Source organism: Acinetobacter sp. ANC 4910 (genome assembly GCF_004331035.1).
Lineage (GTDB): Bacteria > Pseudomonadota > Gammaproteobacteria > Pseudomonadales > Moraxellaceae > Acinetobacter.
On the sequence record NZ_SJNT01000003.1, the window covers coordinates 115,344 to 173,014 of the forward strand.

At 39.8% G+C, this 57,671-nt stretch carries 60 protein-coding genes and 1 tRNA gene (2 of these 61 cut by a window edge); 14 read left to right on the forward strand and 47 right to left on the reverse strand.

What is annotated here, in order from left to right:
• From E0H82_RS03780 to E0H82_RS03880, 19 genes are all read right to left on the reverse strand, one after another.
• A protein-coding gene (locus E0H82_RS03780) for a phage tail tape measure protein (protein WP_131263169.1) crosses the window boundary here: on the reverse strand, positions 1-2,386 show its 5' portion. The gene continues 506 nt to the left of window position 1, outside the view; the window shows 2,386 of its 2,892 coding nt (coding positions 1-2,386); the start codon lies at positions 2,384-2,386; its stop codon lies beyond the left edge, outside the window.
• A gap of 131 nt (positions 2,387-2,517) precedes the next feature.
• Entirely contained in the window at positions 2,518-3,033 is a 516-nt protein-coding gene (locus E0H82_RS03785; RefSeq protein WP_131263171.1) for an OB-fold protein, read from the reverse strand.
• Positions 3,034-3,307: 274 nt separating this feature from the next.
• Complete coding sequence (locus E0H82_RS03790) at positions 3,308-3,595, reverse strand: phage tail assembly protein (protein ID WP_131263173.1); 288 nt, start codon at positions 3,593-3,595, stop codon at positions 3,308-3,310.
• Between the two features lies 1 nt (position 3,596).
• Complete coding sequence (locus tag E0H82_RS03795; RefSeq protein ID WP_131263175.1) at positions 3,597-4,106, reverse strand: phage major tail tube protein; 510 nt, start codon at positions 4,104-4,106, stop codon at positions 3,597-3,599.
• A gap of 12 nt (positions 4,107-4,118) precedes the next feature.
• On the reverse strand, positions 4,119-5,297 hold the full coding sequence (locus E0H82_RS03800; protein WP_131263177.1) for a phage tail sheath subtilisin-like domain-containing protein: 1,179 nt from the start codon (positions 5,295-5,297) through the stop codon (positions 4,119-4,121).
• Positions 5,298-5,376: 79 nt separating this feature from the next.
• Positions 5,377-5,790 (reverse strand): hypothetical protein, encoded by a 414-nt coding sequence (locus tag E0H82_RS03805; protein ID WP_131263179.1) that lies wholly within the window; start codon positions 5,788-5,790, stop codon positions 5,377-5,379.
• Complete coding sequence (locus E0H82_RS16660) at positions 5,790-8,714, reverse strand: phage tail protein (protein ID WP_228258619.1); 2,925 nt, start codon at positions 8,712-8,714, stop codon at positions 5,790-5,792. The genes E0H82_RS03805 and E0H82_RS16660 overlap by 1 nt, the downstream gene beginning before the upstream one ends.
• Positions 8,711-9,241, reverse strand: coding sequence for a phage tail protein I (locus E0H82_RS03825; protein ID WP_131263181.1), 531 nt, complete (start codon positions 9,239-9,241; stop codon positions 8,711-8,713). Before E0H82_RS03825 ends, E0H82_RS16660 begins: the two co-directional genes overlap by 4 nt.
• Positions 9,238-10,215 (reverse strand): baseplate assembly protein, encoded by a 978-nt coding sequence (locus tag E0H82_RS03830; RefSeq protein ID WP_131263183.1) that lies wholly within the window; start codon positions 10,213-10,215, stop codon positions 9,238-9,240. Before E0H82_RS03830 ends, E0H82_RS03825 begins: the two co-directional genes overlap by 4 nt.
• Positions 10,212-10,550 carry a GPW/gp25 family protein gene (locus E0H82_RS03835; RefSeq protein WP_228258620.1) on the reverse strand — a complete coding sequence of 113 codons (339 nt, stop codon included), beginning with the start codon at positions 10,548-10,550 and terminating at the stop codon, positions 10,212-10,214. Before E0H82_RS03835 ends, E0H82_RS03830 begins: the two co-directional genes overlap by 4 nt.
• Positions 10,550-11,173 carry a phage baseplate assembly protein V gene (locus E0H82_RS03840; protein ID WP_131263185.1) on the reverse strand — a complete coding sequence of 208 codons (624 nt, stop codon included), beginning with the start codon at positions 11,171-11,173 and terminating at the stop codon, positions 10,550-10,552. The genes E0H82_RS03835 and E0H82_RS03840 overlap by 1 nt, the downstream gene beginning before the upstream one ends.
• Complete coding sequence (locus E0H82_RS03845; protein WP_131263188.1) at positions 11,170-11,748, reverse strand: hypothetical protein; 579 nt, start codon at positions 11,746-11,748, stop codon at positions 11,170-11,172. The genes E0H82_RS03840 and E0H82_RS03845 overlap by 4 nt, the downstream gene beginning before the upstream one ends.
• The gene (locus E0H82_RS03850; protein WP_131263190.1) at positions 11,733-12,251 is read right to left on the reverse strand and encodes a hypothetical protein; all 519 of its coding nucleotides are present in this window, start codon (positions 12,249-12,251) and stop codon (positions 11,733-11,735) included. The genes E0H82_RS03845 and E0H82_RS03850 overlap by 16 nt, the downstream gene beginning before the upstream one ends.
• The gene (locus tag E0H82_RS03855) at positions 12,244-12,567 is read right to left on the reverse strand and encodes a head-tail joining protein (protein ID WP_131263192.1); all 324 of its coding nucleotides are present in this window, start codon (positions 12,565-12,567) and stop codon (positions 12,244-12,246) included. The genes E0H82_RS03850 and E0H82_RS03855 overlap by 8 nt, the downstream gene beginning before the upstream one ends.
• Before the next feature lie 5 nt (positions 12,568-12,572).
• Complete coding sequence (locus E0H82_RS03860) at positions 12,573-12,863, reverse strand: hypothetical protein (RefSeq protein WP_131263194.1); 291 nt, start codon at positions 12,861-12,863, stop codon at positions 12,573-12,575.
• A 51-nt stretch (positions 12,864-12,914) separates the two neighbouring features.
• Positions 12,915-14,906, reverse strand: coding sequence for a phage major capsid protein (locus tag E0H82_RS03865; protein WP_131263196.1), 1,992 nt, complete (start codon positions 14,904-14,906; stop codon positions 12,915-12,917).
• A complete protein-coding gene (locus E0H82_RS03870) occupies positions 14,906-16,468 on the reverse strand; it encodes a phage portal protein (protein WP_131263198.1) in 1,563 nt (520 codons plus the stop codon). The genes E0H82_RS03865 and E0H82_RS03870 overlap by 1 nt, the downstream gene beginning before the upstream one ends.
• 6 nt (positions 16,469-16,474) lie before the next feature.
• On the reverse strand, positions 16,475-17,014 hold the full coding sequence (locus E0H82_RS03875) for a hypothetical protein (RefSeq protein ID WP_131263200.1): 540 nt from the start codon (positions 17,012-17,014) through the stop codon (positions 16,475-16,477).
• Positions 17,015-17,349: 335 nt separating this feature from the next.
• The gene (locus tag E0H82_RS03880) at positions 17,350-18,213 is read right to left on the reverse strand and encodes an ORF6N domain-containing protein (protein WP_131263202.1); all 864 of its coding nucleotides are present in this window, start codon (positions 18,211-18,213) and stop codon (positions 17,350-17,352) included.
• Between the two features lie 161 nt (positions 18,214-18,374).
• Here E0H82_RS03880 and E0H82_RS03885 point away from each other — a divergent pair, with 161 nt between their 5' ends.
• On the forward strand, positions 18,375-18,857 hold the full coding sequence (locus E0H82_RS03885) for an Arc family DNA-binding protein (protein WP_131263204.1): 483 nt from the start codon (positions 18,375-18,377) through the stop codon (positions 18,855-18,857).
• Positions 18,858-19,039: 182 nt separating this feature from the next.
• On the opposite strand, the gene E0H82_RS03890 is transcribed toward E0H82_RS03885, so the two are convergent.
• The 12 genes from E0H82_RS03890 to E0H82_RS03950 form a co-directional block, all read right to left on the reverse strand.
• The gene (locus tag E0H82_RS03890; RefSeq protein WP_131263206.1) at positions 19,040-19,741 is read right to left on the reverse strand and encodes a hypothetical protein; all 702 of its coding nucleotides are present in this window, start codon (positions 19,739-19,741) and stop codon (positions 19,040-19,042) included.
• A 366-nt stretch (positions 19,742-20,107) separates the two neighbouring features.
• Entirely contained in the window at positions 20,108-22,081 is a 1,974-nt protein-coding gene (locus E0H82_RS03895; protein ID WP_213073955.1) for a phage terminase large subunit family protein, read from the reverse strand.
• On the reverse strand, positions 22,074-22,577 hold the full coding sequence (locus E0H82_RS03900; RefSeq protein ID WP_131263210.1) for a terminase small subunit: 504 nt from the start codon (positions 22,575-22,577) through the stop codon (positions 22,074-22,076). The genes E0H82_RS03895 and E0H82_RS03900 overlap by 8 nt, the downstream gene beginning before the upstream one ends.
• Before the next feature lie 147 nt (positions 22,578-22,724).
• Positions 22,725-23,174, reverse strand: coding sequence for a glycoside hydrolase family protein (locus tag E0H82_RS03905; protein ID WP_131263212.1), 450 nt, complete (start codon positions 23,172-23,174; stop codon positions 22,725-22,727).
• Entirely contained in the window at positions 23,171-23,542 is a 372-nt protein-coding gene (locus E0H82_RS03910) for a hypothetical protein (protein WP_131263214.1), read from the reverse strand. Before E0H82_RS03910 ends, E0H82_RS03905 begins: the two co-directional genes overlap by 4 nt.
• Positions 23,543-23,731: 189 nt before the next feature.
• A complete protein-coding gene (locus tag E0H82_RS03915) occupies positions 23,732-25,288 on the reverse strand; it encodes a protein NO VEIN domain-containing protein (RefSeq protein ID WP_131263216.1) in 1,557 nt (518 codons plus the stop codon).
• Positions 25,289-25,411: 123 nt separating this feature from the next.
• Positions 25,412-25,798 carry a hypothetical protein gene (locus E0H82_RS03920; RefSeq protein ID WP_131263218.1) on the reverse strand — a complete coding sequence of 129 codons (387 nt, stop codon included), beginning with the start codon at positions 25,796-25,798 and terminating at the stop codon, positions 25,412-25,414.
• 9 nt (positions 25,799-25,807) lie between these two features.
• Positions 25,808-26,242 (reverse strand): hypothetical protein, encoded by a 435-nt coding sequence (locus E0H82_RS03925; protein ID WP_131263220.1) that lies wholly within the window; start codon positions 26,240-26,242, stop codon positions 25,808-25,810.
• Positions 26,235-26,459: a hypothetical protein gene (locus tag E0H82_RS03930; protein WP_131263222.1), complete on the reverse strand. Its 225-nt coding sequence runs from the start codon at positions 26,457-26,459 to the stop codon at positions 26,235-26,237. The genes E0H82_RS03925 and E0H82_RS03930 overlap by 8 nt, the downstream gene beginning before the upstream one ends.
• Positions 26,460-26,619: 160 nt before the next feature.
• A complete protein-coding gene (locus E0H82_RS03940) occupies positions 26,620-27,675 on the reverse strand; it encodes a replication protein (RefSeq protein ID WP_131263226.1) in 1,056 nt (351 codons plus the stop codon).
• 10 nt (positions 27,676-27,685) lie between these two features.
• Entirely contained in the window at positions 27,686-28,135 is a 450-nt protein-coding gene (locus E0H82_RS03945) for a phage regulatory CII family protein (RefSeq protein ID WP_087011036.1), read from the reverse strand.
• Between the two features lie 24 nt (positions 28,136-28,159).
• Entirely contained in the window at positions 28,160-28,411 is a 252-nt protein-coding gene (locus E0H82_RS03950) for a hypothetical protein (RefSeq protein ID WP_131263228.1), read from the reverse strand.
• 134 nt (positions 28,412-28,545) lie between these two features.
• Here E0H82_RS03950 and E0H82_RS03955 point away from each other — a divergent pair, with 134 nt between their 5' ends.
• The 4 genes from E0H82_RS03955 to E0H82_RS03970 all read left to right on the forward strand — a co-directional run bounded on the left by E0H82_RS03955 (position 28,546) and on the right by E0H82_RS03970 (position 31,434).
• Positions 28,546-29,208 carry a LexA family protein gene (locus tag E0H82_RS03955; RefSeq protein ID WP_131263230.1) on the forward strand — a complete coding sequence of 221 codons (663 nt, stop codon included), beginning with the start codon at positions 28,546-28,548 and terminating at the stop codon, positions 29,206-29,208.
• 92 nt (positions 29,209-29,300) lie between these two features.
• Positions 29,301-29,681, forward strand: a complete 381-nt coding sequence (locus E0H82_RS03960) for a DUF6232 family protein (RefSeq protein ID WP_131263232.1) — start codon at positions 29,301-29,303, stop codon at positions 29,679-29,681.
• A 100-nt stretch (positions 29,682-29,781) separates the two neighbouring features.
• Positions 29,782-30,807 (forward strand): hypothetical protein, encoded by a 1,026-nt coding sequence (locus E0H82_RS03965; protein ID WP_131263234.1) that lies wholly within the window; start codon positions 29,782-29,784, stop codon positions 30,805-30,807.
• Positions 30,808-30,915: 108 nt separating this feature from the next.
• On the forward strand, positions 30,916-31,434 hold the full coding sequence (locus E0H82_RS03970) for a hypothetical protein (RefSeq protein ID WP_131263236.1): 519 nt from the start codon (positions 30,916-30,918) through the stop codon (positions 31,432-31,434).
• Here E0H82_RS03970 and E0H82_RS03975 read toward each other — a convergent pair.
• Positions 31,431-31,640 (reverse strand): hypothetical protein, encoded by a 210-nt coding sequence (locus tag E0H82_RS03975; protein ID WP_131263238.1) that lies wholly within the window; start codon positions 31,638-31,640, stop codon positions 31,431-31,433. The genes E0H82_RS03970 and E0H82_RS03975 overlap by 4 nt on opposite strands.
• 382 nt (positions 31,641-32,022) lie before the next feature.
• Between E0H82_RS03975 and E0H82_RS03985 the strand changes: the two genes are divergently transcribed.
• The 3 genes from E0H82_RS03985 to E0H82_RS03995 are packed head-to-tail and all read left to right on the forward strand — an operon-like array spanning position 32,023 to position 33,746.
• Positions 32,023-32,346: a hypothetical protein gene (locus tag E0H82_RS03985; RefSeq protein WP_131263242.1), complete on the forward strand. Its 324-nt coding sequence runs from the start codon at positions 32,023-32,025 to the stop codon at positions 32,344-32,346.
• Entirely contained in the window at positions 32,336-32,602 is a 267-nt protein-coding gene (locus E0H82_RS03990; protein WP_131263245.1) for a hypothetical protein, read from the forward strand. The genes E0H82_RS03985 and E0H82_RS03990 overlap by 11 nt, the downstream gene beginning before the upstream one ends.
• Before the next feature lies 1 nt (position 32,603).
• Positions 32,604-33,746, forward strand: a complete 1,143-nt coding sequence (locus E0H82_RS03995; RefSeq protein ID WP_131263247.1) for a tyrosine-type recombinase/integrase — start codon at positions 32,604-32,606, stop codon at positions 33,744-33,746.
• Between the two features lie 139 nt (positions 33,747-33,885).
• Here the strand turns inward: E0H82_RS03995 and E0H82_RS04000 are convergent.
• From E0H82_RS04000 to efp, 7 genes are all read right to left on the reverse strand, one after another.
• Positions 33,886-33,962 (reverse strand) — tRNA-Val (locus E0H82_RS04000).
• A gap of 28 nt (positions 33,963-33,990) precedes the next feature.
• On the reverse strand, positions 33,991-36,018 hold the full coding sequence (locus E0H82_RS04005) for a transglutaminaseTgpA domain-containing protein (RefSeq protein ID WP_131263249.1): 2,028 nt from the start codon (positions 36,016-36,018) through the stop codon (positions 33,991-33,993).
• A gap of 3 nt (positions 36,019-36,021) precedes the next feature.
• Positions 36,022-36,864, reverse strand: coding sequence for a DUF58 domain-containing protein (locus tag E0H82_RS04010; RefSeq protein ID WP_131263586.1), 843 nt, complete (start codon positions 36,862-36,864; stop codon positions 36,022-36,024).
• An 83-nt stretch (positions 36,865-36,947) separates the two neighbouring features.
• Entirely contained in the window at positions 36,948-37,907 is a 960-nt protein-coding gene (locus tag E0H82_RS04015) for an AAA family ATPase (RefSeq protein ID WP_131263251.1), read from the reverse strand.
• An 87-nt stretch (positions 37,908-37,994) separates the two neighbouring features.
• Entirely contained in the window at positions 37,995-38,297 is a 303-nt protein-coding gene (locus tag E0H82_RS04020) for a YbdD/YjiX family protein (protein ID WP_131263253.1), read from the reverse strand.
• 46 nt (positions 38,298-38,343) lie between these two features.
• Entirely contained in the window at positions 38,344-40,443 is a 2,100-nt protein-coding gene (locus E0H82_RS04025; protein ID WP_131263255.1) for a carbon starvation CstA family protein, read from the reverse strand.
• A gap of 170 nt (positions 40,444-40,613) precedes the next feature.
• Positions 40,614-41,183, reverse strand: a complete 570-nt coding sequence (gene efp, locus E0H82_RS04030) for an elongation factor P (protein ID WP_116759278.1) — start codon at positions 41,181-41,183, stop codon at positions 40,614-40,616.
• A 90-nt stretch (positions 41,184-41,273) separates the two neighbouring features.
• Here efp and epmB point away from each other — a divergent pair, with 90 nt between their 5' ends.
• The 3 genes from epmB to E0H82_RS04045 are packed head-to-tail and all read left to right on the forward strand — an operon-like array spanning position 41,274 to position 46,149.
• Positions 41,274-42,290 carry an EF-P beta-lysylation protein EpmB gene (gene epmB, locus E0H82_RS04035; RefSeq protein ID WP_131263257.1) on the forward strand — a complete coding sequence of 339 codons (1,017 nt, stop codon included), beginning with the start codon at positions 41,274-41,276 and terminating at the stop codon, positions 42,288-42,290.
• Between the two features lie 14 nt (positions 42,291-42,304).
• Positions 42,305-44,050 carry a GTPase gene (locus E0H82_RS04040; RefSeq protein WP_131263259.1) on the forward strand — a complete coding sequence of 582 codons (1,746 nt, stop codon included), beginning with the start codon at positions 42,305-42,307 and terminating at the stop codon, positions 44,048-44,050.
• The gene (locus tag E0H82_RS04045) at positions 44,032-46,149 is read left to right on the forward strand and encodes an EAL domain-containing protein (protein ID WP_131263261.1); all 2,118 of its coding nucleotides are present in this window, start codon (positions 44,032-44,034) and stop codon (positions 46,147-46,149) included. The genes E0H82_RS04040 and E0H82_RS04045 overlap by 19 nt, the downstream gene beginning before the upstream one ends.
• A gap of 81 nt (positions 46,150-46,230) precedes the next feature.
• On the opposite strand, the gene rpmE is transcribed toward E0H82_RS04045, so the two are convergent.
• The 4 genes from rpmE to E0H82_RS04065 form a co-directional block, all read right to left on the reverse strand.
• Positions 46,231-46,458 (reverse strand): 50S ribosomal protein L31, encoded by a 228-nt coding sequence (rpmE, locus tag E0H82_RS04050; RefSeq protein WP_116759274.1) that lies wholly within the window; start codon positions 46,456-46,458, stop codon positions 46,231-46,233.
• Between the two features lie 197 nt (positions 46,459-46,655).
• On the reverse strand, positions 46,656-47,642 hold the full coding sequence (locus tag E0H82_RS04055; RefSeq protein ID WP_131263264.1) for a bile acid:sodium symporter family protein: 987 nt from the start codon (positions 47,640-47,642) through the stop codon (positions 46,656-46,658).
• Between the two features lie 160 nt (positions 47,643-47,802).
• Positions 47,803-48,204: a lactoylglutathione lyase gene (gloA, locus tag E0H82_RS04060; RefSeq protein ID WP_131263266.1), complete on the reverse strand. Its 402-nt coding sequence runs from the start codon at positions 48,202-48,204 to the stop codon at positions 47,803-47,805.
• Position 48,205: 1 nt separating this feature from the next.
• Positions 48,206-50,365 carry an AmpG family muropeptide MFS transporter gene (locus E0H82_RS04065; protein WP_131263268.1) on the reverse strand — a complete coding sequence of 720 codons (2,160 nt, stop codon included), beginning with the start codon at positions 50,363-50,365 and terminating at the stop codon, positions 48,206-48,208.
• Positions 50,366-50,547: 182 nt separating this feature from the next.
• On the opposite strand from E0H82_RS04065, the gene E0H82_RS04070 reads away from it, so the two are divergent.
• The 3 genes from E0H82_RS04070 to E0H82_RS04080 all read left to right on the forward strand — a co-directional run bounded on the left by E0H82_RS04070 (position 50,548) and on the right by E0H82_RS04080 (position 55,268).
• On the forward strand, positions 50,548-53,196 hold the full coding sequence (locus E0H82_RS04070; protein ID WP_131263270.1) for a Lon protease family protein: 2,649 nt from the start codon (positions 50,548-50,550) through the stop codon (positions 53,194-53,196).
• 241 nt (positions 53,197-53,437) lie between these two features.
• The gene (locus tag E0H82_RS04075; RefSeq protein WP_131263272.1) at positions 53,438-54,397 is read left to right on the forward strand and encodes a hypothetical protein; all 960 of its coding nucleotides are present in this window, start codon (positions 53,438-53,440) and stop codon (positions 54,395-54,397) included.
• Positions 54,398-54,401: 4 nt separating this feature from the next.
• Positions 54,402-55,268: a histone deacetylase gene (locus E0H82_RS04080; RefSeq protein ID WP_131263274.1), complete on the forward strand. Its 867-nt coding sequence runs from the start codon at positions 54,402-54,404 to the stop codon at positions 55,266-55,268.
• Between the two features lie 61 nt (positions 55,269-55,329).
• Here the strand turns inward: E0H82_RS04080 and E0H82_RS04085 are convergent, their stop codons facing one another.
• The 4 genes from E0H82_RS04085 to E0H82_RS04100 form a co-directional block, all read right to left on the reverse strand.
• On the reverse strand, positions 55,330-55,686 hold the full coding sequence (locus tag E0H82_RS04085; RefSeq protein WP_131263276.1) for a roadblock/LC7 domain-containing protein: 357 nt from the start codon (positions 55,684-55,686) through the stop codon (positions 55,330-55,332).
• Between the two features lie 60 nt (positions 55,687-55,746).
• Positions 55,747-56,733: a hypothetical protein gene (locus tag E0H82_RS04090; RefSeq protein WP_131263278.1), complete on the reverse strand. Its 987-nt coding sequence runs from the start codon at positions 56,731-56,733 to the stop codon at positions 55,747-55,749.
• A gap of 79 nt (positions 56,734-56,812) precedes the next feature.
• On the reverse strand, positions 56,813-57,232 hold the full coding sequence (locus E0H82_RS04095; protein WP_131263280.1) for a roadblock/LC7 domain-containing protein: 420 nt from the start codon (positions 57,230-57,232) through the stop codon (positions 56,813-56,815).
• Between the two features lie 14 nt (positions 57,233-57,246).
• Positions 57,247-57,671: the 3' portion of a GTP-binding protein gene (locus tag E0H82_RS04100; protein ID WP_131263282.1), read on the reverse strand. The gene runs 118 nt beyond the window's last position; only the last 425 of its 543 coding nucleotides appear in the window; its start codon lies off the right edge, out of view — the gene reads right to left on this strand; it ends in the stop codon at positions 57,247-57,249.

Consider the following 57,671-nt stretch of genomic DNA (forward strand, 5'->3'; position numbering starts at 1 on the left):
GTGAATGAATATCCATTTTCTTAGTCATGAATGATGGCATGTAGTCATTGATGCTTTTCCAAACACTTTTTAATCGTTCAAAGCCAGTTAAAATCCCTGAAATCAAACCATCAATAATATTTTTGCCAATCGACATAAAGCTACTTGCAAGCCCAGATAGAAACAGCTTAATTGCGTCAAAATTCTGGATGATGTAACCAAGCGGTGTAATCTTTAAGAAAATAGTGCAAAGCCCCGACCACGCAGTAGAAACAATATTTTTAATTACTCCCCATGCACTCGACATGAATGTGCTGATAGCGGTCATTCCTGCATTAATCACACCTAATACAGTGCTAAAGGCTGATTGAATAAATGATGAAATAGAAGTCCACACGGAACTGACAACGCTATAAACTGTATTAAATCCAATCGTAAAACAGGTTTTAATAGCATTTACGCCTGTCATAAAATAGCCAGAGATGGTTACCCATATTTGACCAAAGAAAGCTGTAATACTTGACCAATTTGCAATAATGATTCGAGGAATACCAATAAATGGCAAAAGCACATTTAATAGTGGGTTGTCGGCAAATATGGTATCTACGCTTTTAATGATGTCTTTGACATAAGTTACACCTGTATTGAATACACCTTTTACACTCTCCCATGCTCCAGATAACGTGGATTTAATACCATCCCAAGCCGAACCAATAGTTGACGTTACCCCGCTCCATAAATCTGAAAAGAATGCTTTTATCGGTTCCCAATTTTTATAAATTAAATATGCAGCACCCGCTACAACCGCAACTACTGCCGTAATTGCTAATACCATTGGATTGGCAAGCATCGCTTTACCAACAATCCCCAATACCGTACCAATCATTTTTATCGGGGCAATCATTTTCGTTAGCATAGTAATAGCCACACCAGAACTACTACCCAAAACAGAAAAACTGCTTATAGCCAATGCAACAGGTCCAATAACTGTAGTTACACCAATTGCTAGTGCGGAAACTCCGCCTGCTACTGCTATTGCGCCTACGGCTACTTTGGTCAAGGTGGATGCTAAAGCAGGATTCGCTTGTGCCCACGCTGTTACCGACCCAATAACTGTGGACATTTTCTCAGCCATTGATGATACGACTGGCAATAATGCTGTACCAATCGTAATCCCTAAACCTGTTGCGTTATTTTTAAGAAGTTGAAGTTTATTTGCGGTTGTATCTGCTCTTGCTTCATATTCCTTTTGCATCGAGCTATCCCAAGCCTTTTTATTTGCTTGCGATACACTGTTTAGGTTTTTCTCTAATGCCTCCATGTTGGTTAGCAACGGCGCAATAGCACCCAATGATTCCGATCCAAATAAATCTTTTAGAATGGCGGCCTGTTTGTATTTATCTAAGCTGGCAATTTGCTTAAGCACCATAAGTGTGGTGCCATTGGCATCTTTCTGCATATCCTTTGCGACTTTGCCATAATCCAAACCAAGTTCTTTATAGGCAGCAATTTGACCTTTTGTTGCAGACTCACCCGCAACCAAAGCAAGCATTGTATTTTTAATACCAGTTGCAGCAATTTCCTCAGAAACCCCCATGCCTCGCATAGTTGCACCGAGTGCTGCAATACTAGAAGATGCAAAACCACCTACTTCACCCAGTGGTCCAATTCGCTGCACAATTTCCATAATACCTTTGGCTGCAGCAGGCGTATTATTTCCTAAATGGTTAATCTGATCAGCAAGTGATGTGACCTGTTCTTGAGACATTTTAAAGGCTGTCCGCATTTCTGCCATTGCCTGACCAGATTCCGCAGCAGTAATATCAAATGCAACACCCATTTTCACAGCAGTTTCAGCAAACTTTGTTAATTCACCTGCAGCAATTCCAGACTGTGCACCAGATGCCACAATCGTAGCAATATCAGTAGCAGCCATCGGTAGAACCGTGGACATCTTAATAATTTCAGTGTTTAACGCTTTAAATTGAGAGTCTGTACCTGTAAATACCTTGTTTACATCAGCCATCGCACTTTCAAAATCAATTGCTAATTTAACGGGTACCACTGTTGCAGTGGCAGCGACTATCGACCCGCCTAATACTTTGGTTGCTCCGCCACGTACATTCTGGCGTAACTCTTCGACCTTATTTAGTCGTTCTTGTGCTTTGGTCAGTCGATTAATTTCATCTGTAACGGCGGAATACTTTGCGCGTAAGTTATCAACATTCTTGCCCATACCTCCGAAGGTTTGAATAGCATGGCTCAAATCCGCCTGATTTCTTTTTAGCTTATTAACCTCTGTCCCAATTTTCCCTAATTGAGACGTGGTAGAACCTATTGCAGTTTTTAGACTCCCTGCAACTGCTCCACCTATTGTAATCAGCGCATTAAGACGTTTATTTGCCATGACATCATCAGAATGTTTGAGATGATGTCATGTTGAATGGCTAGTAGGGTTTTTTCATTATTCACTATTGCAATACTGTATATACCACTCACAAAAAAAGCACCCTAAGGTGCTTTTTTATTTTCTACGTATTATGAATTTTGAATCACACAATCTTTAAGCATTGGCGTTCCTGCAACTTCACTATTACCAATACAAACCATCGAAATGCTTTGACCTTTTCCTAAGCTTGCTGCTTTATTTTCTTCACCTTCCGCCAAACTTGCTTGTGGTTGGTTAAATTCATATTCACCACCTGCTTTCAACTCAATTACAGGTTTATCGGAAAAATCTGCTGAAATGGCATGAATCACGCCAGTAACAATAAATTTCTTATCTTTTAACGCTTGGTTTGCAGCAATTTCATTTGTCTTGTATGCATTCAGAATTTGATCTGCTGTCACTGTTTCAAGTTGTTCAGGCTCAGCTGGCTGTGATTCCGTATTTGATTGATCCGTTGCTGTTTGAGTTTCTTGAGCTGAAGGTTGATTTGAAGAGGATGAGTTTGATGTCTTATCACTACTACACGAAGCAATTACAATTCCTAACACCACTAAAGCGCCAAAGAACATGAGTACCCATTTAACAAATTTTTTTAAAGCTTGCATGTTATTTCTCTATTTTAAGTAAGTATAAACCCCACATCAAAATAACAAATAAAGCACGTAATTTCAAAATACCGCTTTCTTATTATTAATTTCAAAGAATAAATGTGAATTTTTAATTTACCAAATGAGAAAAAGCACCCTAAAGTGCTTTATTCTCTTGGCAATCCATCACACCACCATAACAGTTTAGAAATTCGCATTTGCTCTATTTCAGAATTAGACCACGAGGTGTGTGATGCTAGTGCAAGTACAAAGGAACGAATCAACTCTGCACTTAATCCGTAAAAAGTTTAAATGCAGCCTGTAAACGTCCATAGTTACGCAAAGTCGTTGCTTGGATCTGTTCAGGAGTAACATCACACAAATTCGCAAACATCACGATTTCCTGTTTTGCAGCCCCCAAACTCTTGGCCTGCATTTCCGCCGCTAAAAGATCTTGTACTGTTGGCTCACGCATTACAATTTCAGAAACTTTTGCCCCATCAATATCTAATGGTTTAAGCAAAGTAATCTTATAACCTTCTGCCACTTCACTAATATATTCAGGTAATTGTTGAGTCATTTTACATTCCTAAAGCTGAACGAATATCGGCAAGAACATCATTGCCATTGATGATGCGTACCATGTTTTCCACATCAATTTCATGCACCACAGTGCCACCAATGGTTTTCTTGTAATAGGTTAAAGACAATTCATATTTGTCTTTCGGCAATTCCCCTGGCTTGGCTGCACCACTGGAAATTTTGACGATTTTTCCCGTCATGTTGTGCACTACAGCCGTTACGGTACCATCAAAACTTTCCATGGCTTCACGTACCGTAAACTGAGTTTTACTGCCTTCTTTAATGCCAAACAAAGACAACACATCTTTGCTATGTGAGTTTAATGTAAAGTCAGCAACAAGCTTTTCCATACCTGTGGTGATGTCGATCGGAGCATCCATGCCACCTGCACGATACTCTTCGGTCTGTAAAGTTAACTCAGGTGGATTGTATTCATCTGTCTTCCCAGCAAAGCCTTTGCCATCAACAAATAAATTAAAATTCTTGCGAATATCTTCAGCAACACCCATGCATTACACCCCTTATGCAAAAATATCTTTAATGTAGTCGTCCACAAGATGCGAACGGAAAACGATGTGTTCTGCTGGATAAACTGGCGTGAAATCAAAGTCAAAATACACCTTACCTGACTTAATCACATCCGCAGCATTTAAATCTGGATCTGCCCAACACTGACCGCCAATGATTGCGCCAATGTTCTTGAGGTAGCGCAAATAGGAATTTACACCTTCTACCACATCACTTACGTAATTCTTGGTAATCCCGCGGTCTACTGCCCAGAGATGAGCCGCTTTCAATGACTCATCAATCATATCGGCGGTACGTACTACACACAGAAATTGCCACTTGCTATCACTGGACAAAGTACGGTTACCCCAAAGTCGATAACCATTTTGACGAATAATCGTATTTACTTTTTTCTCATTGAGTAAGTTGGTGCGGCTACTGGTATCCCCCATGGCAAAATCAATTGCTCGGGCTGTGCCAGTAATACCATTGATGTTTTGGTTTGATGGTGACCACCACCAACCACGCTCATTGTCAGATTTAGCAATCAAACCAGCAACATGTGCACTCGACCACGAAGTAATTGTCGTGCCATCCGTGCCGGTCTTTTTAGATTTCGGATCAACAACATAAATACGTTTAGAACCAAAATCACCTGCATAGGCAATCGCATCCGCATCATTGGTATTTGGGCCATCCGCAATAATCACTGCCTTGAGCCGATCTGCAATACCTGACAATTCTGCAACCACCGCATTGGCGGTTTCGGTAGCACGTGTATGGGTAAAGCCTGGTGCAATCAGAATTTTCGGCACAAAACCTGTAATGTTTTCAGCGGCAATAAAGGCGTGAACCCCTTCATATTGACCACTGTGGGCATCCACTCCACCCAATACATTGGCAAGAGTTTCTGCTGCTGTCGTACTTTCTTCCACTCGCACCACAATCACTACGGCGCCAACCTGATCAAAGATTGAGTCGATCACATCAGGTAAGGTACCCGTTAAACCGAGTTTTGCCGCTTCAGTACGAGAACCTGCAATCAATACTGGGGTATTTAAAGGAAAAATAAGAGGATCAGCATCTGGTGCTGTACCGACAAGGCCAATGGTTGAACTTCTAACTGTTGTAATTGGACGAGAACCATCATCTACAGTTTGATTCTCAATCCCATGTAAAAATGAATCAGGCATATTTTGATCCAGAATCTTGGTTGATTTTGGATCTATTCTTTAAGATATGCGCCTAAGTTTCATTATTCACTTTTTCACTTTATAAGGTCATTGCGTATTGCCACAGGTCATCTACTTGTTCAGTACTCAGGTTCAAAATACCCAACATAAATTGAACTGACTCATTGGTACGTTCAAAGCGTTCTGATTCGTTATATTCAATTTGAATACGGGTTTTCATGATTGGATCTTCGATTACATTAATGGTCTGCTCGACGGTTTCAAGTAGGTTATTTTCCAATAATGCCAATTTCAACTGACGACGGGTGAGTGATTTGAATTGAGCCAGTCGAAGCTGTTCTTTTTCTTCATCACTGAGATAGTTTTGTGGGTTGATATGACGATCAATTTCATCTGAAGTCATTGCTACAAATTCATCAGTAATTAAATCATCTTGTGAACCATCTGCTTCGAATGCGTAGACTTCACCTGTAGGGTTTTTAAAGTATTTCATTAACGTAACTCCAACCAACCAACAATATTATTTTCAATACTAGTGACACTATAAGTTGCACCAGTGGGGACAATCGCTTGTACAGCAGCACCACCACCAACTTGGTTTTGACGACCACGATCTACAGCAACTCCACCAACTGTAAGCGTCATTTCCCCCTGGTTTCCTTGTTCCCACTTAACGGAAACCATAATGGGCTTGCCTGTTGAGTTTGTATAGGTTGTGGCAAGTGAACGGCTTGCTGTTAAATTTTGCCATGTCTGACCAACACCTAAGCCAACCGTATCAATAGAAATATTGCCTGAGCCATCAAAAGTAGCTGAACCTTGAACAGCTCCTGTCAGGGCAATAGTACGAGCTGTGGCAAGTTTGGTTGCAGTCGCGGCATTGCCAGTCGTGTTCTGATTACCTACAGCATTTACACCAGGTAAATTGATATTGGCCGTACCATCAAAATTGACTCCGCCAATGGTTCGGGCAGTTTCTAATTTTGTTGCACTCGCTACATTGTCAACTAAACGCGCAAGCTTATAAGCAGTGCCGTTATGAAAATACGCACCATCTTCACCGAGAAAAAGTGTAGAAATCGTAGCGCCTAGATCGTTGGCCAAACTCAGCCCAATTTGTCTATTAGTACTGTTCCATTTTCCTGTATGTAAATATTGTGCATAGCCTGCACCAGAAATTTTATTGTAGTTGCCGAATTTTAATAAGTTATAACCTTCGGTATTACCGTTCCCAAAAGTGATATCCGTAGGAAGATTACTAATATTAATATCAGCAGAACCATCAAATGGGGTGCCATTGATATTTTTCGGTACTACAAGTTTAGTTGCAGTCGCGGCATTGCCTGTGAGATCTCCTTCGAATTTGTTGGCATACATAGACCCAATGGTCTTGATATCACCTTTAGAGTAGATCCCATTCACTGGTACCAATGATGCATCTGAATATGAGTTCGATACTAATAAGCCACCAACATTAATATTTTGAGCAGAACCAGAATTAAGAAAGCTGACCGCTATGGCAGAATTAATCCCATTTTTAAGTGTAATTGAGGCATTAAAAGTCGTTACACCTGTAACCGTACCACCTGTCAAAGCAAGCTTTGTACCATCAGCAATTGTAATGTTTGCTGAGCCATCGAAATTGACACCATTAATTGTTCGTGCTGTAGCAAGTTTGGTTGCAGTCGCGGCATTGCCTGTAATATCTGAACTGGTCAGCGCAAGTGTGCCCGATGCTAAAGGGAAATAAACAACTATTTGACCTATATTATTATTTGGTTCAGAACGTCTCCATACATAGCAGCTAGACGCATCCCCAGTACCTGAAGCTTCAATCCCCCACCATTTACTGGTTGAACCCTCATTTACATTTGCTAGTTCGAGACGTAATGAAGGGTATGAAGCGCTAATCGATTGAGGTGCCCATTTATTTGTTGCATTCAGTAATGGTACCGCAGTCCCAGAAGTCCCAATATTATATGTTGCTGCTGAACCCAGCCCTAAATTTGTTCTTGCAGTTGTAGCATCTGCTAAATCTGACAGATTGGCACTATTTGCTAATTTGCTGTCCTGAAGTGCTTTACCTTGGGCAGCCGTTAAGGCTTGATCTGCAGCGGTACTGGTCAATGTGTTATTCAGTTGAACTACACCGCTTTGGATAACTGAAGCTGAACGGATGTTCTGTTGTGACAAACTTGTGATTTGCCCTTTGTCATTCACAGTAATAGATGGGATTTGGATGGTTGATGCATAAGTCCCCGCAACCACGCCAGAATTGGCAAGAGTTAGGATACAGGATGAGTTTGCTGAACCATCAAAGTTGAATGAACCCGTAGCAGCACCAGAGAAACTGACCGTTCGAGCTGTTTGTAATTTACTTGCAGAAGCAACATTACTGCTTATACGTGGCAAAATGTAATTTGTTGCTCCAACTAAATTATCGGGAGCGTTCACTTGTGCGACTTGCGGATTAATATCAAGCTGTGAGTTTAAACTCACAAATGCGACCCATTGAACACGGGTATAATTTAACGCATTAATCCAAATTTCATAGTTATCTGAACCAAGAGCAACTATGCCAACATTCAAAAAATTATTCAGACCATCAACTGTATACCAAACGCAATTCATGCCAGTGGCTGGCGTTCCATTGCCTGAACGTAAAACTACAGTTTGTAGCCCACATTGGGTAGGAATTGATTGGTTATAGCCAGCACCACCTGTGAACTCAATTCGAACGCTCTCCCCACTTTGCAGAATTTTAGCGGTAGCAAACTTCACCCAACCTGATGTTGTACTTGTCAGGTGTTTATCGCCCGATAATCTCAGTTTTTCAGCGCTTACAGCATTTGCAGTCTTATCTAATTTATTATCTTGAAGTGCTTTACCTTGCTTGGCAGTCAACGGTTTCGTTGAATCATTGGTGGTCAGGTTATCCACCAATTCATTACGACGGATATAATTCTCATTAACCCAAGCTTGAGTTGCATAAATTAAGGATTCATCCAAAATAAGACTGACGACCGAACCATCTTGAATATCAATGGTATATTTCAGGCGAAATTCACTCACCCCATTGGTTTCAGCAACTTTAAAAAATGGTGCATGTGAGCCATGTGAAATCAAAACATTATTCGCAATCAAGCCAATTTCACGAATCCAAAACCCACCGATATCAGAAGGAATAATTGCTTCAACAGTCAGCCAGTTCAACACCGTAGGATGAATACTATATTTACTGACTGCTTGACGATGCACTTCCTTTACTAAGGTCGTTCTGGTTTTGCTAGGTGTAGGTACGGCCCCATTGCCATCACCAAAAGCAACGTGCGTAATATTCAGTTTTGTATTATTCGCAATTGCCGCAGCAATCGCAGCATCACCATTATTTGTCGTAACGTTAAAATAATCACTCATGGTTTAGGCTCACTGACCGAGGTATACGCAGATTGATGCGCTACGATATTTTTTAAACTTAATAATGGATTTGCAGAAATTGTTAATCTGCTTAAACGTCTTGAAGCAGGTTTAGTTTCATCAACCAAGCGATTCACTTCTTTAAATAAACTTTCATCCAAAGGTCGACCAACCAAATCTAATTCCAGATAAAATGTTCCTGGTATTCCCTTGGGTTCTGTTTGCCACCACTCAACCAAACTCACTTCATAGCCAAAGGGTATCAGTGCCGATTTAATGGAATAGGGCGTCCCCTTTTTCTTATGTTGTTCAAAGGCTTGTTTTAATCGAGCACGTTTGAGTGAAGGTGCCCAGTCATAGCGCCAATAATCTATCGAAAACTGAATCGCTAATACATCTAAGAACCGATCAGGGATTTGATCAATATTGATCAACTTGGTAAGGCGTTGCTCTAAAAGTGTTTCCTGCTGTGTGGTTTGCTCAAGTTTGCGTTCTAGATCTGTTGCATTGACAGGTAAGAGACTCATTCGTATGCCTCCACAGAAATATCAATGTTGGTGCAATGCCCCGCTTGGGTAGCATCAATCACAATATCCGCAGCAGGTGACGTGATATCAACATGCTCAATCCCATCTACATGTAAAGCGGCATAAATGGCTGAACGACGAATACTACGCCCAATCCTCTTTTGCTCAGCCACATAGTTTTGTAGGTTCTGTTGAGCTATCTCCAAAACTGCCGCAGCTTGGGCAGTCTGTTTCGCAAAGATTGTTGCAACAATGCTGTAATTTACGACTGATACACTTTTAACAATCGCCTTATCACAACAAGGTCGAACCTTTTCGTCATCTAAAGCAACTTGTACGATATTAATCAATTCTTGAGTCGCAACGCCTGTTTCAGAGTCATTTTGCAGAATATAAATATCCAGATAGAACAGGTTCCCAATCAGCTGAATCAACTGGGCTTTTGTCAAATTCTCTAGCACGATATTGCTTAAATCAACTTGGGGTGACACTACCGAAACATCACCCACCCGGCCATCGGCACTTTCTGCATAAAACTGATATGAAGATACTGGACCTGCGACACTTAAACCATCCATGGCCAATAGATAGCGTTCTTTTAAATCATGATCACTTTCATATACGGCATCTACAGGTGGCACAACAGTGTTATCTGCAGGTGTAATAATCAGACGTTTTAATCCCCGATCCACCACCAACTGATCCAGATTGGAGCCAGATGAATACAACACTAATAAAGCCTTTACATCATCATTGCGTTGCTGACGAAATAAAACCTCGCGATAGGCCGATTCTTGTAGCAGTTTCACCACAGGATCAGATTCGCGCTCCAAGGTTTTACTCATTTTTGCTTGAGCAGTTGCATCGGTATACAGCGCTAAGAATGCAGCCTTGCGCTCTGCGTAGATGGTTTCAAAATCAAGCTCTGTAATTAAAGCTGGTGCCGATAAAGCACTAAAATCTGCTAAATTCATTTTTTAATAACAATCCCATCTAGTCTTAATGGATTACCATCAATGTTATAAATGCCTGTAATTGCCAGAGTGATTTGCCCAATTTGACTACTTGTAACGTCCACCTGCTGCACGGTAATACGGTCTTCCCACTTGGCTAATGCTTCTGCAACTGCAGCATATAAATCAATTAGCGTTGCGCGGTTCAGTGGTGCATCAATCAGATCAAATAAGCGAGAGCCATAACCTCGACGCATGACACGACTCCCAATCGGTGTAGACAAAATATCCACTACCGACTGCTTTAGATGCTCTATTTCAGAAAGGCTTCGTCCAGTTTCTCGGCTCATGGTCATCAGTTCACATCTCCTGAATTACTGCCACCCGATTGAACGCCTTTATGTGTATGGCTTTTCCCAATTTCTTTACCACCGTGTTTAACGCTACCGCCTGTAAATTCAACATTTCCAGACATTGATGAATTCCCAGTAACACCAAGCGATCCGCCAATAGTTAAATTTCCCGTGAAAGTGCCTTGTGGTGTATCAAACAAAACGGATGAAGTTGCTTTCACATTTGCTTGATCACACAGCACATTTACTGTGCCACTTGAGGCGCTACAATCCACCGTTAAAACATGGCTACTTTTGTCATAATGAATTCTGGTGCCATCGCTATAAACCGTCACTGGATTGGCATCCGCACCCACATTAGGGAATTTCGTTTGCTCCAAAGCACCTAAAATTACCCCTTGGGATAATTCTCCACTGGCAGAAAGAACGAGTACATATTCATCTTTGCTAGGGGCAGACCAACTACGATCATCTCCTGCCCTCGTTTTTAGCCAGACAATGCCTTCAACCAACTCTCCATCAAAATCTACTGTAGCCTCAGCCTGGCTATGATCTACAGTAACGATGCGCCCAAAGCGAACCAAACTCGCGAGGATGCGATCAATTTGCGCTGCGGCATAACTCATGGCACCTCCTGATTGAGCTGTAATTCTTGATACTTTTCTTCATGCCCTAAGCCAATTTCAGGGGCATAACTAAAGACAGGAATAGGCGTTTCACCTGATTCAACCCAGACATTTTCACCCACGACAAGCCGTGTCGAAAAATCCACTCGCCACACTTCTAGCCGATCAAGCTCAGGAAAAAAGGCATCTTCGGTGATGTCATCCACGGTGCTCACACCCACACCAAATTTTCCCAATCCAGTAAAATGCTTATTCTTAAAAATATATAGGGCAACTGCTGCAGCCAGTTTACGTACATTAATCTTGGCGCGGCGCTGATTAAACGTATCGATAATGCGTGCTTCAAATTTTGCAGTTAAAGGCATCTGTTCTGTGCCTGCATCACCATCGACATCAATATCAAAATTAGTCAGTTCTAAAAGTAATGCAGGTAATTCCTGCTGACCGGGTGCTTTGCGCTCTTCCTCATCCCGATAAAACTGCACCAATTTAAATGCAGGAAATTGAGTCCGTAATTTTGCTTCAATCACATCATGTAATTGATCAAGATCCACCCCAGTTATCGCATCAACCATTTCAATTCATGCTCCAAGGTTTTAAAAAACTGTTCATGAAAATCGACTGAATTAAACTCAGCCCCTTCTAAATAAGCATCCGCTTTGGCTTTAATTGCTTCGGACTGCTTTTCAATTGGTAATCTGGATTTGCCAATCCGCTTAAACACTTGATGTTTAGACTTCGCTATAAAAGCCCCATTCACTTTACGCTTTCCCGCTGTGATACCTTTTCTGGTTTGTCTTGGACTCAAGTGAATCAGGTCTACATCATTCAGACCGTAAAACAACTTGATCGAATAGCCTGTCGAAGTCTTTAAAATGCTGCTCTTTTTTAAACGTCTACGAATAATTCGTTGTGACATTTCCAGTTCTTTACTCAAGCCCCGTGCTGTACGGGTTTGTAGCCATTTCGCCATGCGGTTTAAGGTACGTTGCATGGCTTTTTCAGCTTGCTTTTCAGTGGGTTCTAATTCATCGATAACTGCTTGAATACCCTGCAATTCGACATTTAATCTAATCACGTGCGGTTTCCAACTTCAGAACAGCCATCCCCGTACCATCCTGTTGCGGGTAGCCCATCACAAAGTATTTTTGACCATCAGCAAACAGTAAATAATCTCCACGTTTCACCCCAGCAACATCTGCTGCTTTACAGGTAAAACGCGGTTGAGCCTCATCAATTTCATATTCGCCAAGTTGGGCATTCAAATAAGGCTCATCAAAAATACCTTTGACTGAATGCTCCGACCCATCTGTAAATTGCAAGGTTGCTGTGGTACCAAAACCACCCACATCATCTAATTGCAAAAATACATCGAGGTTTTCCCAACTTGGCATAGGCTTTACTCGGCTTCAGCAGCAGCTTGAATCGCTTCAATCATTTTTTCTTTGGTCAATGCAGCATCTAGCTCAATTTCATATTCATGCAAAGCGAACTCAACCAACTGGGCTTTGTTCAACTTAGCCAAATCAACTTCTTGCCCTTCATCATCACCCTCAACCAAGGTGCCACGACCACGGCGTAACAGGTCTTGCGCCAATGCATGCGAGACTTCAACTTCATCGCCTTTTTTACGAATTTCACCTTCAATCACTACTGCAGAAGTTAAGGCAATTACGACATTTGTTTTCATGGATATATGCTCACAAAATTAGAGAAGAAAGCCACCGCAGTGGCTGATCAATTAGACAGTTTTTTTGCCGTAACAAATGGATTCTGTATTACGTAAAACAAAGTCCACATCTTGGAAGCCCACAATGCGTAAACCACCCTTTGAACTTAAAGAATATGGATCGATGGTTAGATCCAAACCGCCCCACATTGCAATGATCAAGTCTGCAAAGTTACCGAAGAACACATCACCTGCTTCAATTTGATTGGTCACCTCAGTGCGGTAGCCATTCACGGTATTACCTGGTTCCCAAATCGTACTTTCCGTACCAGATCCGAATTTTGCAGAAGTTTTAAAATTCCCGCGCATTGCAGCGTTAATCACATAAGACATACGATCAACATCGGCATTGTCTGAAGCAATTTCCGATTCCATTTGCACCAATTCAGCAAAGGTTGGATTCACGGCTGCAAAGCTCACGGCATTGACACCCGAGATATTTTTTAAGCCGAGTGGCTGATTGTCTCCTCCCGTGCCGTAATAGGCCGCTTTATCAATTTTCAAAGCCAAGGCACGGTTTAAGTCATTCCAGACTAATTGTTCCGCAGCAGGCGAACTTTGTTGCATCAACTTACGGCTGATCTCAACTCGACCACCCACAGTTTTAGGGCTAAGTTTTAATTGACCTGTTGCAGGGCTTGATGCTGGCACATCTTCCTCTTCACCCAACCAATAGGCAGTTGCACCACCTGTTTGTTTAGGAATCTCAGCATCACCGACCAAGCCATCCATAATGAAACCTAGGTTCATAATGGTTGAACGATTACGCAGCATTTCAATGAACATATCCGCGCGGTGGTCAGTTCCCACCAAGGTCGCACCATTCTGAGAAGTTCCAACTTCAAACACACGGCTAAGCACATCTGCAGGAACTAAAATTCCTTGAGCAGAACGACCATAAGCCTTTTGTGCTGCTTCTGAACATTCAAGTTCAAATGCAGCTGCCTCTCGGTCTGCCTGCGTTGCATTTGGCAACATGGCACGTACAGCACGCATTAAACTGAATGAACGCGCTTCATCACCCGTAAGACCGATATTGGCATTGTTGCTTTTGGGTTGTTCCGTAATGGGTTTCCCCTGGTCACCATGCATACGCTCTAAAATTGCATTCTGAAGTTCAGCTGGCGATTTTTTCTCATCGATGTATTGACGCACCAAATCACTTGCACCAAAACGCTCGCCCAATTGCATCAGTTCACTAACACGTTTACGTTCCGTTTCTGCACCACGTTCAGCGGTGTCACCTGCTGCACGTACCATTTCAATATCGCCATAGCGCTCGCCATTTTCATTGAGGCGCTGACGAACTTGGTTGCCTTGTGCATCTGTAAAGTAGTCCCAATTCATACGTTTTGCTCTTTGCTGATTCGTTGGAATAATTGCTATAGGCTCATTTTGTGGAACGGCAGGAATATTTTCATTATTCAGTTTTTCACTCGAACGCCCCACACCGACATTGGTATCAGCAGGAATAGAAACACATGAGATTTCATAAGGCTGCCACCCAGTAATTAAATAAACATCGTCATGTTCACGCTGCTCTTTTAGAATGGCTTTCTGAATGGTGTAACCCACACTGATATTGGTTCGGATTAAATCGTTAATGTCCTGAAGGATTTCCTCACCACGTGCAGACTTACTCAAACGGACTAAGGCACGCCCTTTCCGTTGAGACTGATCCAACCATGCACTTTCAACCACACCGACCTGATCACGGGAATTGTGATCCATCAAAAACGGTGCACGGCTATGCAAGCGTGTAAAATCAATTGCCCCTTGGCTATGATCCAGAATTTCTATACCAAACCAACGACCTACCTCTGTTTCACTCGAGAATGAAAGCTCGACCGTGCGCTTTTCCAAATCGACTTTGAAATCATCAACGATATAGTTACGCACCAGTTTGTCTTTATTGAAGTCAGGTAAAGGCTTAGTTTGAGCAGCATCACGGGTAAAGGACATCCCTGCCAAAGCGATTGACATATTTGTTCTACGAATATTCATTACATACCCTCTTTAGGTCTTCCGACCCCTGTCGTTTGTTTATGCCCCATACTGGCTAAAACCATTTCTTCAGCGATTTCTTTACTAATATCCTGCGCCACCAATTCATCAATCATGGCCCGGGTATCTCGTGCAATTTCAGCCCATACCGTTTGTGGATCTTTGCCTTGTTCACGAATAATTGCCCCTGCAGAAGTGAGCATGTTGTTCTTCGATTTTTCAGCTGCAGTCACATCGGCTGATGGATCAATCCAAGCCCAACGGCGTGGTTGCCAACTCACTTGGGTGTAGCGTTCAATATCCACTGCCTTTAACGACACATTGCCTTTCTTAATCACTCCCTTCAGCAAGGCATATTCAAGCCACGCGTAATAAACAGGTTCTATTAAAGCCTCGATTAACCATTGTTGAAGTTCTTTCCAGTGCTCGCGCTCATCTAAAGTGCCTTGGCGAATACTGGAAAAATTCACACCTTCAAGATCAGAAGCTAGATTGTTATAAAGCACACCCATACCAGCAGCCATTGAACGCAGCATAGCTTTATGAAATGGCAAAAATTCACCTGTTGGATAATTGGGAGACCACTCTTTAAGTTCAGCGCCATCTGGCAAAACTGGAAATTCACCCGCCTGGCTTTCAATGATGATCTCATCTTCTTCAGGATCGAATTCTGGTCCACGCCCTTCTTTCCATTGAATAAAGCCCATCTTATTGGCGGAGATCCGTGCATTGGTAATCGCACTATCTTCAAATTCGGAAAGCTGTTTCATGCGGAACAGACTTGTCGCTGTCCAAGGTAAGCCACGCTTTTGACCAACAATTTCTTCTAAATAGCCATGAATGATTTGCTCAGCAGGTACACGGATATAATTGCCAGAACCAAAGCGATATTGTTTTTCTTCTTCTGAATCACTATCGAAGTAATAAGCGATCGGACGCCCAAATTGATTAAACTCAATGCCCTGACGAATAAATCGACCGCCTGAAAGCTTTGCGCTATACATGATCGGGCAACGCTGTGCATCAATCATTTGCACAGCAAAACCATAATCCCCAGCATCAGCACCGCGAATAATACGCACAAAGAATTCACCATCTTTGGCAGCCGAAATCACACAAGAGCGTTGAATAGAACGCCAAGACTTTTTGCCCTGAATGTCACAATAATGCTTTTTATTCCAATTCGCCCATTCCTGCTCAACCGCATCACACAGCTTATTGTCTAATTTCCCTTGCCCATTACGGATCTGTGCCTGAAGCGTGACCCCTTGTGGCCCCACAATATTCTGATGGGTTAAACGTAGATAATTACGACCATAATCATTATTGGCACATTGCTCTCGACTACGTGCAACTAGGGTGCGCTGGTACCGTTCGACAATTAAATCTGCAGGTAACGGCGTAGATGGCCAAGCCGAAGTTAATCGATCATTCACACCCGCTTTAAACCAACGCATGGCATTACTAAATACTCGGCTGCCCTTTTTCACCACAGACTCATGACTGTTAATCTGAGTTACATTCGGGACTTCAGCAATTTGACGTTTCAAAATATTCAGCACTAGTAATTACCCCAATTTGACCCGTATAACCTGACCAAACACACTTTTTCCCGAAGCTTTGGCGCGTTCCTGCGAAACTTCAGCACGGTACTGGTTACGCAATTTAATCAGCGTTTCCATAGGGGTGCGGTAAAGCTCACGGTTATTAATGCGATAACGTTCTTGGTCTAAACTTGCACGACCTTCAATCACAGCTTCCAAAGCAGATAAGGTTTTTTGAGCATGACTTCTTAAGTCGGAAGATCCCGATAGAGAGGCAAGGTCTGCTTTAATCTCAACCACACCTGACTCAAGCTCATCCACTGTGCCTGATGTATGGATTGCGCGAAGTGAATAGCCGTAATGACCTGCGGTATAAGTTTTTGTGATTTCAGCGGAGATATTAAAAACATGTTGGTTACCATCTGCCTGTGACTGTAGATCAATGACAGACTCGCCACGTAAATAAGCAACAAGAGACCAACCACTTGAGGCAGGATAAGCCGTCAGATTCACCTTAAAGTTAAAGGTGAGACCTCCGGTAATTTGTTTTGGAAAGTAGGTCATTTATTGTGGCTATCCTTATCCAATCACTTCAATAATTTTTGCTATCGAAGCTAGAATTGGTGCAGCTTGCAGAAAGAGTATTCCAATAATCACCAAACACCCGATGATGTAGGTCCATACCCTTAATGTTCTACTTTCAGATAACTTATCCATTGCTTTATCAACCCTTAAATTTAGGTTAAAATTCATCTAAGTTTTAATCCTCTAGTGCTGTTAGTGGGTTAAACAGAAAGCTCATGATTGCCGTCATGGGCTTTTGTCTTTTCTAGGGCAATAAAAAACCCCGCATAATGCGAGGTTAGATAAAGTAAAAACTTAGTTCATTATTCAGTTTTTCACGATTTAACGCTGTAGTTGATCGCTCCACACGCTTGTAGCTGTTTAAAACCCAATCCGCCTTTGTGCCAGTTGTGTTTTTGGGCAAGTTCAAAAATAGGCATATATACTTCACGCCCTACAATTTGTCGGGCATCTTCTGCACCAAACGTAAAGTGGTCATGTATGCCATGCCCCATTGTCGGACTGAGCTTTCTTATTGTCGCACCAAACTCTGACCACCAATGGTTTAGCCAAAGCATGTGGCGTGCAACGGCATCTATATTTTTTGCATTTGTATGTTGGTTTTTGTCTGCTTGGCTAAACATAGCAACCAAGTGATGTACATATTCCACGGCGACAGGTATTGTTTCAAATGGAATATCTTCAATATGCTGAACGTTGAATCTTTGATGTACTAATTTATAGGCTTCGCTAAAGTTAAGATGTTTGGTTTTTGCCACCAACATATTTACAGCATCGTTGAGTGGTGAGCGATCTGACTTATGTGTTTTCGCTAAGATGTCTTGGCGGTGGAAATAGCAGTCTTCGAGTTGTTCAAATACTTCCCATGCTTGGTCTGTATCGAGCATTTTTGCATGACGGGCTGCACCGCGTTCTGTCCATAGCACTAAATGTTTAGCATTTTGACTAACTATCTTGAAGCTAGTTACTGCTTTTTTGAAGTTTCTTAATTCTTCTCCAATTAACTTAAAAAAATGCTTACCTTCAACAAAGTGTTTTAAGTTTCTCGAATGATTTTGTTGAATACGTATAGTTTCTGTTCCATAAAAACTTGCAAGCATTTCGGTTGTAACTACTGGAACAGACTTGAAATTTACAACTGCTATTTCTGTCGTATTGATTTGTGCTAGACTTGACATGTCTATATCTCCATTGATTTAGGCACGGGCCTCGTTTTCTTTCCACGGACAGCGAGGCTTTTTATTGAATTTACAATTTCCTGTAAATTGGTTCAAATCTAAACCATTGTGGTTCAAAGGTCAATGTGTTATTTTATTTGTATCAACTTTGGAGATAAATCATGTCAGAAGATGCTCAACTTAAACTTAGAGTTACTCAAGAGTTAAAAGAGTACATCGAAGAACAAGCTAAAAATAACCATCGGACTATTAATGGTGAAGTAGTTTATCGACTTGAACAATCAAAATGGATTAATAAGGAGTTAATAGAAGCAAAAGCACATGAATTTGCCTGTATCTTAGCTTCAGCCCTAATTCAAGACCCTGAAGTGGAAATACATGGAACAGTACACGGCTTTAGACAACCAACAATTAAAGGTGTTGAGCAAGCATTTGAACTTTTTTTATATAGAGATCCCAGCAATAGAAAAAATCTTGGCGTAGAAAAAATTGAAGATGGTATAAGATTTTTTAGTGACAGTGCAGAATATATAATTAAGAACAATAATGCTTTTCCTGATGGTGCTTACACAATCAATCACTTAAGTAGAATATTAGAAAAACTATACTTCCTGCCTATGCTACGAAGTAGTATTAATGACTAATTCACTATTTCTTATAAGTAGTCATGTAAAAGAATGAAAGTTGATCTCCCCTGATCTCGCAGAGTAATCTAAAGGGGGAGATATCGTTCACACGAAGATAATCTAAGATTTGTAATGTGAAAAACTACTATATTATTTATGAAAAATTTAAATAAAAGAATAAAATTGGCTTATTTTGAATATTAATTTAAATCATGGATTTTAGAAATTAAGTCATTTGCTCTTCTTTTTATAGGAGCATATTCATCACCCGCCATCGATAAAATTTCTTCTACTATAGAAACCAGATCAGTAGTCATTATACTTTTACGTTTTTCACTCAAAGTCAATTCCAACACATTTACCAAATAATCTAATCCTTTCTTTACTCGAAACTCATATTTCATTTTTTTGCTGATACTGATCATTAGTTTAATTTGACTTATACTAAGTGAATAAATTTGATCACTTTTATATTCATTAAATTTCGCTAAATAAAATTGATACTGAAGTTCATTAACTTCGAACCACAAACTTTTACTCTCTTCCCGCCAAATATCTTTAATTTCTTGACCAATGCTACCCTCTAACTCAATTTTCTTTTGTCTGAATTCTTTTTCTACATAATTTTTCAGAGTCTGAATTTCTTTTTCTTGGTTTTTAAAATTAGTAAACCAGTTGTAACCGACTAATAAAACTACTATTCCAAGGACTCCGCCTAATGACCAATAAACCGTAGAAAGAAACTTATCTTGATAACTTTTCATCACTTCAACTTGAGCTTTTAAAACTTCAATTTGCAAGTTTGCCGCTTCTAAGTTTTTCTTAAGTAAAGCGTTATCTACTTCTGCTCCATAAGCCGTAGCACAGCAGCATAAAAGTAAAGTGAAGATAATTTTGTACATTATAAGGTAAGCCATCTAAGCCAATGTTATTGCAGACATAAATACACCATTTGGCTCAAAAATTCTACTCAGACCTCTTACCACCAACGTATTACTTCCAACAATCGAGCCAAAGAATAAATAAAAGCGACCCAGACCATCGAATAGAACATCAATCGTAACGATTTATATTTAGCAAATAACTCCATCACTTTATCTACCTTCAAATTTAGATTAAAATTCATCTATGTTCTGATCCTTATTGTTGTTAAGGGTTGGAAACAAAAAAGCCAAGAACTGCGAATTCTTGGCTTTTTGCTATCTAAGCGAAAACCATTGGTCTAGCCTAGAAAAAACAAATCAATTTTTCCTTATTCAGTTTTTCACTTACTTCCTATTCCCAAACACCTTCTTCTTTTTAACAACCGTAGTCGATTTTTCTACAGTTGAGCTAGTCCGCTTACGCACAACAACTTTGGCAACATTTTTCACTTGTGGAGGCTCTTGTTCTTTTGGTGCTTCAACATCCTGCTGCTGCAATCGCTCAGAAATCCGCTTCAGGTTTGGCTGCATAATTTTTAATGCCGCCAAAGCATAAACACGACAATCCAAGCCCTCGTTCCGTGCACGATCTGGTTTATGCCATTCACGTATCGGCTGACCTTTGATATATCTCAGTACCAATTTTTCCGCAGTAATTTGCTTATACCATTCAGTCTCACGTTGAATTGGGAAATGACAATAACCAGGACCACCTTTGTCTAAGGTTAAACGGCGAGATACCACCAGTTTGGCTTCATCCGTTCCCACAATAAACAGGTCAATTTTACGCTTATCCTTACCTGACTGTTTACGTTGCGGGCTTTGCACAATTGGCAATCCCCAGCCACCACGCCCCTTAATCGCAAACAATTTCCTATTTCGACGGCTCTTCACATACTCATAAGCTGCTTGGGTATAACCATTGGTACCCCCTGTATCTAAACAAGCAGATGAAATACTCAGTTGAGCCCCAGACTCATGCATGTAAGTTTCTTCCAAAACATCGTCCAAGTCTTGCCAAACTTCATCACCGAGTGGATCACCCCATAACACCCGATAATCAATGGACCAACTTTCCTCACCCACACCCCATGCGACAATCTCGAGCTCTAGCCGATCCATCTGCATATCAATACCACAAGTGAGATAGACCCCACCCACGGGTACAGTGGCTTTATATTCTTCTGCTCGGGCTTGCAAAGACTCAGAATCTACCTTATCTGCATTTTCCTCAAAAGTTTCCCCTAAGGACACATTCACAAATACCTGCAAATCATCCAGTGCCAACTTATCCAAGTAAGACTGCACAATATCTGACATCTTACGAAAGGTAGACAGCATCTCTGGTGCATGAAAACTAATATGCCCTTTAAATGGCAATTCAGCTTTCCATCCGTGACCTAGTTTTTCAGCATTGCGAATGGCAGCAATCCGTTCACCATCAGACCACACCTCATTACAACATTCACAACGATAACCTGCGGTCTCGGTTAAGTGTTGTTGATCAACATCTTCGCGTGCATCTTGAATATTGGTAGATCTGCGACCATCCCACCACACATTTTCCCATTTCAGGTATTGAGCTTCACCACACTTAGGACATGGCACATAATAGCGGCGACGATCCCCGCGATAATAAGCTGATTCAACCCGACTGGCACCTTTAACTGTAGGTGTACTGGATTCGGTTCTTAAGGCTTGATCACCAAAAGTTGCAGAACGCTGGGCCAATAATTCAATTGGATCTCCCTCGGCTGTTGCCTCCATTCCATCAATTTCATCAGCATGGGTAATAGGTGCAGATCTTGACCGTAAAGTCTTAGGAGATCCCGCCCATGAAAACATCAGCCAGCCACCAATATAGGAAATCATACGGCTGTTATTCACACCATCACGGCTGCGAGGCTTTGCCATCTTTTGGGCAATCGATTTATTCGCTTCAATCATTGGACGAAGCTTGGTTTCTAGGAAGGTCTGAACATCACCTTGAGTCGGTTGCACGAAGATCTGTGATTTGGGTTCATGTGCAATAAAATAACCGGTGGCACATTGCTGAATGGTGGTTTTCCCAAGCTGTGCCCCAGTCATGTAAGTAATACGGCGAACTCCATATTCTTTGATGGCATCAATCATGCCTCGTTGATAGGGTGCATTATCAAAATTAATCGGACCTGGTATCGCATTCCCCACAGGGATCTTAATGTTTTTCTCTGCCCATTCACTTGGCTTGATTTCTGCAGGCGGGACAAGATGAGACATTGAACGCTTCAATGCATCAATCACTGAATAAAAATTACTGAATATGGATAAATCAGACATCTTCATCTTCCTCGAATTCAGCATCTGCCGCTGACTCTAAAGCAAGTACGATTTCTGCCTTAAGTTTTTCCTTAAAGACACGTGCATCAGTTTCACCGAGTAGTTGTAGGACTGCACGCTGTGGGATATTCATCATGTTTGAACGGATGGTACCGAAGACTATAGATTGAGCACGTTCAAATTCAGCGATCAAGGCAACTTCACCTTTTTTTTCGGCTAGCTCTAACTCAGCCAATTCTGTTTCTGCTTTGGCTTTTCTTATTTTTAAAAGATTGATGTCATCAGGGATTTCACCTGTAGCTTCATCGGCTGCCTTATCTTGTAACCACTTGGCAATATGCGCTGTATTAAACTGCCATTCTTGCCCTTTTCCACGCCCTCGGACTACAACTGGACAGTCCTGACGAACCCAAGAATCAATCGTGGTTAAGGCAACTCCAAAAACGTCTGAAAGCCCCGTCCTATTTACGATCTGACCCTTTTTTGAATCCGCCATTTAAACTCAATTTCCAACCCATTTTTTATGTGAGATATAGTAGTTTGGTGCGATTTTAAAATTCACGCAGATATGGAATCCTGCGAGGTCTTTGCCCCCGCAAGCGGTGCCCCCCAGAAAGTACCTACAGAAATGATTTTTATCACTTTAATATCCACTCTTAATCACCCATTTGCCTGTACGCATTTGCTCTGAGTGGCGCTTGGCGCGTTGCGGTGTCTGCTTTGCCCAGAGTGAGTTGAGCATGCCTTTGGCCGCATCTGTGTAGCGACCAGTACGCACCATCTCTAGCGTATTTTTAAAGCCAAGCAATCCATCTGTTCCCATTTGGAACGCCATAGACAGCAATACGCCACGGCGGGCTTCATCAAGCTCCTTGACCCATGGCAATTTACGCTCAAGCTCACTCAGTTTCTTCTGAATGTCATTGCTGAGTAGATAGGCTGATTCTTCTGTAGTGATGCCACCGCCCTTGCGTGCATCAATTAAACGACCGACACCAATGGTCGAATAACCCAAATGATCTTTATATTCGGTAAGGACTTCGCCTTCTTCCCCACGCAATAGGCGTGTGATGTTGGATGTAAAGTCTGTCATTTCTTACGCCCTTTGCTTAACCAGTCTTTGAACATGTCCAATAAGTAATTAAAAAAGCCGACCTCTTTCCAAGCACCAGACTTCACCCATTGGAATAGCTCTTGGAACATCAAACCGCCGAGTGCACCTGTTAGAAAACCAATACCACCAGCATGTTCTGGTGCAAGCTTGGTGAAGTACATAATCAAGAGCGTAAGATAATGTGCTGTAAATGCACCTGACAGTAAAAACACGGCGTAGTCTTTGGGTGTTTTAAGCTGTTCTTTGTTGTATCGAGTTGCCACCGCTGCCCCCATCATTCCTGCAACAAAATATTGAAGTTCGCTCAAATATTTCATTGCAGCTGCTAACCAGTCTGGAAATGACATTCTTATTGGTCTCTAGATTTGTGAATATATTGCGTATTGTTGTTCTAACTGCAGTGTATTTTCATTATTCACTTTTTCACATAACCCACTCTGTTGCACGAACTGCCGGCAATAAAAAAGCCCACCTTTTGATGAGCTTTTCAATCAACCTAGTGCAACAATTGCGCTTCGGTCATTTCTATATTCTTCTTAAAATTTATAAAAATAAGAAATCTCTTTAAGCTTGTTTGTATCTAATACCCATGGATCGTGAATAATAATCTCACCCGATTTATGATTTATTTTCTCATCATCCACCTTAACCGAATGTACTACACATAAGATCACTCTATTATCTGGATTTGTATGCAACTGAACCTCATTGTAAGTCAAAATTACAGATGATCCATCTGACTGTGTGCCTTTCACCTCAACAAAATACTCTTTTCCATCTTTATAAGCTTTCATATCGAATGGAGAATTTCCGCAAATATTCTGTCCATTTTCATGAGTAGTTCTTACGTCGTAGCCTTTTTCAGTTAAAGCTTGTTCTGCCCTTTGCATAGCATATTTTTCGACAGCAACGCGAATCAATGCATTACTTTGAAAACCAGCTCCATTACTATTTGTTCTAAATTGCCCATTATAAGCATTCTGTTCTGCACGCTCTTGGTCAGACTTAATAAATGGACCAGTGTATGTATTCACATAATCTATCGCTTGACTAATCCATTTGTTTTTCACATCAAATAAATCTTTTAATTTTTTATTCTTATCATAAACATAGAAGCTATTTGATTGACCTGGATTACCTCCTTTTTTACCCATAATTCCATGACCAATTTTATATACACGCTTATCTACTGGTAAGAGATATGCATCTTCCGTATTCGCTTTAATAAAATATATATCCTGATCTACACCTTGAATTTGTCTATCAATTTTCTGATGCTCTCTGTACACCATAGCGTTCTTATACCACCCAACAATCACAGCAGAAGAATTAATTGCATCTTTTGTCGAGTTATGATGCGACAATATTTTCGGCAATGTTGAAAAGAAAATTACTAAAACATTGTCTAAATTTTCTAAATCTTTTTTACTTGGATCAATTCTTTCAAGGTTCACCTTTCCTGAATTCATCGATGGTTGATAATAGCCATATACTTTTCCATTAACATCTAGAAAATTGCAGGCTTCGTAACCTGTATTCTCATCATTAAAACTCCCACCTCCAATTGGTAAATCTCCATCAAATGCACCTTGGTAATACTCCATAAAACCAATACGAGCAAATAGTACTGACTGTTTAATTGGCTTTACTTCTAATACTTTTCTTGAATTTATAACTTGCAAAATGCTATCAGCTACATCATCTGGGATTTGATTACCACTACTACCAGGAGTCCAGGTTGAAACTTCACTTCCATACCTTATATCTAGCTCATCTTCTTCAATTAATGGCTGTGAACTAAGAAACTCAAAATTTAAATCAACATTAGGCAAGGTCTTTCCTTCTTTTGCCTTTTCAGGATCCCAATGTAGTTCTGGTCTTAAGTTATCAAATGTCCCATAACCTATGATTCCTTTAGGTTCTTCGCCTAATTTCATCATTAAAAATCGATCACCATCCTTGAGTCCATTTACCTTGCCTCCTGTAGACCAATTTCGCTTTACAATTTTTCCTTCTTTTAATTCTTGAATCTGATTTGCCAAATCTGGCCAATTCCATCTTTTAGGATTCCAAATAAATAAAAACGTAGACATACCAATCTCTTATAATCATAAAGTCGATTCATATTAATGGATTCATACGTTTAAACAACAGATAGGTATCTAAAATAAATCTTTTTTTACAATTAGTTAAAACCAACTTTCTAGCGAGCACCTTCAACTATACGCCGTGATCTGCACCGTCCGAGTCGATAAATTAAAATACTGTGCAATTTCATCTACTCTAAAGCCCTGCTCAAGCATGGATTTGATTCCTTCATTACGGCTTTTAATCAGAATGTGTTTGCATTGAGACAACACCAACAACTCACCGCCAAAGATCAGACACAATTTCTGAGCATCTTCATACCCTAGTATGGTCACAAGGTTATGATCCATCTTTAAACGTGTGGCTTGCGGTACATAGAGAAAGAGCTGCCCAACACCTGTTCTTTTTTCTGTTTTATATTTCGGACATTGGCTCACCAGATATAATGCCTTTTGGCGTCCAATGACTTCGGCAACTGATCGTAAATCCCCTTTTAAATCTAAAATATTATCCACGCTACCTCCTTAAAATCTCGCAAAACGGCGGTGGACTAACATCGCTGCATCCCGCGCATGCTCATTGGTACGACCAAGCCAACCCGTAATTCTTTTAAAGGCGTCCGCTTTATATTTGGTACTGTTGTTCTGTGGGTGAATCATCTTGTGAAGATAGCCCTGCTCTTTACACCAGTCTTCCCAAATCTGGGCATCACGTTTAACAGATCCAACGCCCTGTGCCTTTTCACGACCACCCGTAAACCATGTACGTTGCCGAGCATCTTCTATATACAAGCACACGTTTTGGATGCCCCATGTCTGAACTTGCTTTTGTACTTTCAGCATTGCCTGTGTAATGGATAAAGACTCTACCTGTTCTAGCTCACCGCCATTGCCTCGGTCTGCTGCGACGGCGAAACCTGTGTTTACGCCTGTATCAATTCCAATCATGATTCTAGTCATTTAATACAAACTCCCGATCACCTTTGCAGAAACACACATAGCCAACTTGTACTGTTAAATTGCGATAGCCAATGCCTTGATCAAAATCAAATAAGCGGTCGCCGTGCATGTATTTCAAATTATTGAAAAATGGTTGAGTTATAAAAAATGCTTCAAATTTTTCTCGTATGTCCATTGGGGAAATGTCTTCCAGTGTTCCACTGAGTTGGTTTTTCATGCGTACATGGTCCCCAATTCATTTTTGTTATTCAGAAACATCTGATTGACTGTCCCGATGTATCCGCACCATCCAAAGACTTCACTCCAGTAAGTCCAAACGCCGTTGGTGCAATTCCAAAAGGTTCCATCGTTTTCAATGTGTGTTGCGCCGTGTGGAATCATGCTGCCCCCTGCAAACTGCCAGTGAAGCCAACCTGTTTCAGGTACTGTTCCCATTTCTTCGCCTGTGCTGGGTTCATGAGTTTGATAGCAATTCGTGATGCCAGTTGTTCGTATGAGTCACCCGGTGCGCTGTGCTTGCTGGCGAACTCAGGATGATGGGCAAGTTTCTGTGCAAACGCTGAGATTTGTTTATCAGTGAGTTGCTTCGGTTCTGCCGATGGTTTTGCTGAACCAGTAGATTGGGATCTATCCACTGAAGTTTTGGCATGAACCTGTTTTTCATATTTGAAATATGCTCGTATCAACCAATCTGCAAACAGGTAGGTTAAAAACTCGTGATTGTGTTTTTTGCCAGCATTAAAATTTTCAAATGCTGCAAGCTCTCGACTGAACCAAGTCGCTTCTGTGATTTTCTCCACTGGTATCGAATCATTTGCCAGAACAATTTCGTCTTTCAAATTTTTCAAAACCAACCAGCTCTTTTTTTTATTTTGATAGTGTTTTTTGATAGTTGTTTTATGTGTGTTAAAAATTTTTACTAGTTGCGGTAAAGAATTTTTACTAGTCTGGTTAAAACTTTTAACTAGTAAAGAATCTTTACTAGGGAAATTTAGGCGGATCTCAGTGACTGTTTGAACAGGTTTTACGCCTGTTTTATACCCAAATGCTAGGTAGTTAAAATTTTTAACTAGGTCAATTTCAAATGGTGTGAAGGACTTTACTAGTAAAAATTTTTTACTAGGGAATTTATATAATTCACCGATGTTGTAGTTGTCGATCAATGAGTAAATATTGCCAAATTTTGATTGGTTATGTTTTTGCACCAGACCAACTTTTACTAATTCATTGAGGCATTTCACAACTGTTGGACGGCTTTTACGGGACAACTCCTCCAATTGTGTCAATGATAGTGAATCGCTCTCTTTCCCCCAGCCGCGGGTCTTACGTACGATCAGTAAGTAAATCTTGACTGAAGCATCACTAAGCTTATTCATCGCGTCATCGACAAAAGCATTTGTGATTTGAAATGAGTTTGGAACAAACCTGCTCATGGGGTTACCTCTATTTGTCGTCTACGCACTGGTGTATTTGTGCGTCCAGTTCGGCAAGTATTTCGTGTAGTCGGTGAATGACCTTAGACATGTCTATGGCTTCCCCGCGTGTGATGCGTCCGTCTGCCATCATTTCTTTAAATAGCGTGTAGACGTTTCCGCCTTTCATCCCAAAGCTCAGCACTAAGTCTGTGAGTGCTGTATCTCTGCATTCGGGTATGTCAGGCAGATTGATTGCGACTTTGCCGTGTTGGGCATTGAGGCTTTGCAGTATTCGGTAGTCGTTGGTCAGCGCCATCAGCTTGGATGCTTCTACTAGCGTCAAGTGATGGGTGTCTGTATTTGGATTGACTTTGCTATTGAGCACGGCGGGACTTTTGATGCCCATACGTGGTGCGAGTGCGTTTGCTCCACCTTTGTAGTCGTGCACGGTGTGATAAGCAGCATCTAATATGTTCATAACGGGTTCCTTTGAACGTGTTTATTAGATGACCGATTCATTACCATTTTGGTTGTTGTCAACTAATGCAGGATATAAACCAAAATGTTGATGTATTTCAGCTTCAGAAACTTTTCCTTTACTCGCTGTAGACAAGGCTTTGCGGAGATTTTTACGAGGCTCTTTATACCCATAAAATAAATGAGTTTTTATATAACCAACTGTTGTTCCTGCATCTTTTGCATATTGTTCTAATTCATTTGGGCTTTGCTGAAGTATGAAATCTCGGAAATTCATTGATTGATCCTCTCGTATCAATCGAAATATTACCTTTTAGGTAATGTAAATACAATCTTTTTTCTTGTTTACCTTTTTGGTGATGAAACTACAATTATCAAATGTGACTTGTCACAGAAAATTAAAGGAAATTTATGGACAGCAAATCAATCAGATACAGAAACACTCGCTTACTTGTTGATCAAGTTGGTGGCGTGTCTAGTTTTGCTGACAAAATTGGGAAAGGACAATCTCAAACTAGCCAATTTGCAGGTACAAATCCTATCAAGGGAATTGGCAATAAAGTTGCCCGCGAAATTGAATTAGCGTTCGATAAGCCACATGGTTGGTTAGACCTACCACATGATGATCAAAATAAAACTGATGGAAATGTCTCTGAAGCAATTCCAATGAAAGGTGAATTTGTTCCTGTCATTTCTTGGGTTCAAGCTGGTGCTTGGACTACTGTTGAAGCTGTGCCTGCAGGTACACAGTTTGAAGAATGGTTACCGCCAAACCCTAAATGTGGCAAACATGGTTATGGCTTAGTGGTTTCTGGTGAGTCCATGCTTCCAGACTTCCGCCCTGGCGATAAAATTTATGTGAATCCTGACTTTCAAGTAACCGACTTAAAAACTGGGGATTTAGTAATTGTTTCAAGTGAGTGTGGCAAAGCTGCCACTTTCAAAAAACTGATTGTTGAAACAGATAACATGTATTTGCAACCACTGAATCCTGAATGGTCTGAAAAAGCTATTGCTTTAGAAGATGGATGTAAATTGGTTGGCAAAGTGGTTGGGTTGTATAGGGACGTTTAATAAATAAGTCCTAATAAATTTATGATGATAAAACTGCGAATCCGACGCAATCCTTTAGAACAGATCGGGGGGAGAAAAAAATGAGTATTTACATGCCACAATCAAATGAAACTGAATTTTTTAATAATGGTAATACCGTTGTTACAAATGCCAGATTTATAGTAGATGGTCAAACTTATGCAATGAATGGGGTTACATCTGTAAAACAAGGGATCAAACCTGCGGATAAGAAAGCAGGTATTTGGTTAGTTATCATTGGTATTATTTTATTTTTAGCTACAAGTGGTAGTGCTAAATTTATTGGTTTAATAATGATTGGGGTTGGTGCTTGGCTAATTTATCAAGCAAAACCTATTGCATCTGTAATACTTCAATCGTCTTCAGGGGAAGTTCAAGCACTTTCTAGTGAGAATATTAGTTTTATTTCTAATGTTGTATCTGCTCTTAATCAAGCGATCATTCATCGTGGATAAAGTATTATCCAATTATTTTTTCATCATAAGATTTTTTGATCTTTAACTGCGCGCAGGATGCAGGACTTTAAAATAGAGCGGAATTTAAACTGAGGACATAATGAGCAATCAGATTACTCTCACGAATGAAGAAGAAGCCTTCGGTTTATTGGAGCAAATTGCTAACGGTAGTTTTAACGGTAACTTATCTGAAATTGATTTTGGAAATTGGTCAAAACTTACAATTCGCTTAACAGGTGAAAAATTCAATTCATCCATTACACCAACAGTAATGAAAGGCTTAATAGATGTTCAGAATGGCATTTATAAAAGCTATTGCATCATGCGCTACGGCACTGAAAGTACTCGCCAACTTACAGACGAAGAGAGGAAGAAATTAGAAATCTTGGTGATTGTTACCAAAGGAAGTGCTTTAATAGAAGCATTCTTAGGTCCTGTCGCTGAGGAGTTAGCTAAGGGAGTATTTGATAACATGCCTGTAGAAGCAAAAATCGCACTCATCTTACTGGTGTTATTTGGTTTTGGTACTTACAAAGCTATTTCCACCTATATGGCTAATAAAAAAGAAATTCGCTTAAAAGAAATTGAGGAATCTAACAAAACCGAAGTTGAGAAAGAACAACTTAAGGCTGAACTTGAAAGGCTTAAACTGGTCACTGACTCCCATGATAAAAATCTTGAGACATTAGCAAAACTTGCTCAAAAATATCCAGATGCTCATAAAGTTACGCAAACAATTCAAGACTCTCAAGAGTCTTTGATTCGTGCTGTAGTTGCTGCTGAGCCTGAGTCTATTGAGATTCAAGGTGTTGATATACCAGTTCAAGCAGCGGAAGTACTTGTTGCTACAACTCGTCACCAATGGTTAGAAACTCGTCTTGATGGGGATTTTAGAATCTTACAAATTGATTCTTCGAATGCTGCGAATTTAAAAATCAAAATTCTTGGTGTTAATGGTACTGAGCATACAGCTACCCTGCAGGATGAAACCATGGAAAGACGACATGTTGATTTAATTAGCAAAGCATTACTGGATCGAGCGAAGCTATTTTTATCAATTAATGCTAAAAAACTCGGTGAAAATATAAAAGATATTACGATTATTTCAGCTAAAACAATTGAATAAGAATAACTATCTTTATTGAAAACCCGCCAACTGGTGGGTTTTCAATAATTATTACTTTGTAAATCATTAAAACCTAATCCCCCCAATAATAATCAAGTGGAGAAAAATATGAGTTTTAGCTTCTTAGATTTGAACCAAACTACCAGAGATGAAATGATAGTAGAGATAACTAATGATATTACAAACAATCAATTATATTTATCAAAGCGGTTAAGTTCTAATGGTGTAGCTGGTTATCCAGAATTATTAAAAATGGCAGTGCAGCAGCATGATGAAGTTTGGTTAGCTGAACAGCTAATGCAGCAAAATAGGCTGAACCAAATAGAACAAACTTCAAGAGGTCAAAGAAAGGTTCCAATTAATGCAGCAATTACGCTTGCTGAAGGTGAGTTTAATCGATATTACATGCGGGCTTTATGTCGTATTGCTATTATCGATGGTCTTAAATTAGAAGTGTATAGAGCTAAAGCTGTTGATATTAATCGTACAGAATCTCAAAATAAAATTGGTCAAATTATAGACCCTAAAACACTACTCGATGATTTAAGAGATAGCATCGGTGTAGACAGTGCTTTGGGATTACCTGCAGGACCAAACTCTGGATTGAGTATTAAATTAGTGAATTAACACTGTACAAAGACAATCTCACCACTTTCAGTATCTAACTGGTAACCAGAGTAACGAGTTTTTTCTTCAATATGAATCAAATATGGGGAGTCCTTAGTCAATCCATTTTCATCTAGTAGTGTTGATATATAAATACCATACTTAAATGTTAAATTATTCAATTCTAAAAGAAATTTACTCATTTGATCTTTGTCAGCAATAGTCACAACTACCTCCCAATCACCCACTCCCGTAGTGGGTTTTCTTTTATCTATTAAAACACAATAAAACATTAAAGATAAATAAAAGGTAATTTTAACTTGAAATAAATTACCTTTTAGGTAATATTCATCTCATAAACAACAAAAAGCCCCGAAACTTTGGACGGCGACGGGGCTTTGCACTTAAGCGAGATAAGTATGAAACATAAGCCTATATCTAGTCAAACAACGCCTATCCTTTTCCAACATCCTACTACCGCCGATCTGCGTCCGTCACGTTGGCAAATCATTTACACCAACGCCAAAGAATTTAGCCTGTTTGCCCTACTTGCATTCGTTCTGTGGGTAGTCGTCCAATTCTTCTATGTTGTAATTGGAGGCTAAGGTTATGGAAGTTAAAGAAGTTCGCATTCATCATGTCCCTGCACAAGATAGAGTTGATCCTATTGATATTTTCATAGTCTGGTATGGTGAACATAAATCTCAAGTTACTATCCGCTGTTGGGACCATGCTTGGACTGCTTATTGGGGTGGTCATTGGGAAGAACGTGCTGAAAGATTTCTTTCAAAGCATGCCACCATTGATTATCTAGTTAATAGCTTCTCAAGAACTCAAAGCCCACGTGAAAAAAAGTGGTTAAGACATATTCTAGAATCTATTCGTAAATATCTTATTAATGTAGAAACGGAGGAAACTCCAAATGACATCTAATATCCTACGCCTCAAGCTCAGTGTATTTGCTGAACGCTATTGGCAAGACGAAGAATCCCGCCCAAAACGCGACACACTGGTCAGCCATATCAAACGTGGTTGGCTCAGTGGTAAAAAAATTGGTAAACAATGGTATGTCGAATGTACCAGTTGGGGTGCGCCTTTGTACTATTCAGATGATGTGCCTAAGGTGGAACTAGAGTCTCCACCTAAAACGGGTAACTCCATTGCAGACCGAATATTAGCGGAGATTTAATATGGCTCCTAGAGGTCGCAAGTCGGGGAACTTGGACTTACCTCCCCATGTCGAAGTAGACAAAAAGCCCAATGGCACCATGTACTTTCGCTACCTACTACCAAACGGACAGCGCAAGTCATTAGGTAAAGACCGAAACGAAGCTATTAAGGCAGCTCAAGCACTCAATACTGTGCTTGAGCGTAACCCAGACATTGTGTCTAAAATTCTATCTTCAGTAGAAAAAGCACATAAACAAAGTAGTGTTCCCAACTTTGGCCAAGCCTTGGGTGAATATGAAAAGCTGCATTTACCCAAGAAGAAACTTGCCAAGAATACCTTGGTCAATGTCACGGCGAATATTGGGAAATATCAGGACATGTGGGGGCATCTATACTGTACCGATATTACCCTGCTCATGATTTCAGAATACCTGAAAAAGCAAACAGACTTTCAGGCAGAAAAGCACCGCTCACAGCTTATCGACATCTGGAAATACTTAGTGGCCAACGGCTGGGCACCAGACAATATTGCCGAGAAAACCTTAAAACCAATACGACCTGAAAAGCTTCGTACTCGACACTCCAACGAGTCGATTGAATTAGTGAAGTCTGTTTGTCCGCCGTGGCTTAAACTGGCAATAGATCTTGCACTACATTCTATTCAACGGCGTGCCGATCTGGTGGTAATGGAACGTTCAAGCATTAATATTAAAGACAACACCATGACCGTACTTCAGCATAAATCGCTGAATTACGACAAGCCTGTGTTTATTGAAGTGGACATGCATCCAGAGTTAAGAGAAGTTGTGCTGCAGTGTGTAGAGCATTCTATGAAGCTGCGCTGCCCTTACCTCATTGCGACTCGACCAGAACGCATTAATGAACAAATCCGTAATGCGAAACTGCATCCATTTGCAGTAACGGAAGATCACATTACCAAGCAGTTTAAGAAATATCGGGACTTATCTGGTGCGTATGATCATTTGGAACCAAACCAACGACCATCGCTGCATGACTTACGTGCCTTGGGTATTTATAACATCACACAAAAGTATGGAAAGAAATACGCACAGGCACTAGCAGGACATGCAAATGTGAAGATGACCGACCACTATTTAGAAGGACATGAAGCGCCAAAACCAGAGCGGATTAGCTATCGTTAGTCATCGTTTTTAAATTTAAATGGGCGACTTATTAACAGTAGGAAAATATTTCATTCCCCGAAAATACCCCGAAAGTTCCCCGAAAAAAAAAAGCCCACTTTTGAAGTGGGCTTTAAGTTGCTGAATTAACAGCTATATTTGGTAGGCATATCCAGACTCGAACTGGAGACCTCTACGATGTCAACGTAGCGCTCTAACCAACTGAGCTATACGCCTATATGTCACGCATAATATTCAGTTTTTTTCACTTAGACAAGATCTTTCTTTTATTTTTCAATACAAGTGCACAAGTTTTAAGCATTTTACCAAATTGCTCTATCTCTTGCTGACTGTGCTGCGGTGCGTACATAATCTTTTGATGCAATTGAGCAGTATTTTTAAATACCTGAGTATCAACTAACTCCTTTCGCTCACTAAGACGTTGCATCCAAACTGGGATAGTTTCAAATTCCTGCTTACGTAAATCATACTGTAATCCTTTAGAAAAACGCCAAAGTAAACGCTCAATTTCAGAGGTATTTTTCCATCTCAGATAAAAAATAAAGAGAAAATACCCTGTTAAAAGCGATAAAATACTCAAAACTAATACCATGACCATCGTATAAGTTGAATGAATACCCAACTTCGTTAACCAACTTTGTTGTGATTCAGCATTATAGCCAACTACCTTACTTTGCCACTGATAACTTGCATAATCGCTCCAGATTCGCATTTTTTTAAGTAAAGCGTACTGCTGATAACGCACATTAGATCTTTCTGCTCCCCAAACATTTTGTTCAGCGTCCATATAGTTTTGCATTCCGGTATCTATGCGCTGTGGTGCAATAATCGCAGTCGGATCAACCCTCATCCATTTACCGTTCAATTCTACTTCTGTCCATGCATGGGCATCGAGCTGCCTTAACTCCCAACTTTTCCCATCAGGTGCTAATTCTCCCCCCTGATAACCCACAACAATACGTGCTGGTAGCCCCACATATCGCATCAATAAGGTGAAACTCGAAGCATAGTGCTCACAAAAACCTTGCTTAGACTGAAACAGAAAATCATCAATCCGGTTCTGTCCCAGTAATCCTGGTTGTAGGGTATATGCAAAATGTTGGTGCTTATACCAGTCAATAACATGATGGATATATCGTTCTGGATCACGACCCGCTTGTTCAAATAATTGCTGTGCTAGTTTTTGTGCACGAATATCTAGATTCACTGGATACTCAGTCGTAGTCTTTTTAACAATTGGATAATCATTAGAAATATCCTGCAATCTACTTTTTGCTAACCACTGTAAATCTATCGGTTCATTCAACTGTACAGCGCGATTTGGCACGATACTGCCATCATTTTTTAAGGAATATTGGGGATTATTCGGGATGGATTGATCCAACCCCATTACCCAACTGCTCTGCGGATCCGCTGCTAAATATCGATATGTAAACTGCGCGTGCTGGAGCTGTCGTGTCTGATTTTCAGAGTTATAATTTTGCTGATTAAATGGGCTACTGCTCCACGTTTGACCATCATAATGATCGAGCACCATAGCTCGCCAATACAACTCTGAACGTGGTGGTAGCTTCGACATATCACCCAAAATGCGGAACGCTAAAGCACTGGATTGAGATAATTTTGCAATATCCCCAGGTGACATGCGATCACTCATGCCTGTAACGGCTTTATTTTCAGGAATCGGGATATGCCATAATGGCGGCAGGCGCGGGAAAAATAAAAATAACAACACGAAAAAAGGTACTGCAAGCCCAATGAACTTTGCAACATGTTTTAAATCCTGCTGAAACCCAACTGTTATTCTATCTTGGTGCTTAAAACCTGAAGTTTGAAGCCGATATAGCCCCATAAAACTACTAACTAAACAAGCAAATACAATACTTGCCATCAAAATAGATTGGCTAAATAAAAATGAACTCGCAGCCACAAATAAAGCAAAATTGAAAATAATAATGACATCACGCGTATTTTTAATTTCTAAGGCTTTTGCAAATAGGAACGTGGTTAATATCGCAACCCCAGCTTCAATACCAATAAAAGTGCGATAGCTAAAATAGATACTGGCAAGTGCTGCGAGTACCCCCAAACCTGTCCATAATTTTGAAAAAGCGTGTAATTCGGTTTGTCTAAAATGAATAAACAAAGTTGCAATCGTAATCAGTAGAATCACTAAAAGCATTATTGGCAAATACACAGCTTGAGCCATTAAAATTAAACTCAAGCTCAATAAAATGGTCAATTTAACAGATGAGTTCACTGTATTTTTCATTATTTAAGCCTGTGCTAGCAGCCGTTTGGCTTGCAGCATTTGTTGCTCCCCAACGCCTTTTGCCAGTTCAGCATGGGGTAAAAGTAAACAATAAGCATATTGCTGTTGCTCACATTGTTCGACCAATCCCATCATCAAACTCAACTTTTCTTCATGATCGGTACTCGGCATATGTAGATAATCAATATCTATGCTATGTAAATCATCATGCTGCTCAAAAACTTTCACATAAAGCCCTTGTCCCCGCGCCACCTGCTTCCAAGAAACAGCTTGTATAGAATCACCTTGCCGGAAATCACGTAACTCGCGAAATTCATCGAAATCTAATTCCTGTGCTTGGTGCGAACGCTGCTGTTGCGTTACTGAATATTGAGCATATGGTGCAATCCAAGACTCTCCGTTCAAATACATATAAGTCCATGCTCGAACTAATCCAAATGGATAGACTGAAAAAAGTTGCACTGTAGGATATTCAAATACCCCACGTTTGTTGGGGTTCAATTCAACAGTATGACAATGTCGAAGGTCTGCAAACAGAATCTGATGCATCTGTGCATCGACCTTAATCCACAAATATCGCACTTGAGCTTGAGGCTGTTTGAAGTAGAGTTCTAAAATTAAAGGTTGTCCCACTTGTCCCAGTTCTGTATAGGAAATTTCAATCTGCAAACCATGTAATTGCTTAAAGGTAATGTAAAAACTAATACATAAAATGGCACTAATCAGAAAACAAAAACCAAGAATTAAGTTATTTGCATAATTCACGCCTGCAATAAAGGTAATTAAAATCAACACCAGATATAAATAACCCTGCTGATACATAAAAACCAACACATCCTTTTGCATCAATGTTTTCTGTTGCGTAAAACTAAACCTTTTTTTCGCCCACTTTAACCATAATGACTGAATCACATTGAATGTCCTTGCAATTAACTGATCGGAATTTGTCGCATCAGTTGTGCAGTTTCAACTTCATTTAAACCTATTCGATGTGCAGTAACCGCAACAAAAACTGCTTGAACATCCTCCGCAGTAACAAAACTACGCCGCTCAATTAAAGCATGCGCTTGAGCTGCTTTTTTCAATGCCAATAGCCCGCGTGTTGACAAACCATGCCGCCCTTTACGACTTTTTTGTGCCAAGTCCAGAAGATAATCCATGATCACATCACCCACATAAACTTGCTGCACTAAATGCTGTAATTGCAATATTTCATCTTGCTGAAATACCTGTGCCAAAGTTGAAATTAAAACTTGTCGTGAATCTTGCTGTAATAACAACTTCTCTGCTGAACGTGAAGGATACCCCAAAGACAGGCGCATTAAGAAACGATCCAACTGAGATTCAGGCAATGTATAAGTTCCACTCTGGAATAGCGGATTTTGCGTCGCAATCACCCAAAAGGGTTGTGGTAAAGCATAGCGAATTGCGTCAACAGTCACCGCACCTTCCTCCATCGCCTCAAGTAAAGCACTTTGCGTTTTCGGGCTACAACGATTGATTTCATCAGCCAAAAGAATTTGAGTAAAAATTGGACCTTGTTTAAACTCAAACACATGCTCTTTTTGATTAAACATATTGACGCCAATCACGTCACTCGCCAACATATCATTGGTAAACTGAATACGTTGAAATTGCAGACCTGCAATATGTGCCAAAGCACTTGAAAGCGTGGTTTTTCCTAAACCGGGTAAATCTTCAAAAAGTACATGTCCGCCTGCCAACAAGCAGCTCAACGCCAACTTGGTTTGTTGTTCTTTATCTAAAATAATCTGGTTAATTTGAGTCAAAAAAGTCTGAACTTTACTGGCATAGGCTTGAATTTTGGCATCTATTTTTCGTGTGTCTTCTGCTAAGTGTTGCTCTTCTTTCTGTTTTGCCCAAATCACAACTATTCCCCAATAAAAAACGGCGCATGATTAACATACACCGTTTTTAACTTTTTCCAAAGGAATCAGTGACTTTCTACATACCCATCAACATGGACATTTCTTTAAATTACCACCTGCCGTTGGATAACGAGCATCCACACAATGACGATAAAAGGTTTTCGCATCCATTGGGGTTAAATCAGGATGGTGCTTTTTCATGTGTTCCACATAATTGTCATAATCTGGAACACCAACCATCAACCGAAAGCTTTGTTGTAAACCCTGCCACAGTGTTGCAATTCTTGACCAATTTTTTGGCGAAAAAATTAAGTCTTTCTGCGACATGATGGTCATCTTGATGATTTTATAAATCACCGTTTTACCACCTTTAGCAAATCTAAGATTCATCTTACTCACCTCACCTTATTTACTTGCAAAGTCATATCGCAAAACATTAATGTGACTTAGAAATAGTTACTTCTTCAGGGTCTGCATACACAGCTGGTGCTTCATTGACTGTTGGCACTGGGCTTGCCAATGCACGGCGAATCACACCAATCGCAGCAAAGATCATCACCACCGCTACAATCATAAAGAATGCACAAAGCGCAGCATTGATTTGATTCGACAATACAATCGTTTGCATTTCTTCAAGTGTTTTCGCTGGTTTTAAAATCTCACCCTTAGCAATAGCAGCCGAGAATCTATCTGCTTGCGCCAAGAAACCAATTTTTGGATTTTCATGGAAGATTTTTTGCCAACCTGCCGTCATACAGGTAATGATTAAGAAAACCGTCGGGATAATGGTGACCCAAACATATTTCTCTTTCTTCATTTTAAACAGAATGACTGTACCCAATATCAACGCCATAGCTGCCAACATTTGGTTACCAATACCAAATAACGGCCATAAACTATTAATACCACCGAGCGGATCTACAACGCCTTGATAAACGAAGAAACCCCATCCTGCGACAGCAACTGCTGTACCAACCATGTTTCCAAAAAAATTGTGTGTGTTTTTAAGTGAAGGAACCACAATACCTACAGTATCTTGCACCATAAAACGACATGCACGTGTACCAGCATCTACCGCAGTTAAAATAAACAATGCTTCAAATAGAATTGCAAAGTGATACCAGAAAGCCATCATTGAACGGTTATTAAAAATTTCCGTAATGATGTGTGCCATACCAATCGCAAAAGTCGGTGCACCACCCGTACGCGAAAGAATCGTCGTTTCGCCCACTTCTTTTGCAAGTAAACTTAAGGTTTCTGGTGTTACCACAAAGCCTAAATTTCGTACTGCCTCTGCTGCGGATTCTACAGTTGTACCAAGCACAGCAGCAGGCGCATTAATTGCAAAATACACCCCTGGTTCTAGCACGGTCGCACAAATCATTGCCATAATGGCAACAAATGATTCCATTAACATGCCACCATAACCAATCACACGAATATTTACTTCGTTATCGATTAATTTTGGCGTTGTTCCTGAAGAGACTAAAGCATGGAAACCTGAGATTGCACCACAAGCAATAGTAATGAAGAGGAATGGGAACATTGAACCCGCGAATACTGGGCCAGTACCATCAACAAAATGCGTCACTGAAGGCATTTTTAACATTGGCATTGCAATCATAATACCGATTGCAAGTCCTCCAATTACCCCAATTTTCAAGAACGTAGATAAATAATCACGCGGCGCTAACAATAACCACACAGGTAAAACAGAAGCGACAAAACCGTAAATAATCAAACACCACGTTAACTGTACGCCTGTTAAAGTAAAGAATGGTCCCCAGTATGGATCTGCAGCAACATTACCGCCATAGATAATTGCAGCCATCATCAATACAAAACCAATGATTGAAACCTCTGCAATCTTGCCTGGGCGCAAGTAACGCATGTAAATACCCATGAACAACGCAATCGGTATTGTTGCAGCAATAGAGAATACACCCCAAGGGCTATGTGCAAGTGCTTTCACTACCACCAAAGCGAGTACAGCCAAAATAATGATCATTACGCCAAGCGCACCAAGCATGACCACAATACCAGCAAAGGAGCCTAGCTCCTGCTTTGCCATTTCACCAAGAGATCGTCCATCACGACGGGTTGAAATAAACAAGACCAAGAAATCTTGAACAGCCCCTGCAAGAACAACACCCACTAACAACCAAATAGTACCAGGCAAGTACCCCATTTGTGCAGCAAGAATTGGCCCGACTAAAGGGCCAGCACCCGCAATTGCAGCGAAATGGTGACCAAAAAGGACGTATTTATTAGTCGGCACATAGTCCAAACCATCATTTAAACGATGTGCTGGAGTTAACCGTCTTGGGTTAAGTTCAAAAACTTTAGTTGCAATAAATAAACTATAAAAACGATAAGCAATGCTATATACACAGATGGCAGCTAAAACTAGCCAAACTGCGTTAACATGCTCACCGCGACTAACCGCTAATATCCCAAAAGATACCGCGCCTACAATAGCGACTAAACTCCAAATAAGTTTGGAGGGGAGCGTAGATTTTTGTTGAATCGTATCCATTCATGACCTCATTAAAGATTCATTAAGCAGGTTGGTTTTTTTGTTCGCATTATCTCTGCCGAATTCCTTGTCGACTTTACTCCTTATACTTTAGTCTGCCACTACGACTTTGGCATAAAAAAAGGGATGATTTTTAATCATCCCTTCGATAATAGTCTATTTTTAAACCATTATGCACGTTCTAAATAATCACCCGTACGAGTGTCTACACGAACGCTTTCTTCTTGCTGTACGAATAATGGAACGCGTACTACAGCACCAGTTTCCAATTTCGCTGGTTTACCACCACCGCCAGAAGTATCGCCACGAACGCCTGGATCCGTCTCAACGATTTTTAATACAACAAAATTTGGTGCATTTACATTTAACGGTACGCCATTGAACAACATGATTGTGCAAAGTTCGTTAGAATCGTCTTTTAACCATTTTGCAGCATCGCCCATTGCTGTTTTATCAGCAGCGATTTGCTCAAAAGTTACAGGATCCATAAAGTTCCACAATTCACCATCGTTGTATAAGTAGTTCATTTCTACTTCTACAATGTCCGCACCCTCAAGTGAGTCACCAGACTTGAATGTTTTTTCTAATACTTTACCTGTTTTAAGGTTACGTAATTTAACACGGTTAAATGCTTGACCCTTACCAGGTTTTACGTATTCGTTTTCCATGATTGAACATGGGTTACCGTCAAGCATAACCTTAAGGCCTTGCTTGAAATCATTTGTAGAATAATTGGCCATGACTGGCACACTCCAAACTTGCTAACTTAAAATCTATTAATGCTAGAATAGTCTATTAATGCTAGACTAGCACTATTTTTAACACGTGGCATGATAAACTATTTGTATCAAGAGCAAAACTGGCAATCTCAACTGAGTGACTTAATAACAGACCCTTTAGAGTTGCTTGAAACGCTCCAGTTATCACCAGACCAATTATTATCAGGGGCAATCTTGGCTTCTGAACAGTTCAAATTGCGTGTTCCGCGTGCGTTCGTCGGAAAAATGATCATTGGTGATGCCCTAGACCCACTTTTACTGCAAGTCCTTCCTCATCATTTAGAATTAAATGATCATCCTGAATTTGTGACCGATCCATTGGGTGAAGAACAAGCCAATCAACAACCAGGCGTATTACATAAATATAAATCGCGTTTTTTGCTCACATTAACAGGCGCATGTGCTGTCCATTGTCGTTATTGTTTTCGACGTCATTTTCCTTATCAGGAAAATTTACCGAAGAATGAAGATTGGATCAATATTCGTAATTATATTGAAAGCCAACCTGAGGTGAATGAAGTCATTTTAAGTGGTGGTGACCCACTTACTTTATCGAATCGCAAATTAAAACTCTGGTTGGAACGCTTAGAATCCGTTCCGCAAATTAAATTTTTGAGAATTCATTCACGGGTTCCTATTGTAATCCCCAACCGTGTCGATGAAGAGCTTGTTTCTTTATTAAAAAACAGTAGGCTACGCATAATTCTGGTGGTACACTCAAATCATGCAGCAGAATTAGATGATTTTACCTGCGCCAAACTTGCAACATTGGTTCAGAATCAAATCACCGTTTTAAATCAGTCAGTGTTATTAAATGGGGTTAATAATTCTGCACAAGTTTTAGTCGATTTAAGTTATCGACTATTTGAAGCTAACGTGATGCCTTACTATCTGCATGTTCTCGATAAGGTAAAAGGTGCACAGCACTTTGATTTGGCTTCAAGTGAAATTGATGAAATTTACAAAGAGGTTTTAGCAAGCTTACCAGGATATTTGGTACCTAAACTTGTCAGGGAAATTGCGGGCGAAAAAAACAAAACACCGCTTTTTGGAGTTTCAACTTTCTGAGTTAAATAACAATTATGAATATGAGCACCGCAGAAATGTTTCAAACGCCAACTGAATTAAAGTTGGATGAATTGAGTTTTTGCCAAAGCACGGTGACGGACATTCAGGATTGGGTGTCCAATTTATCTATTTTACAATTAGGTGATTCCTCTCGTGCACTATTTAATGCCCTACTTGAAATTTCTGAACTTCAATGTAGCGAAACTCTCCGCTTTGATTTAATTCATGCTATTCATCCAACCATTGAAAATGTATTAACCAGTTTAGAAAAACATTTTTTTAATCAAGGTTTAATAACAACAGATCGGAATGACCATATTATTGAATTGGCTATGTTATTACGCAGTTGTTTTGCAAAAACATATATTGATATTGCGAAACGCTGTGACCAACAACTAAATCAACAAAAGTTCTCCCTTTTTGCTTTTAGTCAAAAGAAAAATTTACAAACTGCACGTATTCTCTCCAGCTATTATGGTTTACAGCAGCTTGCTCAACTCCTGTATCAACAGCAAATTCTTTATACCAATCCATTGTCTGGCCAATGGTTAGTCACCCACCAGTTAATGGAAAGTGCAATTCAACATAATTTTAGTCAAACCAATATTAATCAATTGCAAGGTACGCAGCACCAACTACAAACGATTAGTCAAATCTATGCACAAATTATTCTTTTAGATATCTTAAACCCGCATCAGATTCGACCATCCGAAATTCAAGGGCTATTCTTATGCAGTTATGATTGGGCAAAGTTAATTCAGGTTTTACCGAAAGAAACGACCTTATCACGCTATATTGTGGATACTTCATTAGACCATCCGCCTGTATTTAATGCACATCAAAATAGTAGTTTTAATCCGACAATTTATATCTCTACTCAAAATTTATTAGACCATCTAACAGAAGCTCAAGGTAAGCATGGTGAATATCTTTCTCGGAATGAGAAAATCTTCCTCACCCCTGCTTTACATTTTCATATTCATAGTTTACTCACCAGTACTGCTGAACGCCGCCATGAACGTTATGAATATTCTGCCCAGCTGCATATCTGCTTCGGTTTAAATGTCGCTCATTTCTATTTGTCGAAAGGCAAAAACTTTAATGAGACACTGAACCTAGATGCACATTACGGTTTACAATCTGAAAGTAATATTTTTAGCTCCATGAATGACAATAATCTGTTAAGTACGAGCAATATTAAAACTTTAGATCGTGAAGCAAAACAAATTTACCCCGCCGAAGTCCTTGATATTAGTGTCAATGGATACCGTATTAAATGGTCTGGAAATACCCCGAAAAATTTGAAAACAGGTGAATTTATTCTTGTGCAGGAAAATGCACAGAGTGAATGGCGTGGTGGCGTTGTCCGCTGGATTAAACAGTCGACCGAGAAAAGTCTTGAACTCGGACTCGAAATGCTAGCGCAAGATATTTTCCCTTGTGCTGTCTATGTGAAGAGCGATCGTAATACGGGCAACTATTATCCAGCCTTATTGGTTCAAACTGCCGAATTGAATGAAGTATCGACCACCCTTATTTTGCCTGGTTCACATTTATTCAGAGAAAAACAAACGATTCATTTACGCTTAGAACAAGACGAACTTAAAGTCTATTTGCTAAAAGCACATTTAATTACGCAAAGTTTTATGCGGTTCGATTTTGAATTACTGAATGATCAACAAGAGCATTTGATCGGAAATTTTATTCAAAAACAGACCAATGAAATTAAGAATCATGATTTATGGGAAGCATTGAAGTGAGAAATCCACTATTGTCCAAAAAATTAAAACGTACGGAAACTCGTTTACTCATAATCGATGACAACCAAATTCGTTTTAATAAAATTTGTGATTTATTAACGACAAGTGAACATCAGGTACATGCTTTTTTATTGGATGACTTACAAACTTTTGAAAAACAACTTCATTTAAATTGGGATATTGTTATTTTTGGTCGTGCCTACGATTTGAAATATGAACAGGCTTTAAGCCTTATTCGCCTGTCTAAACAGCCTGAATTACCGCTTATTTTACTCAAACCCGATGAGTATGAGCCAGATCAATATGTAACTTATATTCGAAAAGGTGTCTATGATGTCGCCAATCTAGATTATCCTGATCGATTCTACTTGTCTTTATTGCGTGCACTTTCTTTTAGTCGCCTGAATCAAGGGCAACAACATCTCATGCAAGAACTTGAAAATGTGCAGACTCAAGCACAAGCATGGGTGAGCGAGAGCAATAAAGCTGTAGCCATTATCCAAGAAGGGATTCATATCGAAGCCAATGAGGAATACCTCCATCTGTTTGGTTTAAAAAGTGAAGATGAAATTATTGGCTTACCTTTACTCGATATATTACAGCCCCAAGACCTAAATGATTTTAAACTCCGCTTTAAGAAAATCTCGCAAGGTCAATTAGATCAAGGGCGTTTTGAATTAACTACGCTGAATAGTCACGCCCAAACAAATCCTTTAAAAATTGAATTCTTAGCAGCCACTGACGATGATGCACTGCAAATCACGATTGAGTTAAATCAAAGTGAAAACATTGCAACAGCTCAACCTACTGTAGCTCAAGTTGAAGCCCCTGCCGCAAAGCCAAAAGCATACCAACTCATTAATAGAACCATAGCCAAGCAACCTGCTGATTGTAATGCGCTTGTGCTTTTCTCACTTGCATCTTGTCCAGAATCTATATTCCAAAAGGACTGGGCAACCTCAAATGCTTATTTTTCTAATATTCAGACCTTCTTAAAAGAACAGACCAACGTTCCATTGTTTAAGGTCAACCATGCCTTATATGCAGGTCTATTCCAAGGCTCTAGTGAAAGTGTATTAGAATCTAAACTGATTGGGTTGAGTGCTTTATCTAAACCACAATTATTAGGCGTAAACCAACACACCTTCCCATTGAATTTAAGAATGGGATATTCGCTGATTAAACACAATATAAAGGATGAGCAGCAATTTCAACTATTAATAGAACAAGCGTACAACACCGCTCTACCTTCTGGGCAACAACAAAATAATATAGAACTTAACCCAATAGCCAATACGAATATTGAGTTAATTGATTCTAGTCTTCATTTGAATCCGCAAGAACACTCTAGCTTATTAAAAGCACTGCAAAAGAGTTTAGAGCATGGTGAAATTCACCTTAAATATCAGCAACTCTATGATAAACAAGACAGTAACCTATACACATACGAAGTCACCAGTGGCTTCATTTATAATAATTCTTGGCAAGATATCACATCAATTCGTGAACTTGCTGATGACTCAGAACTCTCGATTAAACTAGATCGCTGGATTTTAGTTGAAGCATGTAAACAATTACATAACTTTATTACCCAATATCCTGATGCCAAAATTATTGTCAATTTAAATAAAGAAGTTCTCTTCTCTGACCGTACATTCCCTGCGTTTATTGCTAAATTAATTACAATTGTGGGCAGCAAACAGACCCACCCACTCATTCTACAATTCTCTGAAGAAGATATTGCCAAGAATTTAAATGATGCACAAAAATATACAGCTCAGTTAATTCAGAGCGGTGCAGAAATATCATTACGTGAGTTTGGTAACTCGATTTATAGCGAATCTATTTTAAACCAAATGAGTATTAATCATGTTGCCTTACATCCTCAGTTAACGAAGATGCTCGATTCAGACAAATCTACAGAAGATTTACAAGAGCGTATTAATCATTTCCATGAAATTAAAGCAACACAAATGTTATTACGTGAACTGAATAATATGACAATGTTTGCCAACGCATGGAACGTTGAAGCACGCTATCTGCAAGGTGACTATTTCCAGAAAAAACTGGATCATTTAATTGATGTACAAGACCAATAGGTCTTGTACTTTTTGTAGAATTTTAAGATTTCTACAGGCATAAAAAAACGAGCCAATGGCTCGTTTTTTTCAACTGGGCTATTAGTCGCGTTTGATAGAACGAGACATACCAGAAAAACGTTGCTTGAATTTGTCGATACGACCACCAGTGTCAACGTTCTTTTGCTTACCAGTGTAGAATGGGTGGCATGCAGAACATACGTCTAGGTAAAGAGCTTCTTTACCAACAGCTGAACGAGTTTCAATTACGTTACCGCAAGAACAAGTAGCTACTAATTTTTCATATTTTGGGTGAATATCGGCGCGCATGGTCGATTACTCCTAAGTGTAAGAAAGGCTTATGCTGTCATCGCAATTGACCGCTCTTGCATATTGCAAGGAAAGCTTTAAATTAAAGCAGATCAATACCACAACAGACCATTCTTTTGGCCCACCGAGACGGATACCGTCAGAGCTAAGCACAACAAGTGGACAGCATTATACGCCAAATAAATCTAGATAGCGAACTATTCTCCGCTTTCATCTGGATTTTGTTTAGACCAACGATTGGCAATAATACCGCAGACCATCAACTGTATTTGGTGAAAGATCATAATGGGCAGAACAATCATCCCGAGTGGTTGTCCAATAAATAGAATTTGCGCCATTGGCACACCGCTCGCTAAAGTCTTTTTTGAACTACAAAAGAAAATCGCGATTTGGTCTTTACGGTTAAAACCGAATAACTTCGGCAGATAATACGCCAACAACATAATTACAGTTAAAAACACCGAACATGCCAAGACCAAAATCAACATGGTTTGCCAACTGACTTCGTTCCACAGCCCTGCAACAACTGCGCTACTAAAAGCACCATAAACCACCATCAAAATAGAACCTTGATCAAAACTTTTAACCAAGCGCGGTACTTTCATCATATGTGGGTAAACGAGTGGGCGAAACAGTTGTCCCAATACAAACGGGAGCAACAACAATAAGGTAATTTGAATGATGGATGCTGTTGGATCAAATCCATGTTCTGATTTACCCAGAATAAATACACTCACCAATACGGGTGTAATAAACATTCCAATGATATTAGAAAATGAAGCACTACACACTGCACTGGCGACGTTACCTTTAGCAACTGAAGTAAATGCAATTGAAGATTGCACCGTCGAAGGTAGAAAACACATGAACAAGAAACCCCAATACAGTTCTTGCCCCAGCATTGGCAACAGTACAGGTTTTGCAAGTAAGCCTAAAATTGGAAATACCGCAAAGGTGAAAGCAAATACCAATACATGAAATTTCCAGTGCATAATCCCTTGAACAATTGCTTCACGGGAAAGTTTCGCACCGTGTAAGAAGAATAAAATTGCAATTGCGATCGTGGTAATAACACTGAAAAAATGGGCGGCCGAACCAGAAACAGGAAGAAACGATGCCAGTACAACCATGGCAACTAAGAGTAAAGTGAATCGATCCAAGGCAAGAAGCTTGAGCATGTTCATTGCTTAACATCCTGTTATATATATTTTAAAAAAGTAAAGACGAAATAAAACCCAGTAGACAGATTGTACCCGTAGGTCAACTTCATCTTACTGGGCTATTTAAATATTGCTAGCTTTTCAACTGCTATATTCAATATTTAGTTAATCAATAACACAATGCTTAGTTATTGCGTGCATTTGAATCTTGCTGAATCAACTCAACTTTATAACCATCAGGATCTTCAACAAAAGCGATCACGGTTACGCCGCCTTTCATTGGGCCTGCTTCGCGTACAACTTTACCACCACGTGCTTTAATCTCTTCACATGCTTTATAGGCATCTTCAACACCAATTGCAATGTGACCATAAGCATTCCCTAAGTCATACTGATTCGTATCCCAGTTATGCGTCAATTCAAGTACGGTGGTATTGGCTTCATCACCATAACCAACAAATGCCAGTGTGAAACGACCTTCTTCATAATCACGTTTACGAAGCAAAGTCATACCCAGTACTTCGGTATAGAACTTTAATGACTGTTCTAAATTGCCTACACGTAGCATGGTATGGAGCATTCGCATATTATTCATCCTTCAGTTGAAGTTGTTTATTTTGATGATCGCGGAGTAACTTCGCGACCCAAACCACCAGAATTAAAATTGGGATTCCAATTAAAGTGGTCATCAGGAAAAATTTGGGATAACCAATGTTTGTGACTATAGTACCCGAATAACCCCCCAAAATTTTAGGCGTAAGGGTCATCAGTGAGCTAAAAATAGCGTATTGTACGGCAGTAAAAGAAACACTGGTCAAACTAGAAAGAAAGGCAATAAATGCCGCCCCTGCCAGTCCTGAAGCTAAATTGTCGACAATAATGGCAAAATACAACCATAAAGTACTATACGATTTAATCACCTTGCCTGTAATTTGTACGTCTTGCTTTGAATCTGCTGAAGCGAGTATCGGATCTATCGTCAATTCTAACGCAGATTGTTGACTAGATACTTGATAAGGATGGCTAACCTTGACAGATGAAGCAGTTTCCAGCGTATTTAATTGAGCGATCACCTGTTTGTTTTTGGCATGTTCTAACAACTTGCCATCAATTGCTCCACTAAAAATGCCTTGTGCATCTAGTTTTGCAGGATATTGCTGACCGTCTAACCATAAGCTGACGGGCTGCTCTGGCTGTAATTGAGCAGCATCAACACCCTGAATTTGACCTTTGACCACAACGGATTGCTGAACCTCTTTCGGGCTTAAAGCATTATCTGCAGTTAATGGAAATAAGATAATGGCTTTAGCCGCTGAACCCATTAAATAAGGCATCTCTACAGATGATTTTTCATCAGACTTATCAGTAAATGCAACTGAAGCATGAATTTGATTAGACTGACTCAGCACTTGAGCAGGAACATTAAGCTTCCAATAACCCACTTCATCTGCCTGAACTTGATAATGCTGTGTACCAATAGAAACTTCGACTTGCTGCAAAGGTTGACCTGATTTGACCAAGCCAATAAAAATGAGATTGGTTAAACTTGCAAGAATGGCACCAACAAACATCAGTTTCATGATATTCATCCGCTGCGCCAACAAACCGCCTAAGAAACCACCCAAAAGGCTAAAAATGACACCGTAAATTTTCACGGCTTCAGCAATTTGCTCTTTGGTAAAATTCAGATCTTGATAAAAGACATTGGAAATCACACCTGCAATAATGTCTGAAATACGATAAAAACCGATCAACAACAAGAGTACTAAAGCGAGCTTCACCCCATAGCGTTTGAAGAAATCCGCAATCGGATTGACCCACGTTTCAAATGCCATTTGCTTATTCACAGCACCCATTTTGACCAACAATGTGCCAATAACCAGTGCTATAGCGCCTGAAGCCAGAAAACGTAATGCTTCAAAACAAAACAGTAGAAATGAATCTTTGATCGCTAAAGATGCAACCAAAGCTTCGATTAAAGTCCCTGAATAAATATAGGACAAGACAAAACTAATCACAGCAACAAAAAACACCATGACCAAACGATAATAATCTGATCGTTGATATTCTTTATAAACACGATTGACCTGTGGTTCACGAATAATCAAGGTGGTCAGAATACCGACCACCATGACCGCAGCCATAGCTAAATAAGTTGTTTTCCATGCACTATAGATATAATTGCCTTTCGCTGTACCTAATGACGCCGCCAGAAACAACGCCCCTGCACCCGCCACAATCATCCCGATGCGATAACCCGCATTATAAGTCGATGCCAAAACCGTTTGCATTTCTGTTTCCGCCAACTCGATACGGTAGGCATCAATGACAATATCTTGTGTCGCGGCAGAGAAACCTAACAATACCGCGCCAACTGCCATTTGGTACAAATAGCTTTGTCCCAAAGCTGGATCTGAAAATGCCATAATACAAATAGCACAAATAATGAGACATTGTGCAATCAGCAACCATGCACGGCGACGTCCCAAACGTTTCGTCAAAAATGGAACAGGAAGTTCATCAATCAAGGGGGCCCAAACAAACTTAAAAGAATAGCCCAGAGCTGCCCAACTAAAAAAAGTCACGGCACTTTTTTCAATCCCTGCTTCACCAAGCCATAAAGACAGACTAGAGAAGATCAATAAGATTGGAATACCTGCTGAAAAACCGAGGAACAGCATAATTGCAGCACGCCGATCTAGAAATGCCTGAAATGCAGCCTTCCATCCATTTGCTTGAGTTGTCATTAGGTTATTATTTTCTACAAAAAATCATGTGTGCTATTCAACCGTTTAAGTGCTCGGGTTTCAACAGTATTTATGAAATGTTTGCTGCATTTTGATGAGAAAAACAGCGGCTTTGCTTGAATTTTTCCACTAAACCTGTATACCTTAAACCTCTACCGCAATATTTTGTTTTGGATTTCACAGTGACCCAAAAACTTGAACAGATGAATTCTTCTTTATCCACCAACCTTTCAAATAATAAAGCACGAGATCCGCAAAATCACCTGATTACCGCCTTCGAACAAACCGAAATTCAAAACACCTTCAATCAAACACGTTTAAAATCAGAACAACTCACGCATATTCCGAATTTAACAAACATTCCGACTTCAACAAAACGTATTAAACCGCTCAATAATTTTCTTGGACAAGATCGTGCGCGTGCGTCTGTAGAAGCTGGTATTGCTTTACCATATTCTGGCTATAACATTTTTGCTGTAGGTACTGCGGGCTTAGGTAAACGCACCATGGTTAAACGCCTGTTGCAACAGCATGCCAAAACCATGCCTACGCCTAATGACTGGGTTTATGTCAATAATTTCAAATCTTCACGCCAGCCTATCGCACTTCAACTTCCTGCGGGACAAGCACCAAAATTTCAGGCTTTAGTGCACCAAACATGGCAAACCATTTTAAAGCAACTTGAACGCCGCTTTACCACTGAAACTTATCACAATCGGATTGAACTGATTCGCCAACAAACAGGTGATGAACAACAACAAGCTTTGGTTGAATTAACCAAAGAAGGTGAAGAACTCAGCTTAAAATTGGTCACGCGCCATGACGAGCACTGCTTTATTCCTGTGCAATTTAAAGACGATCAAATGCAAGAGATGTCGCAAAAGGATCTTGATGCATTAAATAGCAAACAGCGCGCAGAAATTGTCTCAAACATGCGCTATATGGATAAAAAGCTCGAACGTTTAGGATTACATTTAGGTGATCTGGAAGATGACGCGCGTGACAAAGTGCAAGAGCTGAATCGAGATCTTGCCAATCAAGTGGTTATGCCTCGCATTGAGCTTTTACTCAATAAGTTTTCTAAAGTTGAAGGTTTAGCCGAATACTTAAAACTTTATGCCGAAGACATTATTAACAATGTTGAAATTGTACTTGAGCAAGAAGAAGACGATTTTACACCAGGATTATTTAGCCGAGTACCAGCGCGCTACCAAGCCAATATTATTGTCACTTATAAGCCCAACAGTGGCGCACCTGTGATTTTTGAGGACTTCCCGACCCACTACAATTTATTGGGACATGTTGAACAACTGACTCAACACGGCACGATTACGACTGATTTCACCCTAATTCGCCCAGGTGCATTGCATAAAGCCAATGGCGGATTCTTAATGCTTGAAGCAGAACAATTACTTGAGCAACCTTATGCATGGCAAGGGTTAAAGCGTGCTCTCAAATCTGGAAAATTAAAGCTTTCTTCGCTAGAACATATGTTAACGCTCACAGGCAGTATTTCAATTGAGCCTGAAGCAATACCACTGAATATCAAAGTTATTTTATTGGCAGAACCCGAAGTTTATTACGAAATTTTGGAACTCGAACCTGAACTGGGCAGTGTATTTAAAATTCGTGCCGATTTTACTGACACGCTGCAACGTAATGATGCCAATGAACAAGCCTATATGCAGTTAATTGCAGATTATGTACAAGCTGATAAATTGTTACCTTTTGATCGTTCAGCCTTGGCTGCTTTGCTCACAGATTCGAGCCGCCAAGCCGAAGACCAAAGCTCCCTTTCCCTTCATGCGTTGACATTGGGTGACTTAATTCGTGAAGCTCACCATCATGCTGCACAAGCGGGCGATAAAATGGTGGCAGATATGCATATTAATACGGCCTTACAACATCGTCAGTATCGCTTAGGTTATTTACGTGAACTGTATTGGCAAGATCTGTCTCGTGGGACACAACTGATCGAAACACGTGGGCATCGTCTTGGTCAAATTAATGCTTTGTCCGTCATTCACTATGCAGATGTTGAATTTGGCTTGCCTTCTCGCCTAACAGCCTCCGTATATCAAGGCGGTGGCGATATTCTTGACATTGAACGCAGTGTCGAACTGGGTGGTTCATTACATGCCAAAGGCGTTCTTTTAATGTCGAGCTTCTTAAAAGCACATTTTGGGCGTGAGCAAATACTCCATTTCTCTGCTGCCCTCGCCTTTGAACAAAGTTATGGTCAGGTTGATGGCGACAGCGCGACTGTTGCTGAACTGTCAGCACTCATTTCTGCAATTAGCCAATTACCGATTGATCAGTCATGGGCAATTACTGGCTCTATGAACCAATTAGGTCAAGTACAACCTATTGGCGGCGTCAATGCCAAAATTGAAGGCTTCTTCGATGCCTGTAAACTACAAGGACTTACAGGCAAACAAGGGGTCATTATTCCGCGTCAAAACATGCAGCATTTAATGTTACGTCTTGATGTCCGTGAAGCCGTTGAACAAGGTCAGTTCCATATTCATGCAATTGAAACCATTGATCAAGCTCTTGAAATTTTAATGGCTCGACCAGTAGGCACACTCGACAAAAAAGGTCGTTATAGCAAAGGTTCAATCTACGCAGCGGTCATGGAACAATTGGAATATTGGCAAGCCATTGAAGATGGCGCAGAAATTGAAGAAGCGCCAAAGAAAAAAAAGAAAAAAGACAAGGACAAAAAAGATAAGAAAAAAGCCAAAGCTCCTGAGCAATTGACCGATGAATTGCTCAAAGAAGGGAGTGAAGCGGTCGAAGTGTCTGCAAGTGAGCCAAATCTTAAGCGTTAATTCAATATTAACTCATACAAACAGCCAGCCTTTCGAGGCTGGTTTTTTATACCGTATCAGTAACGAAGGGATAAAAATCACCCAATATAATGAATAAAAAATACTATAAGCCATTTTATTTAAACATTTTTTTGATATTGTATAACACTATAAATCTCTAATAAGACTTGAGAATAAATCGGACATTTCATTTAAACAGATGTCCATCAAAATGACTTTTATCCATAAAAATGAGGCAAGGATGAGCGAAATAGATCACGAAATTATTCAATTATTCAAACAACATATTCATCCGCTATCCTCTAAACTTACCGAAATGCTCAACGAGCATTTTTCACATCAAACCGAACGTAGAGGCTGTGGTTATACACAAGCCACCCGTGTATTGGCTGAATACATTAATACCGCTCGATTGCCTCAAGATTTTTCTGATTTAAAACTGTTTAACCAATTTGAAACCAAGGCGCTCAAAACGCTGCTTGAACAGTCACAGTTTTCAATCTCTGATTGGCATAATTTAGATCAAAATCATGCGGCACATACACTTCCCGACTCAACGCCTGAAGAGCTTAAGCTTGAAATACAGCAACAAATCAAACTCCAACAAAAGCTTCGTGAAATTTCGTCCTACGCAAAACTTGAGGAAAGCAAACTTCTTTGCGAGCTAATTGCCGATATTATTTTACCCAGAAGTTCTATGCAGACAGGTCTGGTGGAATTAAAAGCTTTAGAAGAAAAACCTAAAGTTGGTTCATGCCCAATGGCGGAAAATTTCTTCCTTAAAATCGCGCATGGTCGCATGCTTAGACAAGGTGAAATCAATATTTTTGTCGATGATCAACAACAACCTATTTTATTAGAAAAATTAAACATGGGAGATAATCACTCCTGTATTAGCTTGAAACCTGTTTTAATGAACGGCGTTTGCTTACCTGCGGGATCATTATTTTCTGTGAATTATGACCGCACGCTCATTCAAGAAAAATCACCTAATCAGAAATTCAAGGGTTACATTATGCCTTATTCTGCAATCAATGGTTTTTGGTTTTTACGTCTTACAACCCTAGCTGTTTCACCAGAAAATCGTGAACGTGCATTTACAACACATTATCAACAGCAAGTCGATAATGGACTATTTAGCCCAGGAACAACTCAACTTCAACAATTACATGATATTGCTTTAATGCAGATTCAAGGTTAGTCCCATGCTTCAGGTTTGTTACTCTCCGCAGTACTTCGCACAAACTCATACCAATAGTATGGAGAAATTAACTGCGGTGGCTGAGGCATTAAAACCCTTAGGTATCACCAAGTTCCATGCCCCTGACCCGCTAGCAATAGATATTTTAAAGCAATTACATGCACCCGAATATGTTGATGCCTTTCATACGGGTACACCTGAAAAAATGGCGACATTCCAAGGCTTTAAACCATGGAATACTCAACTTCGTGATGCTGTATATCAAATTAATGCAGGTCAAATTCTTGCGGCTGAATTGGCATGGAAACATCAAATTTCTGCCAATATTGCCCAAGGATTCCACCATGCAATTTATGACTTCGGCAGCTCATTTTGTACGTTTAATGGCTTAGCACTCATCGCTCAAAAATTTCCCAATAAGCGGATTTTTGTACTTGATTGTGATCAACACGGGGGAAATGGGACTGCTGAATTTACCAAGCGATACGACAATTTATTTAATTATAGTATTTATGGTCTTGCGTTTGGCTGCCCAACCTACGAACGCTCTGAAACCTGTCATGTACATAAGCATAATGGTAACTTTAGCCAATATATTCTTGCCATTCACCAAGCCTTTAAAAGAGCAATTGAATGGAATGCCGATCTAATTATTTATCAGGCTGGTATGGACTGTCATCAAGATGACCCTTGCGGTTCTTCTTGGTTTAGTACGGAGTTGATAGAAAAACGTGATGAGATGATTTTCCGACTCGCTAAAAAGCATCAGATTCCACTGATGTTTGTCTTGGCTGGCGGATATCAAGCTTTGCCTGAATTAGTACAACTCCATTTAAGTACCTTTAAAACTGCACACCAAATTTATTATTGAAATGAGAACCAAAAAAAATGCCAATGTGAGTTACATTGGCATTTGAAATGCTTTGATTTTATTAAGAAAAATCAAGACCTTTTTCAAAGCCTTTTAATTCATAACGCGCCATAGCCAAGTTTGATTTAGAGCGGTCGAGTACCAAGTACAAAAATAATGTTTCATTGGTATCTAATGGACGAATTAAGTGATACTGCTTACCTAAAGAAATAAGAATATCTTCAATATTATCATTTAGTTGTAATGCTTTTGCCACTTTGCGTTTAGAACGAATTACTTCAGTATTACCCGCAGCTGCAAGTTCTAAATCTACGCCATTCCCCTGAGTCGCTAAAGCTAAACCACTGTCGCTATCAACTAATGCTGCTGCGACAAAACCATCTAAACTTGTTAAAGCATCTAGACTTATACGTGCCATTTATTGTTTCCTCTTGATATGGGAATTATCCCGTTTAAATTATGATTAGGTGCAGATTATTTATAAGCCAAGTTTTTTACGTAATTTACCAATAAAACTACGGAGTTTATGTCCTTGGCCAGATTCTACTTGTTTTGTATCTTCCTGAAATTTCACTTCATTTTGATTTACAAAACGCCCCAATTGCAGTAAAACAGCACAAGATACAAAATTCAATATCTGATCATGACTTAAATTCAAAAAATGCTTTACATCGCTTATTTTTGCACCATGTGAGAAACATGCTGCCATTTTTAAAAATTCATTTCGCTTCAAATCACGTTCAAATTGAGGCCAAATTTCGAGTTTGAAATTTTGATTGAGGTCAACTACAGGTAATTTCAAATCTGTTGACGCATTTACCACTTTCCACAACCATACGCGTAAATCATAGACTTCTTTATGCTTTGTTATTTCTTGCACAAATTGCGCTGTTGCATACGTTTGATTCAGGGTTGAGTTCAGTTGAATCGTTTTGCCTGCATCCACCCACACTCTTTCTGTTCTGGTATCAATCAATGCTAAAAAACCACTGGCATCAAATAATTGAATAAAACCATTTCTGGGGGTGAATATTTCGGTAAATACTCGCTCGATTGATATTTCAACTTGAGGAGTAATCGTTGGCAAAATTGGGGGGACTTTCATCTCTCTTACGGGTAACGAAAAAGGCATAGCTGTGACTAGAGCCAATTTTTCAGACAGCCATTCATGTAAATGCTCTAAATTTGAAAATGGATAAAATAACTGATCACCAATAATACGGCCAGCATGTTCAACCTTTTTGACTAAGCGCAAATAGGTAATTTGAGGATTACTCAAAACTTTCTGAATCCCTGGTGCATTAAAGAACACATCATTGACCAGCAACAAGTCAATTTTACTTTCAGCAATATTGACCCACTTCACTTGAATGGATGAAGGAAGTGCAAGTAATACCTGTGTTTTAATATGATCTAATGTACTTAAACTCAATCCGAACACTGCAATATTTAAAATATTTGCCATTTTAAATTACCTTAATCTCAAGATTTTAGAACACAATGGACGCATACAATAGATTCAAAATTCAGCATAAAGAGCTTGTTCAAGCCAATGATTTACAATAATTTATGCTAGCCAGATCACTACTTAATTTTTGCAGGTGATATCGCATTTGACCAATCAAAGTGTCTTTATTAGCAACAGCCATTAATACCATTGGGTATTCTGCATGGCCGACGATAGATAAAAAAACTTTTCCATTTTCAGCATCTAAGGTAATCGCTTGGCAACCTTCTAATTTAATCTCTGTAATAAATGCGGAAACCATTGCCATTATTGAACTACTTACCGCAGAAATTTTCCCCTGATTCTGCATCACTTTTTTAGATGCTGATGCCAATTCAAAACCATCTGATGAACTTAGCATTACAAAATCTACACCACTAACAGTGTGTAAAAAATCTCGAAGCTCGTTACGACTATACTCAATTAATGTCTGAGGGAATTCACGTAAAGCTTGCATGGTTTTATACCTATTTATACTTTCGAAAGTATCTGACATTCTAGCGTTGCAATTAAAGTTTCAATCATAAAAAGGACATCATCTTTTTTACGTGCATCTACGGCAAATAATGGATAATTTTTTTGGTGAATCTGCATCCAATCCCGATATACTTTTAATTTTAAGTCATCAACTTTATCTATATGAGTAATGCCAATTACAATATTGGAACCTTGTTTTTCAAATGCTTGTAAATAAAATTCTAGCTCCAACAAGCGCTCTACACGGCTATGATCAATCAGCAATACAATACCTATCGCTCCTTTACAGACAATTGACCACATAAAATCAAATCGGTCTTGCCCTGGCGTTCCATATAAGCCTATTTGGGTACCATCATCTAAGCTAATCTCACCATAATCTATACCAACTGTAGTTAAACTTTTCGAATGAGCTTGCT

Bases quoted from the DNA above. Each gene is read 5' to 3' on its own strand.
- E0H82_RS03785 (WP_131263171.1), bottom strand. From the start codon at position 3,033: ATGCAAGCTTTAAAAAAATTTGTTAAATGGGTACTCATGTTCTTTGGC.
- E0H82_RS03790 (WP_131263173.1), bottom strand. From the start codon at position 3,595: ATGACTCAACAATTACCTGAATATATTAGTGAAGTGGCAGAAGGTTAT.
- E0H82_RS03795 (WP_131263175.1), bottom strand. From the start codon at position 4,106: ATGGGTGTTGCTGAAGATATTCGCAAGAATTTTAATTTATTTGTTGAT.
- E0H82_RS03800 (WP_131263177.1), bottom strand. From the start codon at position 5,297: ATGCCTGATTCATTTTTACATGGGATTGAGAATCAAACTGTAGATGAT.
- E0H82_RS03805 (WP_131263179.1), bottom strand. From the start codon at position 5,790: ATGAAATACTTTAAAAACCCTACAGGTGAAGTCTACGCATTCGAAGCA.
- E0H82_RS16660 (WP_228258619.1), bottom strand. From the start codon at position 8,714: ATGAGTGATTATTTTAACGTTACGACAAATAATGGTGATGCTGCGATT.
- E0H82_RS03825 (WP_131263181.1), bottom strand. From the start codon at position 9,241: ATGAGTCTCTTACCTGTCAATGCAACAGATCTAGAACGCAAACTTGAG.
- E0H82_RS03830 (WP_131263183.1), bottom strand. From the start codon at position 10,215: ATGAATTTAGCAGATTTTAGTGCTTTATCGGCACCAGCTTTAATTACA.
- E0H82_RS03835 (WP_228258620.1), bottom strand. From the start codon at position 10,550: ATGACCATGAGCCGAGAAACTGGACGAAGCCTTTCTGAAATAGAGCAT.
- E0H82_RS03840 (WP_131263185.1), bottom strand. From the start codon at position 11,173: ATGAGTTATGCCGCAGCGCAAATTGATCGCATCCTCGCGAGTTTGGTT.
- E0H82_RS03845 (WP_131263188.1), bottom strand. From the start codon at position 11,748: ATGGTTGATGCGATAACTGGGGTGGATCTTGATCAATTACATGATGTG.
- E0H82_RS03855 (WP_131263192.1), bottom strand. From the start codon at position 12,567: ATGCCAAGTTGGGAAAACCTCGATGTATTTTTGCAATTAGATGATGTG.
- E0H82_RS03860 (WP_131263194.1), bottom strand. From the start codon at position 12,863: ATGAAAACAAATGTCGTAATTGCCTTAACTTCTGCAGTAGTGATTGAA.
- E0H82_RS03865 (WP_131263196.1), bottom strand. From the start codon at position 14,906: ATGAATATTCGTAGAACAAATATGTCAATCGCTTTGGCAGGGATGTCC.
- E0H82_RS03875 (WP_131263200.1), bottom strand. From the start codon at position 17,014: ATGACCTACTTTCCAAAACAAATTACCGGAGGTCTCACCTTTAACTTT.
- E0H82_RS03880 (WP_131263202.1), bottom strand. From the start codon at position 18,213: ATGTCAAGTCTAGCACAAATCAATACGACAGAAATAGCAGTTGTAAAT.
- E0H82_RS03885 (WP_131263204.1), top strand. From the start codon at position 18,375: ATGTCAGAAGATGCTCAACTTAAACTTAGAGTTACTCAAGAGTTAAAA.
- E0H82_RS03890 (WP_131263206.1), bottom strand. From the start codon at position 19,741: ATGTACAAAATTATCTTCACTTTACTTTTATGCTGCTGTGCTACGGCT.
- E0H82_RS03895 (WP_213073955.1), bottom strand. From the start codon at position 22,081: ATGTCTGATTTATCCATATTCAGTAATTTTTATTCAGTGATTGATGCA.
- E0H82_RS03900 (WP_131263210.1), bottom strand. From the start codon at position 22,577: ATGGCGGATTCAAAAAAGGGTCAGATCGTAAATAGGACGGGGCTTTCA.
- E0H82_RS03905 (WP_131263212.1), bottom strand. From the start codon at position 23,174: ATGACAGACTTTACATCCAACATCACACGCCTATTGCGTGGGGAAGAA.
- E0H82_RS03910 (WP_131263214.1), bottom strand. From the start codon at position 23,542: ATGTCATTTCCAGACTGGTTAGCAGCTGCAATGAAATATTTGAGCGAA.
- E0H82_RS03915 (WP_131263216.1), bottom strand. From the start codon at position 25,288: ATGTCTACGTTTTTATTTATTTGGAATCCTAAAAGATGGAATTGGCCA.
- E0H82_RS03925 (WP_131263220.1), bottom strand. From the start codon at position 26,242: ATGACTAGAATCATGATTGGAATTGATACAGGCGTAAACACAGGTTTC.
- E0H82_RS03930 (WP_131263222.1), bottom strand. From the start codon at position 26,459: ATGAAAAACCAACTCAGTGGAACACTGGAAGACATTTCCCCAATGGAC.
- E0H82_RS03940 (WP_131263226.1), bottom strand. From the start codon at position 27,675: ATGAGCAGGTTTGTTCCAAACTCATTTCAAATCACAAATGCTTTTGTC.
- E0H82_RS03945 (WP_087011036.1), bottom strand. From the start codon at position 28,135: ATGAACATATTAGATGCTGCTTATCACACCGTGCACGACTACAAAGGT.
- E0H82_RS03950 (WP_131263228.1), bottom strand. From the start codon at position 28,411: ATGAATTTCCGAGATTTCATACTTCAGCAAAGCCCAAATGAATTAGAA.
- E0H82_RS03955 (WP_131263230.1), top strand. From the start codon at position 28,546: ATGGACAGCAAATCAATCAGATACAGAAACACTCGCTTACTTGTTGAT.
- E0H82_RS03960 (WP_131263232.1), top strand. From the start codon at position 29,301: ATGCCACAATCAAATGAAACTGAATTTTTTAATAATGGTAATACCGTT.
- E0H82_RS03965 (WP_131263234.1), top strand. From the start codon at position 29,782: ATGAGCAATCAGATTACTCTCACGAATGAAGAAGAAGCCTTCGGTTTA.
- E0H82_RS03970 (WP_131263236.1), top strand. From the start codon at position 30,916: ATGAGTTTTAGCTTCTTAGATTTGAACCAAACTACCAGAGATGAAATG.
- E0H82_RS03985 (WP_131263242.1), top strand. From the start codon at position 32,023: ATGGAAGTTAAAGAAGTTCGCATTCATCATGTCCCTGCACAAGATAGA.
- E0H82_RS03990 (WP_131263245.1), top strand. From the start codon at position 32,336: ATGACATCTAATATCCTACGCCTCAAGCTCAGTGTATTTGCTGAACGC.
- E0H82_RS03995 (WP_131263247.1), top strand. From the start codon at position 32,604: ATGGCTCCTAGAGGTCGCAAGTCGGGGAACTTGGACTTACCTCCCCAT.
- E0H82_RS04005 (WP_131263249.1), bottom strand. From the start codon at position 36,018: ATGAAAAATACAGTGAACTCATCTGTTAAATTGACCATTTTATTGAGC.
- E0H82_RS04010 (WP_131263586.1), bottom strand. From the start codon at position 36,864: ATGCAAAAGGATGTGTTGGTTTTTATGTATCAGCAGGGTTATTTATAT.
- E0H82_RS04020 (WP_131263253.1), bottom strand. From the start codon at position 38,297: ATGAATCTTAGATTTGCTAAAGGTGGTAAAACGGTGATTTATAAAATC.
- E0H82_RS04025 (WP_131263255.1), bottom strand. From the start codon at position 40,443: ATGGATACGATTCAACAAAAATCTACGCTCCCCTCCAAACTTATTTGG.
- efp (WP_116759278.1), bottom strand. From the start codon at position 41,183: ATGGCCAATTATTCTACAAATGATTTCAAGCAAGGCCTTAAGGTTATG.
- epmB (WP_131263257.1), top strand. From the start codon at position 41,274: ATGATAAACTATTTGTATCAAGAGCAAAACTGGCAATCTCAACTGAGT.
- E0H82_RS04040 (WP_131263259.1), top strand. From the start codon at position 42,305: ATGAATATGAGCACCGCAGAAATGTTTCAAACGCCAACTGAATTAAAG.
- E0H82_RS04045 (WP_131263261.1), top strand. From the start codon at position 44,032: ATGGGAAGCATTGAAGTGAGAAATCCACTATTGTCCAAAAAATTAAAA.
- rpmE (WP_116759274.1), bottom strand. From the start codon at position 46,458: ATGCGCGCCGATATTCACCCAAAATATGAAAAATTAGTAGCTACTTGT.
- E0H82_RS04055 (WP_131263264.1), bottom strand. From the start codon at position 47,642: ATGAACATGCTCAAGCTTCTTGCCTTGGATCGATTCACTTTACTCTTA.
- gloA (WP_131263266.1), bottom strand. From the start codon at position 48,204: ATGCGAATGCTCCATACCATGCTACGTGTAGGCAATTTAGAACAGTCA.
- E0H82_RS04065 (WP_131263268.1), bottom strand. From the start codon at position 50,365: ATGACAACTCAAGCAAATGGATGGAAGGCTGCATTTCAGGCATTTCTA.
- E0H82_RS04075 (WP_131263272.1), top strand. From the start codon at position 53,438: ATGAGCGAAATAGATCACGAAATTATTCAATTATTCAAACAACATATT.
- E0H82_RS04080 (WP_131263274.1), top strand. From the start codon at position 54,402: ATGCTTCAGGTTTGTTACTCTCCGCAGTACTTCGCACAAACTCATACC.
- E0H82_RS04085 (WP_131263276.1), bottom strand. From the start codon at position 55,686: ATGGCACGTATAAGTCTAGATGCTTTAACAAGTTTAGATGGTTTTGTC.
- E0H82_RS04090 (WP_131263278.1), bottom strand. From the start codon at position 56,733: ATGGCAAATATTTTAAATATTGCAGTGTTCGGATTGAGTTTAAGTACA.
- E0H82_RS04095 (WP_131263280.1), bottom strand. From the start codon at position 57,232: ATGCAAGCTTTACGTGAATTCCCTCAGACATTAATTGAGTATAGTCGT.